56 protein-coding genes, 2 pseudogenes and 1 riboswitch (1 of these 59 cut by a window edge) are annotated in these 57,671 nt (G+C 41.2%); of the genes and pseudogenes, 47 read left to right on the top strand and 11 right to left on the bottom strand.

The window, feature by feature from the left end:
• Positions 1-84: 84 nt before the first annotated feature.
• From ACSYSN_RS00905 to ACSYSN_RS00950, 10 genes and pseudogenes are all read left to right on the top strand, one after another.
• Complete coding sequence (locus tag ACSYSN_RS00905; protein WP_491712407.1) at positions 85-306, top strand: hypothetical protein; 222 nt, start codon at positions 85-87, stop codon at positions 304-306.
• Positions 307-396: 90 nt separating this feature from the next.
• Positions 397-1,008, top strand: a complete 612-nt coding sequence (locus ACSYSN_RS00910) for a TetR/AcrR family transcriptional regulator (protein WP_491712408.1) — start codon at positions 397-399, stop codon at positions 1,006-1,008.
• 142 nt (positions 1,009-1,150) lie between these two features.
• Positions 1,151-1,690 carry an NADPH-dependent FMN reductase gene (locus tag ACSYSN_RS00915; RefSeq protein ID WP_317637666.1) on the top strand — a complete coding sequence of 180 codons (540 nt, stop codon included), beginning with the start codon at positions 1,151-1,153 and terminating at the stop codon, positions 1,688-1,690.
• A gap of 12 nt (positions 1,691-1,702) precedes the next feature.
• The gene (locus tag ACSYSN_RS00920) at positions 1,703-2,251 is read left to right on the top strand and encodes an NADPH-dependent FMN reductase (protein WP_491712409.1); all 549 of its coding nucleotides are present in this window, start codon (positions 1,703-1,705) and stop codon (positions 2,249-2,251) included.
• Positions 2,252-2,334: 83 nt separating this feature from the next.
• Complete coding sequence (locus ACSYSN_RS00925) at positions 2,335-3,126, top strand: tyrosine-protein phosphatase (protein ID WP_491712410.1); 792 nt, start codon at positions 2,335-2,337, stop codon at positions 3,124-3,126.
• A gap of 12 nt (positions 3,127-3,138) precedes the next feature.
• On the top strand, positions 3,139-4,062 hold the full coding sequence (locus ACSYSN_RS00930; RefSeq protein ID WP_491712411.1) for an FAD:protein FMN transferase: 924 nt from the start codon (positions 3,139-3,141) through the stop codon (positions 4,060-4,062).
• A gap of 379 nt (positions 4,063-4,441) precedes the next feature.
• Positions 4,442-5,365: a hypothetical protein gene (locus ACSYSN_RS00935; protein WP_491712412.1), complete on the top strand. Its 924-nt coding sequence runs from the start codon at positions 4,442-4,444 to the stop codon at positions 5,363-5,365.
• A gap of 94 nt (positions 5,366-5,459) precedes the next feature.
• On the top strand, positions 5,460-5,834 hold the full coding sequence (locus tag ACSYSN_RS00940; protein WP_491712413.1) for a hypothetical protein: 375 nt from the start codon (positions 5,460-5,462) through the stop codon (positions 5,832-5,834).
• The gene (locus ACSYSN_RS00945; RefSeq protein ID WP_491712414.1) at positions 5,831-6,262 is read left to right on the top strand and encodes a DUF1430 domain-containing protein; all 432 of its coding nucleotides are present in this window, start codon (positions 5,831-5,833) and stop codon (positions 6,260-6,262) included. Before ACSYSN_RS00940 ends, ACSYSN_RS00945 begins: the two co-directional genes overlap by 4 nt.
• A gap of 4 nt (positions 6,263-6,266) precedes the next feature.
• A pseudogene (locus ACSYSN_RS00950) lies at positions 6,267-6,896 on the top strand (ATP-binding cassette domain-containing protein).
• 51 nt (positions 6,897-6,947) lie between these two features.
• Here ACSYSN_RS00950 and ACSYSN_RS00955 read toward each other — a convergent pair.
• Positions 6,948-7,886: a C39 family peptidase gene (locus tag ACSYSN_RS00955; protein WP_491712415.1), complete on the bottom strand. Its 939-nt coding sequence runs from the start codon at positions 7,884-7,886 to the stop codon at positions 6,948-6,950.
• A 102-nt stretch (positions 7,887-7,988) separates the two neighbouring features.
• Positions 7,989-8,522, bottom strand: coding sequence for a CvpA family protein (locus tag ACSYSN_RS00960; protein ID WP_317637674.1), 534 nt, complete (start codon positions 8,520-8,522; stop codon positions 7,989-7,991).
• Positions 8,523-8,679: 157 nt separating this feature from the next.
• On the opposite strand from ACSYSN_RS00960, the gene rsmG reads away from it, so the two are divergent.
• The 23 genes and pseudogenes from rsmG (at position 8,680) to ACSYSN_RS01075 (ending at position 33,094) form a co-directional block, all read left to right on the top strand.
• Complete coding sequence (gene rsmG / locus ACSYSN_RS00965) at positions 8,680-9,402, top strand: 16S rRNA (guanine(527)-N(7))-methyltransferase RsmG (protein ID WP_491712416.1); 723 nt, start codon at positions 8,680-8,682, stop codon at positions 9,400-9,402.
• Positions 9,403-9,420: 18 nt separating this feature from the next.
• Positions 9,421-10,263: a nucleoid occlusion protein gene (gene noc, locus ACSYSN_RS00970; protein ID WP_491712417.1), complete on the top strand. Its 843-nt coding sequence runs from the start codon at positions 9,421-9,423 to the stop codon at positions 10,261-10,263.
• Positions 10,264-10,278: 15 nt separating this feature from the next.
• Positions 10,279-11,058: a ParA family protein gene (locus ACSYSN_RS00975; protein ID WP_491712418.1), complete on the top strand. Its 780-nt coding sequence runs from the start codon at positions 10,279-10,281 to the stop codon at positions 11,056-11,058.
• Positions 11,036-11,923 (top strand): ParB/RepB/Spo0J family partition protein, encoded by an 888-nt coding sequence (locus ACSYSN_RS00980; RefSeq protein ID WP_317637678.1) that lies wholly within the window; start codon positions 11,036-11,038, stop codon positions 11,921-11,923. The genes ACSYSN_RS00975 and ACSYSN_RS00980 overlap by 23 nt, the downstream gene beginning before the upstream one ends.
• Positions 11,916-12,191 carry a DUF951 domain-containing protein gene (locus ACSYSN_RS00985; protein ID WP_491712419.1) on the top strand — a complete coding sequence of 92 codons (276 nt, stop codon included), beginning with the start codon at positions 11,916-11,918 and terminating at the stop codon, positions 12,189-12,191. The genes ACSYSN_RS00980 and ACSYSN_RS00985 overlap by 8 nt, the downstream gene beginning before the upstream one ends.
• 26 nt (positions 12,192-12,217) lie before the next feature.
• Positions 12,218-13,318, top strand: coding sequence for a redox-regulated ATPase YchF (gene ychF / locus ACSYSN_RS00990; RefSeq protein WP_491712420.1), 1,101 nt, complete (start codon positions 12,218-12,220; stop codon positions 13,316-13,318).
• Between the two features lie 9 nt (positions 13,319-13,327).
• On the top strand, positions 13,328-14,110 hold the full coding sequence (locus ACSYSN_RS00995) for a DUF1129 family protein (protein ID WP_491712421.1): 783 nt from the start codon (positions 13,328-13,330) through the stop codon (positions 14,108-14,110).
• A 146-nt stretch (positions 14,111-14,256) separates the two neighbouring features.
• Entirely contained in the window at positions 14,257-15,981 is a 1,725-nt protein-coding gene (locus tag ACSYSN_RS01000; protein WP_491712422.1) for an ABC transporter ATP-binding protein, read from the top strand.
• Between the two features lie 3 nt (positions 15,982-15,984).
• On the top strand, positions 15,985-17,853 hold the full coding sequence (locus tag ACSYSN_RS01005) for an ABC transporter ATP-binding protein (RefSeq protein ID WP_491712423.1): 1,869 nt from the start codon (positions 15,985-15,987) through the stop codon (positions 17,851-17,853).
• A 222-nt stretch (positions 17,854-18,075) separates the two neighbouring features.
• A complete protein-coding gene (gene croR / locus ACSYSN_RS01010) occupies positions 18,076-18,762 on the top strand; it encodes a response regulator transcription factor CroR (RefSeq protein ID WP_317637684.1) in 687 nt (228 codons plus the stop codon).
• A 4-nt stretch (positions 18,763-18,766) separates the two neighbouring features.
• Entirely contained in the window at positions 18,767-19,921 is a 1,155-nt protein-coding gene (locus tag ACSYSN_RS01015) for a sensor histidine kinase (protein ID WP_491712424.1), read from the top strand.
• 44 nt (positions 19,922-19,965) lie between these two features.
• Positions 19,966-21,537, top strand: coding sequence for a UDP-N-acetylmuramoyl-L-alanyl-D-glutamate--2,6-diaminopimelate ligase (locus ACSYSN_RS01020; RefSeq protein ID WP_491712425.1), 1,572 nt, complete (start codon positions 19,966-19,968; stop codon positions 21,535-21,537).
• Positions 21,538-21,550: 13 nt separating this feature from the next.
• Positions 21,551-22,300, top strand: a complete 750-nt coding sequence (locus ACSYSN_RS01025) for an aspartate/glutamate racemase family protein (RefSeq protein ID WP_491712426.1) — start codon at positions 21,551-21,553, stop codon at positions 22,298-22,300.
• A gap of 117 nt (positions 22,301-22,417) precedes the next feature.
• Positions 22,418-22,612, top strand: a complete 195-nt coding sequence (locus ACSYSN_RS01030; RefSeq protein WP_491712427.1) for a hypothetical protein — start codon at positions 22,418-22,420, stop codon at positions 22,610-22,612.
• Positions 22,613-22,731: 119 nt separating this feature from the next.
• Positions 22,732-23,982, top strand: a complete 1,251-nt coding sequence (locus ACSYSN_RS01035; protein WP_491712428.1) for an SLAP domain-containing protein — start codon at positions 22,732-22,734, stop codon at positions 23,980-23,982.
• Positions 23,983-24,148: 166 nt separating this feature from the next.
• Positions 24,149-25,120 (top strand): annotated as a pseudogene (locus ACSYSN_RS01040) (helveticin J family class III bacteriocin).
• A gap of 343 nt (positions 25,121-25,463) precedes the next feature.
• Positions 25,464-25,598: riboswitch (FMN riboswitch) on the top strand.
• Between the two features lie 234 nt (positions 25,599-25,832).
• Positions 25,833-25,940 (top strand): hypothetical protein, encoded by a 108-nt coding sequence (locus ACSYSN_RS01045; RefSeq protein ID WP_491712874.1) that lies wholly within the window; start codon positions 25,833-25,835, stop codon positions 25,938-25,940.
• Entirely contained in the window at positions 25,909-26,343 is a 435-nt protein-coding gene (locus ACSYSN_RS01050; protein ID WP_491712429.1) for a 6,7-dimethyl-8-ribityllumazine synthase, read from the top strand. The genes ACSYSN_RS01045 and ACSYSN_RS01050 overlap by 32 nt, the downstream gene beginning before the upstream one ends.
• A gap of 191 nt (positions 26,344-26,534) precedes the next feature.
• On the top strand, positions 26,535-27,236 hold the full coding sequence (locus ACSYSN_RS01055) for a coenzyme F420-0:L-glutamate ligase (protein WP_491712430.1): 702 nt from the start codon (positions 26,535-26,537) through the stop codon (positions 27,234-27,236).
• Positions 27,237-27,524: 288 nt separating this feature from the next.
• A complete protein-coding gene (locus tag ACSYSN_RS01060; protein WP_491712431.1) occupies positions 27,525-29,327 on the top strand; it encodes a PTS mannitol transporter subunit IIBC in 1,803 nt (600 codons plus the stop codon).
• Positions 29,328-29,341: 14 nt separating this feature from the next.
• Positions 29,342-29,785, top strand: a complete 444-nt coding sequence (locus ACSYSN_RS01065; protein WP_491712432.1) for a PTS mannitol transporter subunit IIA — start codon at positions 29,342-29,344, stop codon at positions 29,783-29,785.
• Entirely contained in the window at positions 29,785-30,933 is a 1,149-nt protein-coding gene (locus ACSYSN_RS01070; protein WP_491712433.1) for a mannitol-1-phosphate 5-dehydrogenase, read from the top strand. Before ACSYSN_RS01065 ends, ACSYSN_RS01070 begins: the two co-directional genes overlap by 1 nt.
• A 109-nt stretch (positions 30,934-31,042) precedes the next feature.
• Positions 31,043-33,094, top strand: a complete 2,052-nt coding sequence (locus ACSYSN_RS01075; protein ID WP_491712434.1) for a BglG family transcription antiterminator — start codon at positions 31,043-31,045, stop codon at positions 33,092-33,094.
• Between the two features lie 102 nt (positions 33,095-33,196).
• Here the strand turns inward: ACSYSN_RS01075 and ACSYSN_RS01080 are convergent, their stop codons facing one another.
• On the bottom strand, positions 33,197-34,183 hold the full coding sequence (locus ACSYSN_RS01080) for a LacI family DNA-binding transcriptional regulator (RefSeq protein ID WP_491712435.1): 987 nt from the start codon (positions 34,181-34,183) through the stop codon (positions 33,197-33,199).
• 182 nt (positions 34,184-34,365) lie between these two features.
• Here ACSYSN_RS01080 and ACSYSN_RS01085 point away from each other — a divergent pair, with 182 nt between their 5' ends.
• Genes ACSYSN_RS01085 through ACSYSN_RS01095 form a run of 3 tightly spaced genes read left to right on the top strand, consistent with a single transcriptional unit; the run spans position 34,366 to position 37,436 of the window.
• A complete protein-coding gene (locus ACSYSN_RS01085) occupies positions 34,366-35,022 on the top strand; it encodes a ribulose-phosphate 3-epimerase (RefSeq protein ID WP_491712436.1) in 657 nt (218 codons plus the stop codon).
• 17 nt (positions 35,023-35,039) lie between these two features.
• The gene (rpiB, locus tag ACSYSN_RS01090; protein ID WP_491712875.1) at positions 35,040-35,555 is read left to right on the top strand and encodes a ribose 5-phosphate isomerase B; all 516 of its coding nucleotides are present in this window, start codon (positions 35,040-35,042) and stop codon (positions 35,553-35,555) included.
• Positions 35,556-35,573: 18 nt separating this feature from the next.
• Complete coding sequence (locus ACSYSN_RS01095) at positions 35,574-37,436, top strand: beta-glucoside-specific PTS transporter subunit IIABC (RefSeq protein ID WP_491712437.1); 1,863 nt, start codon at positions 35,574-35,576, stop codon at positions 37,434-37,436.
• A 63-nt stretch (positions 37,437-37,499) separates the two neighbouring features.
• Here ACSYSN_RS01095 and ACSYSN_RS01100 read toward each other — a convergent pair whose 3' ends face one another.
• The 4 genes from ACSYSN_RS01100 to ACSYSN_RS01115 form a co-directional block, all read right to left on the bottom strand.
• Positions 37,500-38,303, bottom strand: a complete 804-nt coding sequence (locus tag ACSYSN_RS01100) for an ABC transporter ATP-binding protein (protein WP_491712438.1) — start codon at positions 38,301-38,303, stop codon at positions 37,500-37,502.
• The gene (locus tag ACSYSN_RS01105) at positions 38,281-39,198 is read right to left on the bottom strand and encodes an ABC transporter permease (protein ID WP_491712439.1); all 918 of its coding nucleotides are present in this window, start codon (positions 39,196-39,198) and stop codon (positions 38,281-38,283) included. Before ACSYSN_RS01105 ends, ACSYSN_RS01100 begins: the two co-directional genes overlap by 23 nt.
• A gap of 28 nt (positions 39,199-39,226) precedes the next feature.
• On the bottom strand, positions 39,227-40,195 hold the full coding sequence (locus ACSYSN_RS01110; RefSeq protein ID WP_491712440.1) for an ABC transporter substrate-binding protein: 969 nt from the start codon (positions 40,193-40,195) through the stop codon (positions 39,227-39,229).
• 396 nt (positions 40,196-40,591) lie between these two features.
• Positions 40,592-41,563: an ABC transporter substrate binding protein gene (locus ACSYSN_RS01115; protein ID WP_491712441.1), complete on the bottom strand. Its 972-nt coding sequence runs from the start codon at positions 41,561-41,563 to the stop codon at positions 40,592-40,594.
• A 489-nt stretch (positions 41,564-42,052) separates the two neighbouring features.
• On the opposite strand from ACSYSN_RS01115, the gene rpoN reads away from it, so the two are divergent.
• The gene (gene rpoN / locus ACSYSN_RS01120) at positions 42,053-43,312 is read left to right on the top strand and encodes an RNA polymerase factor sigma-54 (protein WP_491712442.1); all 1,260 of its coding nucleotides are present in this window, start codon (positions 42,053-42,055) and stop codon (positions 43,310-43,312) included.
• Positions 43,313-43,382: 70 nt separating this feature from the next.
• Here the strand turns inward: rpoN and ACSYSN_RS01125 are convergent, their stop codons facing one another.
• On the bottom strand, positions 43,383-44,324 hold the full coding sequence (locus ACSYSN_RS01125; protein WP_491712443.1) for an aldo/keto reductase: 942 nt from the start codon (positions 44,322-44,324) through the stop codon (positions 43,383-43,385).
• A gap of 198 nt (positions 44,325-44,522) precedes the next feature.
• Here ACSYSN_RS01125 and ACSYSN_RS01130 point away from each other — a divergent pair, with 198 nt between their 5' ends.
• Both ACSYSN_RS01130 and ACSYSN_RS01135 read left to right on the top strand, forming a co-directional pair.
• Positions 44,523-45,440: an L-lactate dehydrogenase gene (locus tag ACSYSN_RS01130; RefSeq protein ID WP_491712444.1), complete on the top strand. Its 918-nt coding sequence runs from the start codon at positions 44,523-44,525 to the stop codon at positions 45,438-45,440.
• Positions 45,441-45,820: 380 nt separating this feature from the next.
• On the top strand, positions 45,821-46,624 hold the full coding sequence (locus ACSYSN_RS01135) for a hypothetical protein (protein ID WP_491712445.1): 804 nt from the start codon (positions 45,821-45,823) through the stop codon (positions 46,622-46,624).
• A gap of 63 nt (positions 46,625-46,687) precedes the next feature.
• Here the strand turns inward: ACSYSN_RS01135 and ACSYSN_RS01140 are convergent, their stop codons facing one another.
• The 3 genes from ACSYSN_RS01140 to ACSYSN_RS01150 all read right to left on the bottom strand — a co-directional run bounded on the left by ACSYSN_RS01140 (position 46,688) and on the right by ACSYSN_RS01150 (position 50,654).
• A complete protein-coding gene (locus ACSYSN_RS01140) occupies positions 46,688-48,100 on the bottom strand; it encodes a DHA2 family efflux MFS transporter permease subunit (RefSeq protein ID WP_491712446.1) in 1,413 nt (470 codons plus the stop codon).
• Positions 48,101-48,341: 241 nt separating this feature from the next.
• Positions 48,342-49,589: a glycosyltransferase family 2 protein gene (locus tag ACSYSN_RS01145; protein ID WP_491712447.1), complete on the bottom strand. Its 1,248-nt coding sequence runs from the start codon at positions 49,587-49,589 to the stop codon at positions 48,342-48,344.
• Positions 49,590-49,739: 150 nt separating this feature from the next.
• Complete coding sequence (locus ACSYSN_RS01150; protein ID WP_491712448.1) at positions 49,740-50,654, bottom strand: proline-specific peptidase family protein; 915 nt, start codon at positions 50,652-50,654, stop codon at positions 49,740-49,742.
• Positions 50,655-50,991: 337 nt separating this feature from the next.
• Here ACSYSN_RS01150 and ACSYSN_RS01155 point away from each other — a divergent pair, with 337 nt between their 5' ends.
• The 8 genes from ACSYSN_RS01155 to ACSYSN_RS01190 all read left to right on the top strand — a co-directional run.
• On the top strand, positions 50,992-51,441 hold the full coding sequence (locus ACSYSN_RS01155) for a DUF3290 domain-containing protein (protein WP_491712449.1): 450 nt from the start codon (positions 50,992-50,994) through the stop codon (positions 51,439-51,441).
• 12 nt (positions 51,442-51,453) lie between these two features.
• The gene (locus ACSYSN_RS01160) at positions 51,454-52,089 is read left to right on the top strand and encodes a DUF421 domain-containing protein (protein WP_491712450.1); all 636 of its coding nucleotides are present in this window, start codon (positions 51,454-51,456) and stop codon (positions 52,087-52,089) included.
• A 13-nt stretch (positions 52,090-52,102) separates the two neighbouring features.
• The gene (locus tag ACSYSN_RS01165; protein ID WP_491712451.1) at positions 52,103-52,924 is read left to right on the top strand and encodes a Sir2 family NAD-dependent protein deacetylase; all 822 of its coding nucleotides are present in this window, start codon (positions 52,103-52,105) and stop codon (positions 52,922-52,924) included.
• Positions 52,925-52,929: 5 nt separating this feature from the next.
• Positions 52,930-53,883 (top strand): exonuclease domain-containing protein, encoded by a 954-nt coding sequence (locus ACSYSN_RS01170; RefSeq protein ID WP_491712452.1) that lies wholly within the window; start codon positions 52,930-52,932, stop codon positions 53,881-53,883.
• A gap of 106 nt (positions 53,884-53,989) precedes the next feature.
• Positions 53,990-54,868, top strand: a complete 879-nt coding sequence (locus ACSYSN_RS01175; RefSeq protein ID WP_491712453.1) for a DNA/RNA non-specific endonuclease — start codon at positions 53,990-53,992, stop codon at positions 54,866-54,868.
• Between the two features lie 329 nt (positions 54,869-55,197).
• Positions 55,198-56,283 (top strand): ABC transporter ATP-binding protein, encoded by a 1,086-nt coding sequence (locus ACSYSN_RS01180; protein WP_491712454.1) that lies wholly within the window; start codon positions 55,198-55,200, stop codon positions 56,281-56,283.
• Complete coding sequence (locus ACSYSN_RS01185) at positions 56,283-57,149, top strand: carbohydrate ABC transporter permease (RefSeq protein WP_491712455.1); 867 nt, start codon at positions 56,283-56,285, stop codon at positions 57,147-57,149. Before ACSYSN_RS01180 ends, ACSYSN_RS01185 begins: the two co-directional genes overlap by 1 nt.
• Positions 57,150-57,671, top strand: the 5' portion of a protein-coding gene (locus ACSYSN_RS01190; protein WP_491712456.1) for a carbohydrate ABC transporter permease. 303 nt of this gene lie beyond the right edge of the window; 522 of the gene's 825 nt are visible here — the first part of the coding sequence; its start codon is at positions 57,150-57,152; its stop codon lies off the right edge, out of view.

The raw sequence follows: 57,671 nt of genomic DNA on the forward strand, positions 1-57,671 counted from the left end.
GCTAGTGCAGTCAGTAGCTCTATGAAGGTTAGCTCGGCTAGACGCAAAGGATATCCAACTAATTTTGAAGATGGAGTATAAGTAATGAATGAACTTCCTAAGGATAAAACTATTGAATTGTCAACGGATTATCAAAATCAACGGATCAATCTCAACTTTTCCGATGATTTAACTGATGATCGCGAACGCGGCTATATCTTGTCTGCGGCGTTCTTTTCCTACTGTGCGGCGCAAGGCTTGAGCAAGGATGAGGTAAGTGACATGGTTTCATCATATTATGATGAGTTTTTAGACAGTAATGCATAAGCAGTTACTGTAACTGTTGTCTAATGATGTTAGTTTTTGTGCTTGGTTAAAGCAAGAATTAATAAGTGAAATGACAGATAGGGATTTGACATGGCGAGAAGAAAAGAAATAGGAAGAAACAAGATTTTAAACATTGCCTACAAAATGGTCGTCAAGGATGGGGTTGAAAGTCTTACGGCCCGCAACATTGCTAAAGTGGGGCATTTTTCGACTCAGCCCTTATATCTTGAATTTAACAACATGCATGAATTGCGCAAGGAGGTTTTGCGCAAAATCGCAGATAATTTAAAGAATAATATCCTGCAAAAGAAATATACTGACAAACCGTTAATTGATATTGACTTATCCTATATTGAATTTGCCCAGGAGCACGAGAACTTGTTCCGAGCAATGTTTGTTGATGGGAAATTGGGTAGCGAAATTATTTCAGACACCTTAATTACGTTGGGAATTGAAAAGTTTAAGGAGCAATATCAGGACACCGGCTATAGTGATGAAAAAATCAAAAGTATTGTCACTGCTAATTGGATTACCGCCATCGGTATTGCCTCTTTGATTGTTAATCGCATTGCTACCTTTTCACAGACACAAATTGTCAATGTCTTGACTGCCCAAATTAACGATGCAATTTTGAATGATTGGCTGAGTAAAACTGGTAAAGTTTCTATTTTTGATAATGTTACTGGAAAGGGCAAAAACTAAAAAAACGCGTAGAAGCGGGCGGGATATGCCGCCTGCTTTTGTATATTTAATTATCAAGATGGATAAAAAGCAAGTTTATGTCAAATGCTCTGAATGATGCTATAATCAGGTTAGAAATTAGTTTTCCGAAAGGTGGTTTTTTATGAAAATCCTTGCATTATCTGGCTCAAATGCCAATAATTCATTTAACGAAGCGTTGCTTAAGTATATTACTAAGCATTTCGCTGCTAAGTATGACTTTAAACTGGCTACTGTTAAAGGTATTCCCATGTTTAAAGAAGGTGAAAGCATTCCTGCAGCTGTCCAAACTCTGGCACAAGAGATTGAGGACGCGGACTTGGTGTTGATTGGTTCACCAGAACAACAACACTCAGTAACCAGTGCAACGAGTAGCGCACTTGAGTGGCTATCATCCGACATTCACCCATTTAAGGGTAAACCAGTTGCACTTGTTTCAACTTCACCAATGCCTCAAGGTGCTGCGCGTTCCCAAAGTCGCTTGAAGAGTCTGTTGACTGCTCCTGGTTTTGGTGCTGTAGTCTTTAATGGTGATGAGTTTATGATGGGTACCGCACCGGCACAATTTGATGACAATGGTGACTTGAAGGACAAGTCAACGATTGAATTCTTGGGCCACTTCTTCGATGAAGTTGACGAGTGGTATGCACAAGTTACTAAGTAAGGAGGACCAAGAATGAAATTATTAGCAATTGTTGGTACAAATGCACCTTTCTCATATAATCGTTTCTTAGCGCAATTTATTGCTAAGCATTACAGTGACAAGGCTGACATTGAAGTAAAAGAAATTGATCAGTTAACACCTTTCTGCAGAACGGAAATGGCTGATGATTCAATTAAGGCTTGGATTGAAGACATTAAGAGTGCTGACGGCATCGTTATTACAATCCCAGAATATGATCACACTGTTCCAGCTGCCCTGAAGAGTAGTCTTGAATGGCTTGGTTCACACGCTGGTCCAAATGTGATGAAGATGAAGCCAGTTGCTGTTCTTGGTGCGTCATTTGGCGGCCAAGGTTCTAGCCGTGCGCAAGAAGATGTTCGTGAAATTTTACTTTCACCTGATATGAGCGCAAACGTTTTGCCAGGCAATGAAGTTTTGATTGGTCAAGCTCCAGCTAAGTTCAATAAGGAAACGGGTGAGTTAACCGATGATGCAACGATCAAGCAGATAGATGGTTTGATGGATGCTTTCATTAAATTTGTTGAGCAAGCAAACAAATAAATTTTTGCTAGTTTGACTAGCAGAGAGTAAAATAGCCGGATAGGAGAACTGTCCGGCTATTTTGTTTTAGAAAGGATCTTGGCATGAGTGACCCTCTTGTTTTACCAGTGAAGTCTGTTCGCAACCCACGTGATCTAGGTGGCTACCGCGGCCTTAATGGCCGCAAAATCAAGTTGCATCGCTTGTTGCGGACCGGGAATATCAGCAGAATAAGTCCTGAAGACGAGCGCTTTTTGCTTAAATACGGCTTGACCAAGATTATTGACCTGCGTTCTCCTGCAGAATGCCGCCAAAATCCAGATAAGGCGCTAGCGGGAGTTGACCACTATGCCTATCCTTTGTCAGTCGAAGATAATACGGGGGATAATGGACTGGACGTGAGTGCTGAATTTGCCGAGTATCGCCGTGACCAGTATGCCGGTTTGCAGATGATGTGTCAGCGTTATCGCCAACACATTATTGCTGAAGCGTCTCAGGAAAATATGCATCGCATTATTAACTTGCTAGCCCACACGAATAGCGGGGCAACGCTTTACCACTGTTCAGAAGGTAAGGATCGCACGGGTCTAGTGACCGTCATGCTTTTACATATTTTGGGCGTGAAGATGGAAGAGATTAGGCGAGACTACCTTTATTCCAACTGGCTGCTCAATGACTACCGGGCAGAACGTGATCAAAAGTTCAAGCAGGCTGGCGAAAACGACCGCTTCCGCGCCAATATACGGGTTTTGGGGTCAGTAGCGAACGTCTTCTTAGATACCAGTCTGATTACTATCAATGAGAACTTTGGTGGACTTGACGCGTATATTGTTAATCAGTTGCAGCTTAGTGAGCAAGTTCAGGAAGAACTAAGAGCCAATTATTTGGAGAAGTAGGAATAAACGGAAATGATTGAAAATTTAGCATTAGAGCAAAAAAGCGGCCAGCACCACGCTCTGGGTACGGATATCACCCTGCAGATTTTTGGTGCGCGCGATCAAAAAATCATCGACCAGTCTTTTGACTTAATTGATCATTACGAAGACCTCTTGACGGTCAATCGGGATAAGTCCGAGGTAATGAGCATCAACCATGCAGCCGGAAAAAAGGCGGTGCAAGTTTCGAGTGGCACCTACGACCTAGTTAAGTTAGCGGTGAATGAGAGCCGAGCCAACTTCGGCTTTAACGCGTTAATTGGTCCCGTCGTTAAGTTGTGGTCAATTGGCTTTAAAAATGCCCATGTACCTACAGCCGCACAAGTCAAGGAAAAGATGCAGCTCATTGACCCCTTCAAGGTTGAGTTAAACGATCAAAACCAGTCGGTCTGCTTGCAAGAACCGGGGATGGAACTTGATCTGGGCGGTATCGCCAAGGGTTGGATTGCCGATCGGATCCGTGACCTTTGGCAGGCTTATGGTGTGCACGCAGGCATTATCAACTTAGGCGGCAATATTTTGCTAGTAGGGGATTCACCTAAAAGATCAAGTGGCCAGTGGACAATTGGTGTGCAAGACCCTAAAGAACCGCGCGGCAAAAACATTGCGTCCGTGATGGTGCCGCAATGTTCTGCCGTTACCAGTGGAACGTATGAACGTTATCTGGTTGTTGATGGGAACAAGTACCACCACCTGATCGACCCGCGTACTGGTTACCCAGTAGAAACTGACTTAGCGGGTGTAACCACCTTTACCAAGGATTCAGTTGAGGCCGAGATTGAGTGCAAACGTCTCTTTTTTGCGGGACATCCGCTGCCCCAGTGGCATGATGATTCTGATCGCATTGGTGCCGTTTTTGTTTATAATGATGAACACGTTGAATACGATAACTTTTAAAAAATAGTACCTAAGACCAGCTTGGTGGAATGCACGGGGTTGGTTTTTTATTTGGGTGAATTTTTCTGGCAATTTTAAGATAGCTAGCTAAGAAATCGCTTGCTCAAATACTATATGTATGATAATTTGGATATATAAAATCAGCTTAAAACTGATTCATGCAGGTTATTTTTATTATTTAATGGTTATTAATCACATATGTGGCAAGGAAGTGATCTTATCAAAAAAACAGTTAGTCTTTTTCTAATGTTAATGATTTTACTAGCAGGATTATTGGTAATTAACATCTACCAAACTAAAGACCAAGAACGAATTGAAAAAATTGAAGAGACCGCTAATTCTTACAAAATTTATTTAGCTAATTGCCCACGTACTGTAAATGAAGGACTGCCTTCCCTATAGTAAGTTTTTTGTCAAAAACAACAAGTTTAACCTATTCCCCAGTAAATCGACCACTTATGTTCAAGGTAAAGATATTCCTGTGTTTTGGGGGAGTGAGCGGATAAAGTTACAAAGCTTAGATAACTTTTTTGGTAATGATGACAAAGCACTGGATGGAATTTACACGGTCATTGGCAAGGCTAGTTGTCGAAGTAGAGTTATTAGCAAGTTAGCAAATTTCTTTAATACCAGTAAAGCTGACTTACTAACCCCTAAAGTATACTCGCAAAAGGAATACTTCAACCGGACGCTTTTTATCTATCTCGTTTTATTTTTGGCACTGGCACTGCTGGTACTCCTGTCTATCTGCTCAATTCCACTGACCAGTGTCAAGCAGATTGGTGTTTATAAACTGCTGGGATTTTCCAATCAAGGCGTGATTTGGCAATTGTTTAGGTTACCACTAATGGCAGTACTTAGTGCTAGTTTGATTGTTGATATTGGGATTAGCTGGTTTTTTCTTTATCGACCTGCTGGCTTTGTCATGTGGCTGTTAATTGGCCAACTAGTTGTTGTTGGGATTTTTGTTTTGGCTGTTTTAGTTGCGCTCACCTTAATTAGGAGTATTAGGATTATTACCTTATTAAAGCAGGGTATCAACTTTAACTTAGGAACGGTAATCATACTATTCTTAAAGACTGCTACAGTTGTTTTGACCACGGTACTCTTAATTGACGGGATTGCCAATATTAAAGAAATTAATGAAAAAAACAGTCAGTATGACAAGGTGGTCCGCATGAGCAGTTTCCTGACGGTAGAGCGAACTGATTTGGTTTCTGCTGAAGCAGTTAGGAATGATGATGTCCGTAATGGCAAGAACGAGGCCGAGATAGGAACGTTTTTTAATGAGTTAGAACAGTGATCCTTACTTTGTTGCTGGAGACATTATTAATCCGCAAAAAAATTGGGCTCGCTTTCAGGTTAATGATTGGTTCTCGAGTAAAGACCGTTATCAGGTGGTTCGGGTCAACCAAAATTATGTTAAGAGCCTAAAAATAGATGCAGGCACAGGGAAGAAAAACACCTTCTACGTACCCAATGAGCTAAAAAAGGACCACAGTAAAGTAAGTAAGCTGGCTAAGTTGTTGGTTCTTAACCGCTCAGATAAGCTAACTAAGAAGTATTTGGCAAAGAAGCCAGTGCATCTTTCTTATTACCAAACTACACCTGTAACTCCAGTTTTCCTCAACGACCGGCTAAAACTTTTTAAGCGTCCCATCTATGAACTGATTGATTCACACCACCTGGATAGCTGGAGCAAGTCACAATTATTGACTTCGGGTTTAAGTAATCCGATCGAATTAAGAATAATCAGTACAATCGGGCCATGATTAAACACTTAGCTCAAGTTAATCTGAAGGGTATTAGGGTAAAGTTCTCATTGGCGAGTTCACTGGCTAGTGTTGCAACTAAGTGGTCAAGATTGGGATTACTTCTTGTAGTGATTTTGTTGGTGATTGCCTTTTCTATCTCACTAATCGTTTCGGCCTTTACGGCGATTCTGTGTTTCAGAACCAATAGTCTGAAGTTGGCTATTTTGCGACTATTGAGCTTTAGGACAGTCGATCGTTACAAAAAAATCGTGAGTTTTGTTATTAGTTTGTATGCAGTCCAAATCGCTATTGCTTGTTTTTGGGGTAGGTTTGCTTGGGCGCTATTGCTTGGCGTGGCTCTAGCTGGTATCGACCTGTTGCTGACGCTAGCCATTTTCACGGGTCAAGAAAACAAAAATATTGTGCAGAGTTTAAAGGGAGAGTGAGCCGATGATTGAAATCAAACACTTGTCTAAGACTTTTGGTCGTAAGGTCGTCTTTCAGGACTTAAATTTGAAAATTGTTCCAAAAGAGATGGTGGCCGTTATGGGACCTAGCGGGAGTGGAAAATCAATACTACTAAATATTATGGGGTTAATTGAAACTTTTGATTCAGGTAGCTATAGCTTTGATGGCATGCGCAATATCAAGCCCAATAGTAGACTGGCTGGCCAGTAAATCCGCGAAAAAATTAACTATATTTTTCAGAACTTTGCTCTGATTGATGATCAAACTGTGGCTCAAAATCTGTCCTTGGCGCAAAGATATATCCGCCAAGATAAGAAAACTAAAGTAAAACAAGTTGACCATGCTTTGAAGCGGGTAGGTCTTGAAAAATACAAGAAGAGTAAGATTTTTGAACTTTCAGGTGGCCAGCAGCAAAGAGTTGCGGGTGCCCGGTCCATGATCAAGCCAAGTCGGTTAATTCTGGCGGATGAACCGACGGGATCTTTAGATGAGCATAATCGTGATATTATTTTAACAGAGTTGAAGCAGTTGAATACTATAGGCAAAACATTAGTTATTGTTACCCATAATCCGGTGGTAGCCAGTTATTGTTCTAAAGTTATTGAGTTATAAAAAATACCATCCAGATAAAGTTGATCCGGATGGCATTTTTATTTTAAAACTTTATTTAATAGTTAGTGCTTTGTGGCAGAATTCCTTTTGAATAGCGGCTTTTGCTACCCAGGCAATGGCGCCGTGGTCGTATTTCATGTTTTTGCCACCAGTTCCAGCCCCGTCATTACGGGAATAGTAGAGTGGGTCATAGACCAGGAACTTACCCTGCTTGTAACCAGTGATTACCTTGCAGTGGTTACGCTGGTTGTCACCGGCTTTTTGATAAGAAGAAAAGCCATAGTACAAAACGGGTTTACTGCCTTGAACATACATCTTCAAGTCATTGACAGTCAGCTTTTTGCTAGAGACGTTGATAATATTCTTCCCCTGCGGATAAGTCCGAGCATATTTAGCGAGAGCGCCGGGGCTAATCACGTAGCCAAAACCGATTCCGGTGTAAACATTACCCTTCTGACCTCCCTTAGTTGGCTGCATTGGCAAGTGGTTTTGAATATTTTGAAGCAAACCAGTCGTGATTTTTTGGCCTTGCGATCCTAGTAGCATTGCCATTGCTGCCCCGGCACAGCCCCATGGCGCCTTAACTGGTGCATACTGGCTAACGTAAGGGGTATCAACTAACTTTGCCTGGTTAGGGGTAGCTACCGCATTTTTGTTGAGATAGCCAATGGACGGGCTGCCTTTTTTGTTAATCCAGTAATATTTTTTACCATTGTAAGTGAAGGTGCGGTTAACGTTGAAGGTTTGGTGGAAGTAGTCTTGGCTGGTTTTTTTACTGGCAAAGAAGCCCTGATAAATGCCGTAATTCTTTTTGACAATAGCTACTTGAAAAGTTTTGACTTTTTGGGCTTGTGGCAGGACTTGCTGCGTTCCAGCGGCGCCGGAATTATTAGTATCAGCCTTGACCACACTTGCAGTGCTAGCTGATAACCCTAGTACTAAAGCGGTCCCTAGTATAATAATTTTTTTAAAAACGTTTTTTTTCTCCACTTTTTCCTCCTCAGTTGTTTAGACTGTATTCATTACGAGGCTAGTTTACTACAAAAAAGAAAAAATAACGAATTTAAATAATTGTCCAGTTAAGGTTAATTCTTAAGCAGCTGTCCGGCTGATACTAAAGATGCTGTTAAAAACGCCGTTAGACAAGCCCGGAGTGCTGTAAATGATGAAACGCAAGAAGGAAGAATCTAGTGTCTGTTGGATGAACCAGGCGTTTTCTAAAGCATTGAGCATCGACAGGATGATGTAGACGAAGAAGTAGCTGGCAAAAAAGGCGACAATAGCACCTAAAGTTCCATCCAAAATAGTCCCAAAGCTGGAGCGCGGCTTGCGGGCGGGCAGCCAACTCTTAAAGATTTTGCTGATCATTTTACCTAAAAATAAAATAACAAAGAAAGCTAAAAAACGGAAAATCATTAAATTGGTGCCCGATGGCAGTGTTGTCTGGACGTCTTGGCCAGTTACTTGGCTATAAAGAAAGTTACCGACCGGATTTTGGAAGAGGATGGCAGCAATGAAAATAATTGCTGCAAAAATCAAATTGGTAATTAGTCTGGTAAAACCTGTTTGGTAACCCCGATAAGTTTTTAAGGTCAGGTAGGCGATGACAATTAACGTAACAATCATGTTTTTCTCCTTTGACGATATTATAGCGTATTTTGGATATTTAGACTTTGACGGCAGTCAAAAAATATTTCATAATTAAAGAGATGTAATGGCTTTACAATAAGCCATTTTTAGCGTTAAATTGAAAGAGTGTGAAACAAGGTTTCACGGGTGAAAAATGAATCCTGAAGATTTTGTCCAAGAATTGTCAAAGCGTAATTTTAAGTTATCTGAACCACAAATCAAGCAATTTAACCAATACTTTACCAGTCTCTTGCTGGCCAACAAGCAGGTTAACCTCACGCGGATAACGGCTAAGGACGATGTTTACCTCAAGCATTTTTTTGATAGCCTCACACCGCTATTCACCTTTGGGTCAGTCTTTGAACCTGACAGCACGCTATGTGATGTTGGTGCTGGTGCTGGCTTTCCATCAATTCCGCTTAAATTATTGCGGCCAGATCTCAAGGTAACTATTGTTGATTCATTGGGCAAGCGACTGCACTTTTTACAGGACCTGGTTGACCAACTAGGGTTAACCGATGTCAAGCTAGTTCATGGCCGTGCTGAAGATGTTGGTCAAAATCCGACCTACCGCGAACAGTTTGATCTGGTGACGGCGCGCGCAGTAGCTAACATGGCGGTTTTAAGTGAATATTGTTTACCGTTAGTTAAGCTAAAGGGCTATCTGTTGGCCCTTAAGGGACCGAAGGCGGCCAGTGAATTAACTGAAGCGCAAAAGGCAATTACCGTGTTAGGTGGACAAATGCGACAGCAGGAGGAATTACGTTTACCTGGCAGTGAGGAGGAGCGAACTTTGATTTTAATCCAAAAAGTTAAGCCGACACCGAAGAAGTACCCCCGGCAAGCAGGAACGCCACACCGTAAACCGATTCATTAATACAGAAGGAGAAGCAATATGTCATTATTTTCTTCTTTACGGCACCATGAAGAAATTCCTCAAGATAAACAAATTAAAGAACTTGAACTGAGCAAGATTAAGCCCAATACTTATCAGCCGCGGCGGGTATTCTCAGATGAATCAATCCGTGAGTTAGCGTCGACGATTGACAAGGAAGGGCTCTTGCAACCGATTGTGGTTCGCGAAAAGGGCGAGAATTACGAAATTATTGCTGGTGAACGCCGCTTCCGTGCCGTCCAACACTTAGCCTGGCCACGAATTCCGGCAATCATTAACAACATGAGTGATAGTCAGGCGGCCTCACTAGCGCTAATTGAAAACCTGCAACGGGAAAACCTTAACCCAATTGATGAAGCGCAGGCTTATAACAATTTGATGAAGTTGAATAATTTGACACAGACTGCGTTGGCGCAAAACATCGGCAAGTCGCAGTCATATGTGGCCAATAAGTTACGTCTGCTTAAGTTAACGCCTAAGGTACAAAGTTATCTAGCAAGCGGAGAGATTTCAGCGCGTCACGGACGCTGTCTGGTTGGCTTAAGTGAGAAAGACCAGGGGCGCGTTTTGGATGAAATTCTAGCTAATAATCTGAATGTCAATGATACCGAAAAGATCGTTAAGGACATTGATGGCTATTTTGCAGAACAAGAAGAAGCAGCAACAAAACCTAAAGATCGCACTAAACGGGCGGTCAATCGCATTCCCAAGGACTTAAAAGTTCAAATCAACACCATTAAGCGGGCTGTTGAACTAGCCAAAGAATCAGGAATTAAGGTCAAAGTGAAAGAGAATAATAGTTCAGATGACTATACCATCACAATTGAACTAAAGAGAAAGTAGGAAGGCATGGAGAATATGGTAAATGTAATTTCGGTTGCTAACCAAAAAGGCGGTGTCGGAAAGACAACGACCACTATTAACTTGGCCGCGTCGATTGCTAATCGCGGCTACCGCGTACTAATTGTTGATATTGACCCACAAGGTAATGCAACTTCGGGACTAGGAATTGAAAAGGCAGAGATTAATCAGGACGTCTATAGTGTTTTAATTGATAGTGTGCCACTGAAAGATACGATTTTTCACACCACAACTAACCGATTGGACCTAGTTCCGGCAACGATTAACTTGTCGGGGGCGGAAACGGAATTAATTAGCATGATGGCCCGTGAAACGCGACTTAAGTCGGCCATTGATACGGTCAGCACGGATTATGACTTTATCTTTATTGACTGTCCACCTTCCCTAGGCCAGTTATCAATCAATGCCTTTACTGCTTCAGATGCGATTTTGATTCCAGTTCAAAGTGAGTATTATGCTATGGAGGGTTTGAGCCAGCTGCTCAATACCATTCGTTTGGTCCAAAAGCACTTTAACAAGGATCTGGGCGTTGAAGGGGTCTTAATGACCATGCTAGATGCACGCACAAATCTGGGTGCTGAAGTAGTTAAGGAAGTGCGGTCATACTTCCCTAACAAGGTTTACAAGACCATCATTCCGCGCATCACTAAACTCGCCGAAGCGCCAAGTTATGGCGAGACGATTACCGAATATGCACCCAATTCACGTGGTGCTGAAGTATACGATGATTTGGCTAAGGAGGTATTGAAGAACCATGGCAAGAGACTCAAGAAGTAATGACACAAAGAAAAAGGGTGGCTTAGGACGAGGCATTGAAGCTCTCTTTGAAGATGAACCACAGGTTGAAGAAGCCGAAGAAGAAATTCAGGACCTTGCCCTCGATGATATCCGCCCCAATCCCTATCAGCCCCGAAAAACTTTTGATGATAAGGCACTCAAAGAATTATCCGACTCAATTAAGGAAAATGGGGTCTTTCAGCCGATAATTGTACGTAAGTCGGTTAATGGCTACGAAATTATTGCGGGTGAGCGGCGTTATCGAGCCTCCAGAATGGCTCAAAAAACTACGGTGCCTGCAATTGTGCGCGATTTTAGCGAAAGCCAAATGATGGAGATTGCGGTGCTAGAAAACTTGCAACGTGAAGACTTGACTCCGCTTGAAGAGGCGCAGGCTTATGAGATGCTGCAAAAGAATTTAGGCTTGACCCAGGAGGAAGTTTCTAAGCGGATGGGTAAGTCGCGGCCATACATTGCTAACTACTTGCGCCTGCTTACTTTGCCAAGTAAAACCAAGCACCTTTTGCAACATGGTGAATTGTCGATGGGACAGGCTAGAACTTTGTTAGGTCTGAAGAACAAGGACAAAATTGATGATGTGGCTAAGCAGGTGGTTAAGGAAGGAATGCCGGTGCGTAAAGTCGAAGCACTGGTAGCTAGTCTTAATTCCAAGAAGCCACAGAAAAAGAGCACACACAAGTCTGCTTTTATTCGTGCTAGCGAACACCAATTAGCTGATAAACTAGGTTCAAGCGTTAATATCTCAGAAAATAAAACCGGTAGCGGCCGCCTTTCGGTCAGCTTCTCTTCGGTTGACGAATTGAACCGCATACTTGATATCATGGGTGTTGATCTCGATGAATAGGGACATAGTATATGGTCTTGCGGATACCGTCTTGATGAAAAAACCACACGCCTGCAAGACTAACAACTGGGAAGTCTTACGTCTTGGTGCTGATATTCGGTTGAAGTGTATGGGCTGTGGCCGAATTGTAATGATGCCGCGGGCTAAGTTCACCCACAATTTTAAAAAAATACTGACTAAGGCCAATGATCCAGTTAACGTTAAAAATGAGTTTTACGTTGGCAAGGAAGATATTGTGCAGGCCAGTTTAAAACGAGCTAATGAGTAGTTTTTAGGGAAAAGAAGAGGATAAAGATGTCATTAACAGCTGGGATTGTCGGCTTACCTAACGTTGGTAAGTCAACTTTATTTAATGCAATAACCAAGGCCGGGGCCGAAATGGCCAACTATCCATTTGCAACCATTGAACCTAATGTTGGCATGGTTGAGGTACCGGACCAGCGCTTGAGCCGGATTCAAGCGCTCGTTCCGGCCAAAAAAATTGTGCATACGACCTTTGAATTTACCGATATTGCAGGTTTGGTCAAGGGTGCCTCCAAGGGTGAGGGGCTAGGGAATAAGTTTCTCGAAAATATCCGCCAAACTGATGCGATTATTCATGTGGTGCGTGCCTTTGATGATGACAATATTACCTCGGTTACTGGTAAGGTCGATCCGGAAGAAGATATTAATACGATCAACTTGGAACTGACGATTGCTGATCTTGACGCCGTTAACCGCCGTATTAATAAGGTTAAAAAGATTGCCCAGCAAAACGACAAGGAGGCCAAGGCGGAATACAGTGTCTTGGAAAAGATTAGGCCGGTTTTAGAGGAAGGCAAAGCGGTCAGGTCAGTTACCTTTACTGAGGATGAACAAAAAATTGTCGACGGGCTCTTTCTACTGACGGCTAAGCCAGTAATTTATGTAGCCAATATTGCAGAAACGGCAATGGCAGATCCTGAAGGTGACCAATACTACCAAACTGTCAAACAGCATGCAGCTAGTGAGCATGCTAGCTGTCTCGGTATTTCGGCAGCTACTGAAGAAGAGATTGCTGGTCTTGATGACGACGAGAGAGCAGAGTTTTTAGAAGCAGAGGGCGTGTCCGAATCCGGGCTTGACCGGTTGATTAGGGCAGCATATCACCTCTTGGGTCTGCGCACCTTCTTCACGGCTGGTGGACCGGAGACCCGGGCTTGGACCTTCCACGAAGGGATGAAGGCCCCACAAGTTGCAGGGGTCATTCACTCCGATTTTGAGCGTGGCTTTATTCGGGCAGAAGTTGTTTCCTTTGCAGATTTGGATCAGTATGAAACTATGCAAAAGGTCAAGGAAGCCGGCAGATTACGCCTTGAAGGTAAGGATTACGAGGTTCAAGACGGCGACATTATTGAATTTAGGTTTAACGTTTAGGGAGAGATAATGGCTGAACAGAAAAACGAACAAGAAGCAAGGGTCGATAATAACAAACAGGAAAAACTGAAAGAAAAAGTCGCCAGTCATAACCAAGAGGCGGAAATCCGACAAATGACGCCTGCTGATTTACGTAAGCAGTTGTCCAATAAGAATACCGATTATATTTTTCGTTTACAAAAGGAGTTAGAAGAGCAGGGGCAGCTAAGCGTCGAAGAGGCCACTGGACGAGTAGACGCACTGCTACCAGACCTGCTAATCGCCCAACGCCGCGGTCAACCAGCGAGCACCTACTACAATATGCCGCCTAAGCTAAAGGCGGCTGATCTATTAATGCCAAAGAAAAAGACGGCAGCCGATATCCCTTTCTGGCAGTATGCGGTTGATAGTGCCCTGCTATATGTGGCAATCTTTGTCGGAATTTTTGGGGTAATTGGTCTTTTTCAACCTAATGCCAAGGAAAATCCGCAAATGGGAATTACGACTCTGGTGATTGTTGGGGCCGTGATGGGTGTCTTTATGACCAAGTACAATGAATGGGTTCTACCAGCTGATAGTAAAAATAAAAAAATCCCTTGGTCTAAGTTACTGCTGGGCATGGGCGGAATGATCCTGATTTTATTGGCTTGCTTCAGCATTCTCTCACTGCCAGCCTTGCGGGTAATTAATCCCATCTTACCAGGTACAGTTAACGTGGTCATTTCGGCTGTAGCCTACGGAATTCGGTGGTATTTTCGCCGGCACTACGAGATTGTGGGCTCGGTTTTCACGCCATCGTCGAGAAGCAAATAAAGTGTTTTTTGTCAAGAGGAGCGTTATACTTAAATAACTATATTTTAAAAAGGATAAATAAATTTAACAAAATTTATTTATCCTTTTTATGAGCATTGCAAACAGTAAAATGAACTTGATTTGACTTACATAGAAAGAGGTATTTAATGATTAGCACACTGCGTAAATCGATTAGGCAGTATAAGAAATTATCATTGTTGTCGCCATTACTAGTTATAGGTGAAGTTATCATTGAAATGTTAATTCCTTATTTGGTTGGTGTTTTGATTGATAACGGAATTATGAAGGGCGACATGCCCTACATTATGAAATCGGGCCTAATTCTGCTGGTGATTACTATCGTTTCACTTGTTTTGGGTGCTGCTGCCAGTTATGTTTCGGCTCACGCTGCTGCAGGTTTTGCAGCCAATCTGCGCAAGGACATGTTTTACCGGGTCCAGGATTATTCCTTTGAGAATATCGATCGGTTTTCTAGCGCCAGTCTAGTAACGAGAATGACGACTGATGTTTCCAACGTTCAGATGGCCTACCAAATTCTCATTAGAATTGCGGTGCGTGCACCAATGATGTTGATTGTCTCGGTAATTATGTCGCTTATTATCAGTCCACGTCTTTCTTTGATTTTTGTGGTTTTGGCTCCTATTTTTGTCTTGCTGATGGCGGTAATTATTAAGGCTGCCAGTCCTTACTTCCCGAAGATCTTTAAGGGTTATGACCGCATGAATCAGGTTGTCCGTGAGAACATTCGCGGCATTCGTGAGGTTAAGACTTACGTTCAGGAAGATGCTCAAACGACCAAGTTTAAGAAGTCATCGGGTTTTATCTACAAGTTGTTTTCAACTGCCCAAAAAATCATGTCACTTAACGCGATGGTTGTTATGGCCATCTTGAATATTTCCAACTTGACCATTTGTTGGTTTGGCGCTAAGGAAATCGTCGGTGGCAGTCTGCAGACCGGTCAGTTGATTTCCATGTTTTCATATTCAAATTCGGTTTTAAACAGTTTGAACATTTTAGCGATGATCTTCACGCAACTGGTTATTTCGACCGCTAGTGGTCACAGAATTGCTGATGTAATTACTGAAAAGCCATCAATTGTGAATCCGCGCAAACCGCTTGAACATGTTACTAATGGTGAAGTGATTTTTGATCATGTTAACTTTAAGTATGATCCCGCTGACAAGAATCTGGCCTTAAGCGACATTAATTTGAATATTAAGCCAGGAGAGACGCTGGGAATAATAGGACGAACTGGTTCTTCAAAGTCGACACTGGTAGCAATGATTCCGCGCCTTTATGACACTGATTCTGGGGCAGTGAGAGTTTCAGGTCATAATGTTAAGTCCTATGACTTGAAGACGCTGCGTGATAATGTGGCGATGGTTTTGCAGAACAATGTGTTGTTTTCCGGTACAATTAAGGAAAACTTGAAGTGGGGTAATGAAAATGCGACTGATGAACAGGTCATTGCCGCTGCTAAGATTGCCCATGCTGACGACTTTATTCGTGAGATGCCCGACCAGTATGAAACAATGGTTGAACAGGGCGGAACGAACGTTTCCGGCGGACAAAAGCAACGCATTACCATTGCTCGCGCTTTGCTCAAGAACCCGAAAATTTTGATTTTGGATGATTCGACTTCTGCCGTTGATACTCACACTGAACGAGAAATCCGTGAGTCGCTTGCCCAGGACATGCCGGATACGACCAAGATTATTATTTCGCAACGAATTGTTTCGATTAAGGATGCTGATCGCATCGTTGTTATGGATGAGGGTAAGATTCAGGATGTTGGTACGCATGATGAATTGATGAAGCGTAATGATTTGTACAGTTCAATTGCCAAGTTCCAAGAAGAGCAGAAGAAGTAGGTGATGGATTTGGATAAAGCAGCAGAAAACAAGAATACAAATATGAAGGGCCACCGCACCACTACTTTAATGCGATTGCTCAAGCTGATAGCAAGCACTAGTCCATGGATGCTAGTGGTTTCGCTGGTAGCAATTGTGCTAACCGCGGCAGCAACCGTGGCTGGCTCGCTATTTATTGAGCGGCTGATTAATGACTACATTATTCCTTTGACTAAGCAGGCTCAACCAAACTTTGGTCCATTATGGCATGCCATCACGATTATGTTTGGCTTTTATGCCATTGGCTTTATTGCCAATTACCTCTTTGCGATGCTAATGGCGGTTTTGGCCCAGAAGGTGCAATATCGGGTGCGTAATGAGATGTTCAAACACATGGAGAAATTGTCGATTGCCTATTTTGACGGCAATGACTACGGTGATATCATGAGCCGCTATACTAACGACATCGATACCCTAATGCAGATGATTTCGCAGTCAATTCCCCAGTTTTTGAACTCAACCTTGAATGTAGTCTTTGCCCTGGGAGCAATGTTAAGTCTTAGCTGGCAGCTAACCATTTTCACCTTAATTATTTTTGCACTTTCAATTGGCGTGGTTCGTTTCCTGACTACTCGGTCGTCACACTACTTTCAGTTGCAACAAAAGGAATTGGGTCAAGTTAACGGTTATAACGAAGAGATGCTTAATGGGTTAAAGGTCATTAAGGTCTTCAGCCATGAACCAGAAGTTGAAAAAAACTTTGATGTGTACAACCAGGCCTTAGAAGATGCAGCTGGTAAGGCCAACACTTATGCGACAATCCTATTTCCGATTATGGGCAACATGGGTAACCTGCTCTACGTTTTGATTGCAGTCTTAGGCGGAGCAGTTGCAATTAACCACATTGCACCACTGTCACTGGGGGTAATTGGGGCTTTCTTGCAGTTGTCTAAGCAATTTACCATGCCAATTGCCCAGATTTCCCAACAGTTGAACTCAATTGTCATGGCTCTGGCTGGTGCTAAGCGTATTTTTGATTTGGAAGACCAGGCGGTTGAAGTCGATGACGGAGATGTGACTATCGCCAAGGATGAGAATGTCAAGGGCACGTGGCATTGGAATGTCCCGCAAGCAGACGGAACTATGCAGAAAATTACGGTTAAGGGACATATTGTCTTTGACCAGGTAAATTTTGGTTATTCGCCTAAAAAGCAGATTCTTTATGATATTTCGCTCGATGCTAAGCCAGGCATGAAGGTTGCTCTAGTCGGTGAGACTGGAGCCGGGAAGACAACCATTTCTAATATGATTAACCGCTTCTATGAGATTAATTCGGGAACCATCACTTACGATGGTATTCCGATTAAGCGGATTAAAAAAGATGATTTACGTCGTTCTCTATCAATTGTTCTGCAGGACACGCATATGTTTACGGGCACAGTGATGGACAATATTCGTTTTGGTAACACAGAAGCTAGTGACGATGAAGTATATCAGGCAGCTCACCTATCACATGCAGATGAATTCATCCATCACCTGGACGAAGGCTACAAAACCATTATTGATGGTAATGGTGGCGATCTCTCCCAGGGCCAGATGCAGCTGCTAAGTATTGCCCGAGCAATGATTGCGGATGAACCGGTGATGATTTTGGATGAAGCTACTTCAAGTATCGACACGCAAACTGAAAAGTTGGTTCAGGCCGGCATGGACAACCTTTTGGCAGGGCGCACGAGCTTTGTGATTGCCCACCGCTTGTCGACGATTGTTAACTCTGACTTAATTCTAGTGCTTGACCATGGTCATATTATCGAGGCTGGTAACCACGATCAACTGCTTAAGGAGCAGGGCTACTACTACGAATTATATACTGGCAAAAAAGAAATTGAATAAAAAATCAGTCCCTGATTCCACTTAGCTGATATCAGGGATTTTTTTGTAACTTCTTGAATAAGTCAAAATGTGCTTGATACTTTTTTAGGAAAAGATAAAGTTATGACTGATTATTAGGTGTTTAGGTTAAAATCGGCTAAAATATTAGACAATGATTCTGTTACACTATATATTAGTAGAAATTAAGTTGAAAATAAGTTTAAAAAGAAGGGAATTTGCCCTATGAAAATTTTGGTTGTTGATGATGATAAGGAAATCGTTGAATTATTAAGTATATACCTCAAAAACGAGGGTTATACGCCAGTAGTTGCCTATAGTGGTAAGGAGGCTATTACTAAGCTGACGACCACGCCTGACATCTCGCTGATGATTCTGGATGTGATGATGCCAAGTATGAATGGGATTGACGTAATTAAGGAGGTCCGTAAGGATTCTGATATTCCGATTATTATTGTCTCAGCCAAAACTGGCGATATGGACAAGATTAAGGGTCTAATTACGGGCGCCGATGACTATGTCTCAAAACCCTTTAATCCACTTGAAGTGATGGCTCGGGTTCGGTCCTTGCTCAGACGCAGTCAGAAACAGGTCAAGGACGATGAACCTGATGTCTTAGAAGTGGGGCCACTGGTCGTTAACCGCGATTCACACGAGGTTAAGACGATTGCCGGTCAGGACATTCAGTTGACGGCGTTAGAATTTGGAATACTTTATCTACTGGCTAGTCACCCTAACCGCGTCTTCTCAGCGGATGAAATTTTTGAACGGGTTTGGCAACAAGAATCGATTGTGTCGGCTAAGACGGTCATGGTCCACGTGTCACACTTACGGGATAAGATCCAAAAGGCGACAGATGGTGAGGATGTTATCCAGACTGTTTGGGGCGTTGGCTATAAAATTGAGGCTTAGCTAAATGAAAAAAGAACGGGTCAAGTTAACCGCAGCGGAAAAAAGCGAGTTATTTGCCGAGGGGGTCATTACGGTGGTCCTCTTGTTACTACTCAATTTATCGGTTGTCATTCTGATTAATTTGACTATTCTCCAAAACAAGAACTTGGTTAATGGTATCTATTTTTTAAAGAAGACCATTACCTTTGCTGGTGGCCGCCATTTGTGGTCCTGGCAAAACACCTTTTTGATTATTATGGGTATTGGGGATTTGATTGTACTGTACTGGCGCCTGATTCGACGCTACCACCAGATGCAGCTGCGCCATGTTATTTCTGAACTTCACTATATCGCTCAAGGGCACTTTGACCACAAGATTTCGTTTAGAGTAAAAACCGACTTGCAAAAAGTGATTGATTCAATTAATTCACTGGTCAGCAGTACGGTCAATGCTATTGAAGAGGAACGGACAATTGAAAAGTCCAAGGACGAATTAATTAGCAATGTATCGCACGATATCAGAACACCGCTAACTTCGATTATTGGCTATTTAGGCTTGCTAAAGTCGGGTGTGGCTGATCCTGAAGATCAACAGCGTTACCTCAATATCGCCTTTACCAAAGCAGAACAGATGAAGGCACTGGCTCATGACCTACTTGAATATACGACAATTAAGTCGACTACGACTAAGTTGAACTTGTCCACTTTGCATATTTTTTCCATGCTGGAACAGGTGGCCGCCGGGTTTGAAATCGAGGCTGAAGAAAAGAACATTGAGTTCAATATTGAAACCAGACCCAAGGAGTTGACAATTCAAGCTGATCCAGAAAAACTTGTTCGCATCTATAATAATCTGATTAGCAATGCCTTGAAGTATGGCACTGGTGCAAGTCAGATCAACCTAATTGCCAACTTGGTCAACAATAATGAAGTGGAACTGCGGGTAGAAAATAACGGGGCCCAAATTCCGGCCGCATCCTTGAAAAAAATCTTTGAACGCTTTTATCGGGTGGAAACTTCGCGTAATACAGAAACAGGTGGGACTGGGCTGGGCCTATCGATTACTAAGAGTATTGTCGACTTACATCATGGCAAAATCCGTTGTGAATCAGATCCGGATTGGACCAAGTTCATTATTAGTTTGCCGCTAGACCCAAAGAATACTAACACGGTAGCCTAGCTGTGTTATAATTTTGACTGAGATAAAAAACAGAGGGGTATAGCATGAGTATTTCTTTAAATACCTGTATTTTAATTTTGAAAGAACACCACTTGTTGAAATCGAGCGCGGTTCAAGACACGGTTATGACCAGGATGGAGTATGTATCATATGATTCACGCGACATCCAAACGAATACCTTGTTCTTTTGTAAGGGAGCAGGGTTCCGACCGACTTACTTGTCGATGGCGAAAGACAACGGTGCTAATTGTTATGTGGCAGAGCAGCCTTATCCAGAGGGTAAGGGTATGCACGCCTTAATCGTGCGTGACGTGTCTAAGGCAATGGCCTTATTGTCTGCAGCGTTCTTCCGTTTTCCTCAGGATGACTTGTATGTAGTTGGGATCACGGGCACTAAGGGTAAGACAACGACAGCCTACTTTTTAAAGGGGATGCTGGACCAGATCAATGGAGGTAAGACAGCGCTTCTTTCATCGGTTAATAATGTTGTCGGACAGCAGCCTGAAGATACCTTCAAGTCTAGTTTGACCACGCCGGAGTCACTTGACTTATTCCGTGACATGCGCAATGCTGCTGATAATGGAATGACCCATTTGGTGATGGAAGTTTCAAGCCAAGCTTATAAGAAAAACCGGGTATTTGGCCTAACTTATGACCTGGGCTTTTTCCTTAATATTACGCCTGATCACATTGGTCATAATGAACATCCTAACTTTGCTGATTATTTGCACTGCAAGCTCCAATTACTGGTTAATGCCCGCAAGTGTATCATTAATGCCCAAACTGACCGCTTTAGTGAAGTATATGCGGCGGCGACGACAACCACCGAACCAAATAGTATCTACCTATTTGCCGATGAGCAGTTTGACAATCCTGAATTGAAAGAAACAATTGATTTTCGTTACTCAGCTCAGGAAAGTGACATGGTCCAAACCTGCTTTCAGGTCTTATGTGTAAGTGACAAGGCTAAGGCACTGGAGATTGCCGGTAACTATCGGCTGAAAATGCTGGGTGACTTTAACCAGTCAAACGGTACGGCGGCGATTATTGGAGCTGGTCTTGCTGGTATGAATCATGATGATGCGGCTCGCGGAATTGCTGCAGTGACAGTTCCAGGTAGAATGCAGACAGAGGTTACCCAAGAACATGGAGTTGTAGTTGTTGATTATGCTCACAATGAAGCTTCAATGATAGCTCTAATGGGTTTTATGCAACGTGAATTCGACAATCCCAAAATCATTGTGGTTGTAGGTGCACCCGGCGATAAAGGTGAGTCCCGGCGCGCCGGTTTTAGTCATAGTTTAAATGTCTATGCTGACAAGGTGTTCTTGACGACTGATGATCCGGGCTTTGAGGATCCAAAACAAATCGCTGAAGAAATTAATGCTGGGATCGACCATTCTAGAGTTGAGGTAACTTTTGAACTAGATCGGGCTAAGGCCATTCATGATGCAATTGCTCTGGCAGGCAAAAATGATGTGGTACTTATTTGTGGTAAAGGTGAGGATAACTTCCAGAAAATTCGTGGAATTGACACGCCGTATTTGTCAGACATTACGGTTGCCCAGCAAGCAATTAACGAGTTGGAAGGTCAAGACGAGCACTTTAAGCACTAGAAAAGCGGACAAAATGAAAGATTTCTTTAGTATTATTGGTGGCATGGGAACGATTGCTACGGAGAGCTATGTGCGAATGCTTAACCATCGGGTTAAGATTAGTAGGGACCAGGATTATTTGAACTATCTTTTAGTAAATGATGCTCAAATCCCTGATCGCACAACTTATATCAAGGACCACACCAAGCCTAATTTTTTCTTTGCTTTGCGTGAAGATATTCTGCAACAGGCCCAGCTGAAGCCGGACTTTATGGTAATGCCTTGTAATACGGCACACTATTTTTATGATGATTTGGTTAAACTGACTGATATTCCCTTTTTGAACATGATGCGGATTGCTGTCCACCACTTTGTTGATGAATACCCCCAAGAACAAAGGATTGGGGTCATTGCTACAGAAGGATCAATTTATGACCACCTGTATGTGGATGAGATTGAGAAGGTAAAACGTACTGTGGAACTGGGCGGACCAGAAATTCAACCGCTGGTTACAAGGTTAATTTACACTAATATTAAGGAAAAAGGCATTGTGGATGCAGAATTATACCATCACATTTTGCGCACAATGCACGATCAATATGGTTGTAAGGTCATTTTATTAGGGTGTACTGAACTGTCTTTAGCTCAGGAAAAAGCACCAGACCACCCGTATCATGTCATTGATCCACAGTCGATCCTGGCTGATGTTGCAATTGAACTTGAACAGCAAATTCGCGCAGGCCAGAACCCAAAAGAAGTAGTACAAAAGTATTTATATCAGTAAGATCAGCGATTTTTAAGAGTCGCTGGTCTTTTTTTGACTAAAAGTTGACAAGATGGTCAAATAGTTATACCGTATTAGATAATTAGTACACACCAAATTATGAATGAAGGAACAACTATGATGTATCTTTTATACACACTTATCGGTCTAGTAATTATTCTGTTAACCAATCTAGCAGTAACGATCCTTTTAACTTTGAATGACCTTCGTTCTCATCAATGGGAAGATAACGGGCATTTTATCAATGTCTTTAAGAAGTATTTTGGTAAGAATAACAATATTCCGCTGCACTTTGCCGATTGGATGTTATAAATCTGCTAAAAAATTTTGAAATCACTAACAATATCATTATCGCTGTCATTTTTCTATCTTAATTATTTCAATGTACTATAATTAGCGTGAGAGATTAATTTTATGTTTGAGGTATTATTATGAAAATTAGTAAAAAACTCATCCTGGGAGCAGTTGCTGGCACCTTGGCTCTCGGTGCTGCGATTCCATTAGCAACCACTACTAGCAAGACAGTCACTGCTGCTACTTCAACTAATAACTTGAAGTTAGCCCATGGTGCCTACGTCTTCAACAAAAAGGGTAAACGCCTGCGTACTTATCGCGGCAGCACGTGGAAGACCCACCTTAAAAAAGGCGCCACCCTTAAATTTACTGGTGCAATCGAACCCACCGAGCGCGACAGCAAACGCTTTTTCTTGCTCGACGATGATAACTATAACCAGTCTTGGCTTCCTTATAAACAAATAAAGGGGCAATATTACTATGGCATTGGTGCTGGTGGCTACATTAAAGCCAGCAACGTCAGCCAAATTGCTGGCAAGCCGCTGTATACCTCTGAAGCAACGGTGACCTTCATGTTGCCAAAAAACGCTGGTGTGACTTCACTAACATTTGGTTATGGTACCGATAAATTTACCCTTAAAAATGGACAAAAAATCAAGATAGACCGAATTACTAATATGGCAGATGGCAATAAACGCGACAATTATTATCGCTTTAGCGGTAAAACTGCCACTTTTGTAGGTTCTTTTGACCTTAAAGCAAAACCCCGACAAAGACTATTAACGCTCACAAAATATACCTTTGTTACTACAATCAAAAATATCAATGCTTATAATATTAATGGACAAATTCGTACTAATTCAACTGATGAAGCCAACGGCTTTATTAAAGACGAAAATATTCCTGTAAGTAAATTACTCTACATTTGGGTACCAAAAGATAATAAAGCTGAACTATTCTATTACTTACAAGATTTTCCAAATAACTTTCCCAAAAGCAAAAATAATTGTAGCTACATTAAAGCTAGCGACGTCAAGTACATTTCTGGTTCATACTTGACCGCTACGAATAGTCCTGAAGAAGCCCGGATTAACGCTAAAATTGCCACAGCTGACGACAAACAAAATTTACAAAAATTAATTGACCAAGAACCTAGTATTAAAGCAACAGATAACTATCAAAACTTTTACAGAGGATATTACGCTGGAATTTATGATGTAGCCTTAAAAGTTGCCAAGGAAGTAAATAGTTCCCCAACAGCCACAATTGCAGAAGTTAACCAAGCGATTTGGCTTTTAAACAAAAACCAAAGTACACTTATGAATGCCACAGATGATAGCACATTGGCAGATGATGTTCTATTAGATGCTAGACCTGTTAGTTACTAATTTTTCTATATAATGTATACAAATATCCTAGTTTATAGCTGGGATATTTGTATTTTGTTTTTCAAACAAATATTTGTAAATAGCGAACATATATTATATATTAATTATGATTTCGAAATCAAAATAACTTGTTCAAAAATTAGATTGTAATGAAAGGAATAATTTTATGCTTACAAAAACTAACCCAAATATTTCACTAGATTATCAATTAGATAATGGTGCTAGTAGCTATCTACTTCAAAATGTTGTCCAAAAAGGTAATGTGACAAACTCTAACGTTTACGCTCTACAATTGAGTAAAAATGTTAACTATCTTTTTAAGGCTGCTAAAAAGCCTTACATGTACTTCGGTAAACATATCATGTCACTGTCAAATACTGGTAATAATACCGCTGGTGGCCACACTCAAACCTTTGAATTTTCGGACCAAGACGGTTGTTGGTTCATCGGTACCAAGGGTATCCTAAAACCTGGTGCAAAATATAAATGGGCCACTCAAATAGCCCGAGTAAAGCTTCCACATGACAATGGTCCTCACACGCTAAATACTGATTTCCCGAGACTATCACATCTTAATAAGGCGGGTGGTTTTGACCTCGGTACTACATTTTATCGTTCAGAAGCAGCCGTTTCTCCGAATTACAAGACTCTACTGATTGCCACTACTGACACACCTGCTGGTAACGGCTACTTTTCTCTATATGATCTTGAAACCGTTAATGATGCTTTAAATAGAGCTGGCACTAGTGATGTTAATATCGCAACCCTAGCCCAATATTGTAAAGGTTCTTTTAGAATTAAAAATTTCACTGGTACAGTTGCATCAATTCAGGGTTTCGACATTGACAATGACTTTAATATCTACGTTTCCAGTCAAGAATCTCCTGATGAGTTTACAACAGCTGCAAAACAAAAAGACCGTCACATTTATAAAATTCCCTGGGGTGCCACAAGTACAGATAATTGGACAGATATTGACTTAACAAACAACTCTGCCATCAAAAATTGAAACTATCCTTCAGAATTTGAAAGTGTCCAGGTTCTTGGCAACAACGATGTCTACTTGACAGTCGCCTTTCATGGAAAAGTAGGTACAAGCTGGAAAACAATTGCTAATCGAATCTATGAAATTACTTGATAAGCTCTCTAGACCAAAGTAACTTAACATAATGTAGTTTAAGCGAAGTAGGTTTAATACCTAGAGCCACAAGGCTCAATTTGGCAATAAATAATTGTTTGTGAATTTTAACCCGTATAGCAAAAGGGAAGACTGAATTAATAGTCTTCCTTTTTTTGCTTACTAGCCAATTTCACAATTAGTACAAATTTTTCTGACATTTAATGGTTGTAGTATAGGATATCTTGATGAAACTTTGATAAATTGAGTTTCCTACCCATACGACTATTATTGAATAATTTCCTCCTTTAAGTATTGACGATTAAGTAAATCAGGACTATTCTTAATTTAATTGAATTGAATACGGTTTCTTCGGGGCAGGGTGTAATTCCCTACCGACGGTGACAACGAGTGTGTTGAAGTCCGTGACCCGCGTTAAGCGGTGGAACTAGTGCAAGTCTAGTACCGACAGTTAAAGTCTGGATGGGAGAAGAACAAATAACAACTAATATTTGACTCGCGCTAGAGCAGACTGAGCTGAAATCCTGAAATCATATTTAGTTAATAAAAAAGCGCCCCGTTGACTAACTTCAACGGGGTTTTCTATGCTTAGGAAGTGAAAAAATTGCAAGATAAAGATTATATGCGGATGGCTGTCAAAGAAGCAGTGAAGGCGCAAGGCATGACCTAGACCAACCCCTTGGTGGGAGCCGTGATTGTCAAAAACGGGCAGGTGCTGGGCACCGGCTACCACCACCAGTACGGGCGTGAACACGCGGAAGTTAATGCGCTGTTGCATTTGACGAAGCTTGAAGAAGCGCGTCATTATAGGTCAGGTTGATCCCCACGAAGTTGTAGGCGGCAAGGGAATTAAATATCTCAATGAACATAACGTGGAAACGGAAGTAATCGGTGGCACGGAGTACTTGAATGAGGCGTATAACTTCTTTTACCGTCAGCACCGGCCACTGGTCACCCTGAAATATGCAATGTCGCTTGACGGCAAGCTCAATGAGGCTGGAAACAAGCGCACAATGTTGACGGGTGAGGCGACACAAGATGACGTGCAGCAGTTGCGCCTGCGTAATCAAGCTATCTTGGTAGGTGCAAACACGGTGCTTATGACTGACACGGTGGCCCAGGCAACGGACCGGGCCGGTGGCAAGTCAGGCAACAAGGGTGCAGAGTGCGCCACCGATGTCTTAGAGGTTCTGAGTATCGAAGAGCAAATTGACCAATTATAAGAATAAATGAGTGTATCGTGTTGGTGCTACGCCATTGGTAGCGGCAAACAAAACAGGACATTTCTCAAAGGAAAAATGTCCTGTTTTTGGTTATTTTGTTAGGGTGAAAATGAGCTAATAAAATGATTAGTTAACTTTTATAATTTGCTTGATAGAGTAATTTTTTTGGTAAAGCAGATGGGAGTAAAGAAATGATTGAAATTAATGGTTTGCATGGCGTTCCCCAGATTTCTGAACCAGGTGATTTACCCAAGATACTAGTAGAAACGATAAAAAAAGAGAACTTTACAATTGCAGAAGGGGATGTCCTTTGTGTTGCTTCTAAGCTATGTTCGATTGCCGAAGGCAATGTAATTGAGCTGGATCAGGTAAGACCGTCTGTGCTAGCACAGAAAATTCACGCTCAAATTCCGCGTAAAGATGCCCGATTAATCCAAGTGGTTATTGATCCAACTGGCAACAACCTTGAAATAGCTGATAATTATCTTGGTGCATGGCTGCCCAGTGGACTGTTTCTAACCAGTGGTGGGGTCGACAAGGGTCAAGGTGATACCGTAATTACTTTGCCGCAAGATTGTGATCGATCGGCACGGGAAATTCGTGCTGCGATTTTTGCTGAATTGGGCATCAGGACGAGTGTCATTATTACGGATAGTGACGGCCGTGTTGATAAAAAGGGTGCAACTCAGGTCGCAATTGGCCTTAGCGGACTTAGTGGTTTGCGGGTCAACGAGCATACACATACGTCTGAGACCCTGTGCGATCTGCTGGCAGCCGCTGCGGGTCTGGTAATGGGGCAGCGTGGTGTCAACATTCCATTAGTCTGCATTCATGGTTTGGACTATGAGAAGTCACTTGAGTGCGGAATCGGGGATGTGGTGAATGGAAGGTAGTTATTTTTAGAGGTAGGATAAATAAAATAATTAGCGAAAAAATAATATATCCTATATTCATTTCAATTTTTTAAAAAATCTCTTAATTACAACACTTGCAAAAAATGACACTAGACAATATATCGTCTAGTGTCATTTTTATTTATTATTGATTTTTTGCTGTCAAAAGTTTTGCAAATTCATTTTGGCAGTTATGGTTTGCCAAAAAGGCAACTAGATTATGTTGTAAGCGCATACTAATACCCTTAAAATAAAAACATGAACGAAGTTTGATAGGAGAAGATAGAAATGACACAAGGTAGTCAGGCTGTTGGGCAAACAACAGTCAAACAAAAAAGTTCAATTAAAACTAAGATTCAACGTTTTGGTACTGCTCTCTCCGGGATGATTATGCCTAATATTGCGGCGATCATTGCCTGGGGATTGGTAACAGCACTGTTTTTGGTGCCGGGAGGTTGGTTACCTAATGCGCAAATTGCTAAATTAATTAATCCCATGCTCCATTATTTGCTACCTCTACTGATAGGTTATGTCGGTGGCCGCATGGTATATGAGGAGCGTGGTGCCGTTGTCGGTGCTATTGCAACAACAGGTGTAATTGTCGGAGCCGATGTACCTATGTTTCTCGGAGCCATGATTATGGGACCTCTTGGGGGCTGGTGCATGAAGCAATTTGACCGGCTATTTTCAGACAAGATAAGAACTGGCTTTGAAATGATTTACCAAAATTTCTCTGCAGGGATTATCGGAATGGTCCTGGCTATTATTGGGCAGTTTATTGTTAACCCCTTGGTGGTTGGTGGTAGCAACATTGCCGCTCAAGGTGTTTCTTGGATTATCTCGGCCCACTTACTGCCACTAGCTAATATTTTTATTGAGCCAGCCAAAGTTTTATTCCTTAACAATGCGGTTGGTAATGGTATTTTGGTCCCATTAGGTATTCAGCAAGTAGGACAGGCAGGTAAGTCAATCCTCTTCTTGCTGGAATCCAATCCTGGTCCGGGGTTAGGAATTTTACTTGCTTTTTGTCTGTACGGCAAGGGCAGTTCTAAATCGTCGGCACCAGGTGCAGTTATTATTCAGTTCTTAGGTGGTATCCATGAAATATACTTCCCGTATATTTTAATGAAACCACTCTTGATTGTTCCTGCTATTTTGGCAGGTATATCGGGAACATTTACTTTTCAGTTACTAGGTGCTGGGTTAAAAGCAGCTGCCTCACCTGGGTCAATTATTTCAATTCTATTGATGACTCCTAAGGGCAGTTATATTGCCAACTTGGCAGGTATTCTAGTAGCTACAATTGTTTCCTTTATTCTCTCAGCAATTATTCTTAAGCGAGACAAGTCGCTTGGCGGTGATCTTGAAACTAAACAGGCAGAAATGCAGCAAATGAAGGCTGAGTCCAAGGGCCTTACAAATAATAACAACGGGTTATCGGCTTCAACCGATATTAAAAAGATTATCTTTGCTTGTGATGCTGGTATGGGATCATCGGCAATGGGTGCATCATTATTACGTGATAAGTTAAAGAAAGCTGGCATAACAACTGTTCCAGTAACCAATGTTGCTGTACGCGACTTAAAACCAGAACCCAATTTATTAGTAGTTACGCAAAAGGAACTAACAGATCGGGCAACCGAAAAAACTCCCGCTGCAATTCATGTTTCGGTTGGTAATTTCATGAACAGTTCACGCTATGATGAAATTGTACAGATGCTAAAACAGAATGTTAATAAAGCTAACTCTGATAGTGCTTCTGAAGAACCAGCTGAAAATATTTCAGGTTTATTCAGCCAGATTGATTTCGCAAGAGTTAAAAAAATCAGCTTTGTAAGTGGAGACAAAAACATTGGCTCAACCACAATGGCAGTAAGTTCATTCAACGATGAACTTAAACTGGCGCAAAAGAACCTGACTGCTAACCAGACATCTTTAGCAAATGTTCAGGATAGTCCAGATCAGTTGCTAATCACAACAACTGCAATGGTAGAGCAACTAAAAAGGCATGTTTCACAAGCACAAATAGTTGCTGTTGATGACCTGCTAAAGGACAAAAATTTAAAAAATCTGATTTTCCATTTAGAGTAGTTAGGATTTAGAAAATGAAACTTGATAAAAAGATGATTAAGCTGAATCAGCACTTCGACACAAAAGAAGACGCAATTCGAGCTGCCGGTCAATTATTGGTTGATAACGGATGTGTTGAACCTGGTTATGTTAATTCAATGCTCGAACGCAATAAGGAACTTTCAACATATATTGGTAACTTTATTGCCATTCCACACGGTATCGATGAGGGTAAAAAGTATATTAAAAAAACCGGCATTTCCGTTATTCAAGTTCCTGAAGGAATCGAGTTTGGGGAAAACCATGATGATCATAAAGTGGTAACGGTGGTTTTCGGTATTGCTGGTGTAAATAACGAACATTTGAATGTTTTGTCACAAATTGCACTGTTTTGTAGAAAAGTTGAAAACGTTGCTAAATTAGCAGATGCACAGTCAGAACAAGAAGTAATTGATCTTTTAAAAGAGGTAGAAGAATAGTGAAAGCAGTACATTTTGGAGCAGGTAATATTGGCCGCGGTTTTATTGGTGAAACATTAGCTGATAATGACTTTGCGATTGCCTTTGTCGACGTGAACGAAACAATTATTGATGAGCTGAACAGACGTCATGAGTACACAATTGAGTTAGCGGCCGATGGACAACAGAAAATTAACGTTAAAAACGTCCGAGGAATTAATAATAGTAAAAACCCGGACCAAGTTATCGCTGCAATTGCCGAAACAGACATAGTGACAACAGCCATTGGGCCAAAGATTTTACAGTTTATTGCGCAATTAATTGCCCAGGGAATTAATGCCCGAAAAGATAAAGGTAATGAGCAAAAAATTGATATCATTGCTTGTGAAAATATGATTGGTGGTTCTCAGTTATTAAAGCAAGAAGTATACAAGCACTTGGAAGATAGTGATAAAACGTTTGCTGATAAATATATCGGTTTTCCCAATGCAGCCGTTGATCGAATAGTCCCCTTGCAAGAGCATGACGATCCACTAATGGTTTCGGTTGAACCCTTTAAAGAATGGATTGTTGATAAGTCGCAAATGGCAAATCCTTCTTTAAAATTGACGGGAGTTGACTATGCCACAGACTTGGAGCCATATATTGAGCGTAAATTATTTTCTGTTAACACAGGTCATGCTACTGTTGCTTATACAGGTAAAACCCTTGGTTACAATAGTATCGGGGAGGCTATTAAAGATGATCGAGTACTGAGCCAGTTAAAGGGTGTCTTAAAAGAAACAGGTGACCTACTGATTGCAAAGTGGAATTTTGATCGGACGAAGCATAAAAAGTACCAAGAAAAAATTATTAAGCGCTTTGAAAATCCATATATTTCTGATACGATTGACCGAGTTGGCCGCACGCCGATTCGTAAGTTGGGCTATGATGAGCGTTTCATTAGACCGATTCGTGAAGCAAAGGACAGAGGACTAGATTATAGTAATTTGCTGGCAACGGCAGCTAAAATTTACCAGTTCGATGTCTCTAACGACGATGAAAGTGTAAAATTGCAACAAATGATTCAAGACAAGTTTGCAGAAGTAGTAGTTGCAACAACTGGCTTGAAGGACCAAGACTTGGTCAATGCACTTGCTGGTGCCATATCAGAAGAGTTTAAAAAATAAAATTTGTTTAACAGAAAGAACAGTCATTTGAGATAGTTAAGTTGAAGAATGACTGTTTTTGCTGATGCCAACTGATTACTTGATGATAATACCAGCAGGGATGGTGAAAATGGTTGTATTTACTGAACGACAAAGAAAAATTTTACTAAAGTTGATTGAAAATAAGAAAGGACTTTCTCTAGTTGATTTAGAACAACAGTTGGCTGTCAGTCAGCGTACTTTGTATCGTGAATTTGCTGATTTAAGGTTATATCTAGAGCAACAGGGCGTAATTTTAATTAATCGAAAAGGTCTTTACCAAATTGAGGGTAGTCAAGGCGCATTAACACAAGTTAAAAAAAGTTTGATTAATCAAAAGAAAATGTATTATTTTTCTACTGCATCAAGGCAAGATGCGATTGTTGCGATGCTGTTATTAAGCTGTACGGAAATGAAAATCAATGATTTGGCTTTGAATTTAGAGGTTAGCCAAGTCACAGTTCAACGAGATCTAGACGATGTTGCCGAGTCTCTAGAGGCCTATGGCTTGCATTTGCTGCGAAAAAAAGGGATTGGGATTATTGTTAGTGGACCTGAAAATATTCGGCGGTATCTTTTCTGCCGCGTAGTGTTAAATGAAATAAATGAATATCAATTTTTATTGAGTCTACAAAATAAAAAGAAAGCCATGAGCAATTTCTTCGCCCTGCTGATTCCCACTGATTTGCTAGTCAAGAGCTACGAAGCCCTGACGGTCAATGTATTACCTGAAATAAAAGGAATATACGACCAAAGAACCATATCACTCGTTTTAATGTTTGCTCTAACAATCTACCGGTTTTCCCAAGGCTGCAATTTGAGAAAGATAACTAATGAAAGTGTTGATATTAAGTATTTGGGGCTGACGTACAAATACTTGGCAAATTTGAACTATCAGAATATTGGGGAAAAATTGCCCAAAGAGGAAGTGAATTTTTTAGCGGTTCAGTTACAGAACAGCGACCATCAGGTTATCCCTAAGAACTTCGATGACATTGATTTATCAACTTCTATTCAGATAAAAGAATTTATCTCTTTAGTATCTACGGCATATGGCTGGGACTTTACCCGTAATCCGACTTTTTTTGAAAAATTAGCTTATCATATAGAGAGCTTGTTAAAAAAGAACCAATTACTATTACCTGAAGCAAATTTAGCTTCAATCAAAATTTTAGAGCAAAAGTATCAAAAACTAGCAAATATTATTGCTGAAAAGTGGCAAGAAGTATTCACACAAAAATATCTTAGCGAATATGAGAACCAGTTGTTGTTGCTGTACTTTGCCAATGAGTGTGAAAACCATAAATATTATCATGGGTTGAGTGCATTGGTAATTTGTGAAAACGGATTTTCAACCTCGCAAATTTTAAAAAGTCGTTTGCAACAAGAAGTGCCGGAAATTAGTCAGATTGATACAACTAAAATTGCCAAATTAAAGCAGCTTGATTTGGCTAATTACGATTTAGTTTTGACAACGGTCGATTTACCGGGCTTCCCGCGTGACTATCAAGTTGTGAGTCCGCTGCTTTTAAACAATGAAGTCAAAAAAATAAAAAAATATCTGAAGACTTACCAATTTAAATACGCTAATTTGAAAAAAAAGAAATCCAAACAACCAGCATTGCCGCGCTTGCTAGCACACAAAAAAGAAGTTGACCTATATGCTCGGATAGCTGCGCAAATAGTCGTTTTTAAATTTGAAAACACAAGTGGACAGTTACTAAAGCACATAATTAATGGTGTTGTTAAGCAACTTCCGGAAGAAGTGATTGCTGATGCTGAATCAGTTGCTCAAAAACTGCTCTATCGAATTAACTTATCACCAGTAGGTCTGCCTCATACCCATTTAGCGTTAGTGCATACTAGCAGTGCAGGTGTAAATCAAGCAGATGTTACAGTTTGTCAGCTGCAAATTCCAGTTAAGATGCTTGCAATGGATCGTAAAGAAATAGAAGTGAGGCGATTTTTGATTATGCTCGCTCCTGAAAAAGATGCATCTAGTGAAACTCAGGCATTAGGAATGATTAGTAGCATGCTAGTAATGAATAATGAAAGTATGGCTATGTTTGAAAATGGAACTACGAAGCAATTACAGGAGTTCTTAGCAGACAAATTCTTGGCGGTTTTGAAACATCAGAAATAAAAAATACTATATCATGATAAGATAAATCATCAATCATAATATTAGTACACTTTAATATCAATAAAGGCTAAAAACAATATAGTTTTTAGCCTTTTAGGTTCTTCATCTTGTTGTTTCCCGTGCAATCAGTGCGGTGGGAATTAAGAATTGACTTCCCTTTTCATTTTGTTTGTTTAGGGCATTCATCGTACTAGTAACGGCTGTTTGAGCAATTTTTTGAGTGTTTTGATGGATAGTCGATAGCTTGGGTGTGATTACACTGGCCGCAGGAACGTCGTCAAAGCCAATTACTTGAATTTGTTGAGGAACTTGATAATTTAGCATAGATAACTCTTGTAGAAGTTCGATGGCAATTGTATCATCTGCTGCAAAAAAACCATCAATTTGTGTATTGGTTTGGAGAAAATGTTTGAGCGAATTTTTACCATTTAATTCTAGCTCATGGGTTGCTTTTAAAAATTTACAAGAATGGGTTTTAAGTCCTTCTTTAAAGCCATCAATTCTAGACTTAGTTGAAGTACCAACCTTTTTAACAGCAATTGCTGGACATTTGCATCCTCGTTCAAATAAATAATTGGTCGCATCTAAGCCTCCCTGATAATGATTGGAAGAGATAAACACAGTGTTATGAAAATTTTCTGGTTCACGGTCAATGCAAATATAAGGAATTTCTTTCAATGAGCTCTGAAATTTAAAACCATGTTTGTAAGAACCAGAAATGACGATAATGCCATCAACCTTTTTGTTTTCAAGCATATGTAAATATGCTTTTTCTTTTTGCTCATTTTTGTCTGTATTACAAATAATTGTTGAATAATTTTTTGAAAATAGCAGTTCTTCAATTTTTTGTACAAGGTCAGCAAAAAAAGGATTTTTAATATCAGGCACAATAATTCCAATGGTATATGTAACATTTGTACGCAAACTACGAGCACTATCATCGATTTTGTAGCCAGTTTTCTGGATAACCTCTAGTACCCTTTTTCTAGTTTCTTCAGAAAATCTCCCGTTATTGTTAATCACCCGTGAAACGGTTGCAGTTGAAACATTGCTAAGTTTAGCAATGTCTTTAATTGAATATTGCTTCATTGCTGTCTCCTTACCGTGTAGTAAATATTATAGCATTAAAAAAGTTGATGTAATGCATAATTTGGTTAATCGATTACATTATTTTTACTAAATTCAAAATAAAAAGTTTACAAAATTATTTTAAAGTGCAATAATATCGGTAATCGATTATGAGTAAACGTTTACTCAAAAAGGAGGAAGGAATGTCTTTAATATTAAGCCCATCAATGATGTGTGCCGATTTTGGTCATTTGGCGAGTCAGGTTGAAAGTCTCAATGAAGCTGGAGTAGATATGTACCACATGGATGTGATGGACGGTAAGTATGTGCCGAACTTTGCACTGGGTCCAGAAGATTATCAAACAATTCGCCAGTTAACTCAAAAACCAATGGATGCCCATTTGATGATTGAAAATCCCCGTAACTATATTGAATTTTTTAGTAATCTCGGTGCTGATTTAATCTATTTTTGTCCGGATGCTGAGGCCCAGCCCGCACGGACAATTGATGATATCCATGCACTTGGTAAAAAGGCGGGAATTGCAGTCAATACTGGAACTTCTTTTGCTATGGTAGAAGAACTTTTACCCCTTGTTGACTATGTTTTGATAATGACTGTTCACCCGGGCTTTGCGGGTCAGCCTTTTCAGGATTTTGTCCTTCCTAAGCTTAACAGGTTTGCAACAGCCAAAGAAGATTATGACTATGTTTTGGGAATAGATGGTGCTGTTTCGCGAGCAAAGATTAAGCAACTACATAAAAAAGGCGTTGATAATTTTATTTTAGGAACATCGGCTTTGTTCGGTAAAAAGCAAAGTTATCAAAAAATTATCTCTGATATTAGAAAGGAAAATGCATGATGACAGCAGAAAAAAAGTTGAAAATTGCTTTTGGTTCAGATCACGTTGGTTTAGAACTTAAACCAATCATTATTGATTACGTTAGAAGTTTAGGTTACGAAGTACATGATTTTGGCACTAAAAGTTCAGATCGGACGGATTATCCAATCTATGGCAAAAAAGTAGGTGAGGCGGTAGCAAATGGTGAATATGATCTAGGAATTGTTATTTGTGGTACTGGAGTTGGTATTTCACTAGCTGCAAACAAGGTTAATGGAATACGTGCATGCGTATGCAGTGATTGCTACACGGCTAAGATGTCTAGAATGCACAATAATACCAATGTTTTAGCATTTGGCTCAAGAGTAGTTGGTTCTGAATTAGCTAAAATGATTGTGAAAAGCTGGTTGGATGCAAGATATATTGGCGGTAGACATGAACGAAGAGTTGAAGAATTAGCAGCGATTGAAACCGAAAATGAAACGGAATTTATTAAACTTGAAAGTTCTACTCAGTTTGATGGTCAAGAAAAATTTGAAGACCAGGCTATCTAGAAGAAAGGAGACGAAACGATGTCAGAAAATTTTGGTAAAAAAATCTTATCTTTGGTAGGTGGAGAAAATAATATTAATAACATCACTCACTGTGCTACTCGTTTACGAATGCGCTTAGCTAATAATGACTTAGCACATCGTAACAAGGCAAAGATTGAAGCACTTAATGGCGTAATTAGCGTAGTGGAAAAGGCAGGACAATTTCAAGTGGTAATTGGTCCCGCAGTTCCGCAAGTTTATAATCAATTAATTGATGGAACTAGCTTGGCCAATGGCGGTACTAGTGAAAGTAAAGAAAAAGAAGATACCAATTGGTTCTTAAAATTAATGGATATCATTGGCGGAATTTTTACACCATTGTTACCGTTATTTGCTGGTTCGGGTGTTTTTCGAGGATTGGTATTACTGGCCACTCAGCTCAACTGGTTATCAACAACGTCATCTACCTATCATATTTTGACGGTTGCATCAACGGCAGTATTTTATTTTTTGCCGATCATGTTAGCAATCACTGCTGCCGAGAAGTTTAAGTGTGATAAGTTTGTTGCTGCAGCTATTATGGGTGCACTGATTATGCCAGAATTTATTGATTTAATGGGTAAAACTGGTAATGGTACGGTCGTTCACTTTTTTAACATTCCGTTAGTTCTAATGACTTATACTTCTACAGTAGTGCCAGCTATTTTAGCAACGTGGTGTTTGTCATACTTGGAGAAATGGCTAAAGAATTGGATACCAACTAATTTACAATTGCTGTTTGTACCCTTGATCTCACTATTTGTCATGGTTCCACTGACCGCCGGCCTCTTTGGTCCATTCGGTGTTTATGTCGGTGAAGGAATTTCGCAAATAATCAACTGGTTAATGAACCTCAATGGTTGGGTAGCAGGTGCCTTGATTGGTGGAATCTGGAATATCTTTGTTATCTTTGGTCTGCAGTGGGCAGTTAATCCAGTAATGATTAATAATATTAGTAGCTTAGGCTTTGATCATATTGTTCCCTTAACGTGTGCAGCTAATTTTGGGATGGCTGGCGCAACGCTTGGAACTTTTGTCAGAACAAAAGATAAGAAGATGAAAGCTTATTCAATTTCAGCCTTGCTGTCAATTTTCTTTGCGGGAATTACTGAACCAGCAATTTATGGTATTGGTATCCGTTATAAGAAACCTTTAATTGGTGCTGTTGCCGGGGGTGCTGTAGGTGGTGCGATCATTGGTGGTATGCGAGTTAAAGCCTTTGCTTTCGTCTTTGGGGGCTTAACTACTCTGCCAGCCTTTGTTGGTGAGACTTTCATTCCATATTGTCTTGGGCTTTTGGCCTGTTTTGTGGTTGGATGTGTTGTTACTATGGTTCTAGGTCTTGATGAAGATAATGTGACCCAAAAAGTGGCTGGTGTTAATGGCTCTGGTTCTGTCCAATTGGTTGCTGATGATATCATTACAGCACCAATTTCTGGAACGGTGCAAGATCTAGCGCAAGCTCATGATCAAGCATTTGCGAATGGGTCAATGGGAGAAGGCTTTGTAATTCAACCAACAAGTGGGGACGTATATGCACCATTTGATGGTGAAATGACTATGTTATTTGATACTAAGCATGCCCTTGGTCTTACCTCTAACAATGGTACCCAACTAATGATTCATGTCGGAATTGATACCGTTAAGCTAAATGGTAAATACTTTGAAAGCTTTGTTAAACAAGGAGACCATGTCAAAAAAGGACAAAAATTATTGCATTTTGATATAGCTGCAATCGAAAAAGCTAGTTATGATCTTTCTACCATTGTAATTGTTACTAACTCTAAAGATTATCGAGAAGTTGACTTGTTACATGCGGGAATAATTGAGCATGGTAGTGATGCATTACATGTGATAGTTTAGTATAAGCGGACACAAAAAAATAATCTGAAGCAATCGCTTCAGATTATTTTTTTAGCTATTGTTCTAGCCTAAAAGCAGGGCATCATCCTTTAGACCATTACCAACTTGCTTTTGGAAGAGTTCCATTAGTTTTGAGACGGTCAGGTTTTGTTTTTCCGCTCCTGCGAGGTCGATTGCTACAAGGCCTTGGTGTAACATAATCAACCGGTTGCCATAGCGAATGGCATCTTCCATGTTGTGGGTAACCATGAAGGTGGTCAATTTTTGCTCACTAATTAGCTTTTCGGTCAGCTGCATAACGGTAATGGAAGTTTGGGGGTCAAGTGCTGCGGTATGCTCATCGAGTAAAATCAGGTCGGGCCGCTGGAGTGTGGCCATGAGCAGAGTAATGGCCTGTCGTTGCCCGCCCGAGAGTAAACCGATTTCGGTCTCTAAGCGGTTTTCCAAATTTAGGTCAAGCTGAGCCAGCTGCTCTTTGAAGTACTTGCGGTCTTGACGTTTGACACCGGCGCGAAAGCCGCGGTGCTGTCCGCGCTTCATGGCTAGAGCCAGGTTTTCTTCGACGGTCAACCTGACGGCTGTTCCCATCTTGGGATCTTGAAAGACTCGGCTGATGTTCTTGGCCCGTTTGGTCACTGGTAGTTTGCTGATATCTTGGTCCTTCAAGATAATCTGTCCTGCCTGAATTGGCAGAGTGCCCGCAATACTGTTTAAGAGGGTTGATTTACCAGCTCCGTTACTACCAATAATGGTAACGAAGTCACCAGCTGCGAGCTCAAGGTCAACGCCGCGTAGTACCCGATTTTCGTTAACGGTGCCACGCTCAAAGGTTTGATGCAAATTTTTAATCTTTAGTACTTGAGACATTTTTGCTTCCTCCTTTAAGGTTACGTGGTAAATGAAAATTCGGCAATGCCAGGCAAACAACTAATACTAAAGCAGAAGCCAGTTTGGCATCTGAAGGTTCAACGTTCATCTGGAAAACTAGCGCCAGGATTAAGCGGTAGATGATAGCACCTAGTGCTAGGGAAAGCATCCGTGCTCCAATTGACAGGTTACGCAGCAGTACTTCGGCGATAATAATTGATGCCAGGCCAATAACGATCGTACCAACACCCGAATTTAAGTCGGCAAAGCCATTGTTTTGGGCCAATAATGCGCCAGACAGGGCAATACAGCCGTTAGAAATCATATAGCCGAGAATCTTCATTCCTTGGGTCTTAATTCCGTTGGCGGCACTCATTTCCGGATTGTCGCCCGTTGCTCGCATGGCTAGACCAATTTCGGTCCGAAAAAAGATAACGAGTAAGCCAACTACAAGCAGGGCAATCAACGCCCCCATGACAATTACCGCGTTGTTGCGGGATAAGCCCCAGTTTTGAGCAATTGTAAAAATAGTATTCTTGCCCAGCAGTGAAACGTTGGCAGCATTTTGCATTACCCGCGAGGTAATGGAGTAGAGACCGGTCATTGTGATGATTCCGGCAAGTAACGAGGGAATTCGCAGTTTGGTATTGAGCAAGCCAGTAACTAATCCAGCAACAAGTCCGCCCCCAAAAGCGGCAATGGTTGCCAAAATGGGGTTGATGCCCTTAATTAGACACATCGTGGCTATAGCTCCGCCTAAGGGAAAACTACCTTCAGCGGTCATATCAGCTAAATCGAGGATTCGAAAAGTCAGATAAACGCCTATGGCCATCAATGACCAGAGCAATCCTTGTGAGGATGCTGAAAGAAATAAGTCCCAAAAAGTATTTAACATAATTTTTTGTTTACGACCTTTCTAAAAGTTATTTAGGTGCCTTAATTGATTTAGGATCAATCCCTAAAGCTTTAGCCATCTCTTTATTAACGACCAACTTTAAATTTTCGGCCTTTTCAACGGGCATGTCTTGTGGCTTGGCCTTTCCATCTAAAATTTTGGCAGCCATCTTACCTGTTTGTTTACCAAGCAGTTCGTAATCGATTCCGATAGTAGCTAAGCCCCCGGTCTTGACTTGGTCAACAGCGCCTGCAACAAGGGGAACTTTCTTTTCTTTAACTACTTTACCGATGATCGCGGCGGCTGAGGCAAAAGTGTTGTCAGTTGGCACGTAAATTCCTTGCACTTTACCGGCCAACGTTTCGGTTACTTGCTGTACGTCGTTAGTTGTGTTAGCAGTCTTAATAACTACCTTGACACCAGCCTTCTTGAGGGCAGCAATGGCCATGTCAGCCTGAATCTTTGAATTGGCCTCACCGGCATTATACATTACCCCGATGGTCTTGGCCTTAGGTACAATTGACAAGAGTAAGTTGATTTGCTTGTCAATTGACACCATGTCGGTCGTACCCGTAACATTTCTGCCTGGTTTGGCGTCCGACTTGACTAACTTAGCCGCCTTGAGATCAGTCACCGCTGTGACTACAAGTGGAATGTCTTGGGTGGTGTTAGCCAGACTTTGGGCGGCCGGAGTGGCAATTCCCAGAATTAAATCTGACTTCTCGTTGACTAGTTTTTCACTCATACTCTTCAGATTATCTTGGCTATTTTGCGCATTTTGGTAGTCTAGCTTAAGGTTTTTGCCTTCAGTGTAGCCCCCCTCTTTCAGCCCCTCTTTAAAGCCCTTATATGCCTTGTCTAGGGATGGGTGTTGTACGACTTGCAAGATGCCGACGTGCTTAACGGTTGATTTAGAGCCACCTTGCTTGCTGCTACAACCGCCAAGTAATAGTAATCCTGTCAGTGTGATTCCAGTGACCAATTTTCTAATATGCATTTTTCTTCCTCCATTATCCAGAAACAGCTAAAAATAAAAAATACCCACTTACTTCATAAGTGGGTACTACAAAATTATCTCAAAATAAGAAATCGTTTGCGGTTAACCACTTAGAAAGCTATGTGGCTAACCGCATTTAAAGGGCTTTAGCCATCATAGATAAATTCAAACTTGCGTTTCGTTTGAATTCACCTAGATGAACCCAAACGCTATCTAAAATAGCTAAAGTAAAAACGGTTATTCAGTTGTAAGTTTTGTTTTAAATTCATCAGAATTTACCTCCAACCTCAATGAAAAAATTATAAAATAATAAAAATTGAAAGTCAAGGAAAAATTCACTAACTTACTCAATTGGATAAAGGAGATGCAAGTAAATTTACGAGCGAGTAAATTAGCTTATTGGGGCGCCTTGATTGATTTGGGGTTGATACCCAGAGCTTGGGCCATCTCCTTGTTGACCACTAACTTCATGTCACGGGCCTTTTCAACGGGTAGATCTTGCGGCTTGGCTTTACCAGCTAAAATCTTGGCCGCCATTTTACCGGTTTGCTTACCGAGGAGTTCGTAATCAATCCCAATTGAAGCTAGACCACCGGTTTTAACTTGGTCAATTGAGGCGGCAACGAGTGGGACCTTCTTTTCTTTGACTACTTTACCGACAACTGAAGCGGCGGAGTCAAAGGTGTTGTCAGTCGGAACAAAGATTCCTTGAACCTTGCTGGCTAAAGTTTCAGTCACTTGTTGTACGTCATTAGTTGTGTTGGCAGTCTTGACAACCACCTTGACACCAGCTTTTTTTAACACGGCAATAGCCATATCTGCTTGAATCTTAGAATTGGATTCACCAGCATTGTACATGATACCAATGGTCTTAGCCTTGGGCACAATCGACAAAAGCAGGTCAATTTGCTTTTTAATTGAAACCATATCGGTTGTGCCAGTGACATTGGTTCCAGGTTTAGTATTCGACTTAACTAACTTGGCTGCTTTAAGGTCAGTTACGGCGGTAACCACGACGGGAATGTCTTGGGTTGCGTTGGCTACGCTCTGAGCCGCCGGTGTGGCAATGCCCAAGATCAAGTCGGACTTTGCATTAACCAACTTTTCACTCATGCTCTTTAGATTGTCCTGATTATTTTGCGCATTTTGGTAGTCAATTTTAAGGTTTTTGCCTTCGGTGTAGCCACCTTCTTTTAAGCCTTCCTTAAAGCCCTTGTAGGCCTTATCTAGGGACGGGTGCTGGACCACTTGCAAAACCCCGACGTGTTTGACTGCGGTGCTGCTTGTACCCGCCTTTTTGCTGGAACAGCCACCAAGAAGCAGGAGCCCCGCCAAGGTAATTCCTGTAACTAATTTTTTGATCTGCATTTTCATGCCTCCATAAAAAATACCCACTTACTCCTAAGTGGGTACAACAAGAATTATCCTGAGGTAATTAATCATGAAGCGATTAGCCACTTAGAAAGCTATGTGGCCAATCGCACTAAAAAGGGTCTAGCCATCATAGATAAATTCAAACTTGGATAGTTTGAATCCACCTAGATGAATCCAAACCTTATCTATAGTAGCTAAGATAATAACAATTATTAAGTTGTAGATTATGTTTCAAATTCTTCATGAGAATTACCTCCAACCTTAATGAAGAAAGTATAAAAGATAAAATAGAAAACGTCAAGGTTAAATTTAATTTTGTGATTAATTAGAGTGAGTGGGGCCGCGCAAAATCCGCCTGCCGGGACGCTTAAATATACCTTGGACGTGTAGAAAAAAAGTAGCAAGGGTTAGAAAGCGCTCTATTAATCGGCTATAATTAAAGAATAACATAAATTGTTTTGGGAAAAGAAAGGAGAAAAGTCGATGGCACAATTGCAAAGATTGGTACTGAAACCACAGGAGCAGTTAGTGACACGGCTTTTTCTGTCGCCTAAGCTGAAGCAGAATCTAACGGTCTTGTCTTACAGTACTTATGATTTGGTCAATGCGCTGAAAGACTTGAGCGAGCGTAATCCCTTTGTTTCGCTACGTGAGCCGAAGGCAGAAATGCAAAACTTGGAGTGGTTGCGGACGCCAGCAGGTGAAAACTTAGTTGACCATTTGTTGGGACAAGTGCGGTTAAGCGACTGGACCAGCAGGGAGCAGAAAGCAGTTAAATTGCTTATTTTCAGCTTAGACTCAGACGGCTACCTCCGCGCTGATTTAGCTAACATAGCCACTCAAACGGAATTTTCATTGGTAGACTTAAACCATGCTCGCACGCTGCTGCAAGAACTCGATCCCTGCGGGATTGGTACTACAAATCTAAACGAGTGTCTGTTACTTCAAGCTAGGCAAAAAACGAATTTTGATCAGGTTGCCAGGCAGATTTTAGAGGCAGGCCAGTTGGAATTATTGGCTAACCCACAGCAGTGGCCCAAGTCAAAATTCACAGAGACAGAATTGACCCAGGCGCTAGCTAGCATTCAGACCCTTGATCCACACCCCGCAAGTGAGTATGTTGTCGACAATAACACGCAGTATTTTTTACCAGATTTAAGCTACAAGGTTGAAGATGGGCGTCTGACGGTTGAAAGCTGCCAGTCGCAGATTCGAGAGCTGATTTTTGATGAACCAGCGTATGCAGAATTAAAGGATCAAGCACCGCAAAAGAAGTACTTTACTGAGCAGAAACAAGACTATCTGGAAATGAAGAATGCGCTTGACCAGCGTCAAAAGACGATTATGCGATTAGGTCATTTTGTTGGTGAAGTCCAACAGCCATTCTTAGTGTCTCTAAAAAAGCAAGAGCTGAAGCCACTAGGCCTAAAGGAGGCGTCCCAGGCGTTGAACTTGGCACCTAGCACGATTAGTCGGGCGATTAAGGACAAGTACATCCAGTGTCAAAACAAGCTTTTTAGTCTAAAAATACTCTTTCCCCGTCAGGTGACGACGGATTTGTCCCCAGCGCGGATTGAGTACGACCTGCAAAAAATAATTGCAGCAGAAGACCAGCCGTTAAGTGACCAGCAATTAGTCAGAATTTTTGCTGAAGCTGGGGTCAAATTGAGCAGACGGGTAATTACCAAGTACCGGCAAAAGTTAAACATTCCCAACAGTTATGGGTGTAAGCACAAGTATTGATAATGTTAATGGTCACACAAAAAGTCCTAGTGAATTTGGGTTCACCAGGACTTTTTTTGCTTAAAAAATATTATGGTAAGTCATTACCAGCAGCTAGGTAGAGGTCATACCACTCCTGAGCCGTCAGGTTGATGTCAGCGCCCCGAGCACTGTCAACAATGTGGTCAGGGGTCATCGTGCCAATGATGACCTGGATCTTAGCTGGATGGCGCAGGATCCAGGCTGCGGCAATTGCGTTCTTGGAGACGCCCTTAGAGTCAGCAAGCTTTTGCAGGGTGGCGTTGACTTCAGGAAATTGCGGGTTACCAATAAAGTTGCCCTCAATCTGGCCGTACTGGAAAGGCGACCAGGCCTGTACCGTCATGTGATGGAGCTGAGAGTAGTCCAGAATGCCGCGGTCATGATCAATACTGCGCTCATCGGTCATGTTGGTATGGATGTTGAAGTCGATTGGACCGGTGTGCATAATACTGAACTGCAACTGGTTAATTAACAGCTGCTGGCTGATGCCGCTTTGCAGCAAATCAACCTGCCTAGGGTTGAAGTTGGATACGCCGAAGTGGCGTACCTTGCCAGCTGTTTGCAATTCGTCAAAGGCGGCTCCGATCTCATCGGGATCCATCAATGCATCTGGCCGATGCAAAAGCAGGCTGTCTAGATAATCAATCTTCATCCGGGAGAGAATACCGTCAACTGCACTGAGAATATGTTTTTTGGAAAAATCATAGCGGGTAGTCTTGTAGTTGAGTGCAGGTTCTTCGAAGATACCAGTCTTGGACTGGATATAAAAGTCATCACGGTTTAAAGCAGATTTTGCGAATGCCTGACCGAAAATTTCTTCAGATTTGCCATGACCGTAGATGTCAGCTGAATCTATACAATTAATGCCCGTCTCGTGTGCGGTTTCTAGCGTCTTGACCGCCTGGTCGACTGTTAACTGGCTCATGCGCATGATGCCTAATGCAACGGCAGAACCAGTAAAGTTTGTGTTGCCAATTTTAATTTGTCTCATAGTGTAAGACCTCCTACCTGTAGTATAAGGCTTTTGAAACAAAATAAGTACATCAAAAGATTAGGTTAAATATAAATTAAACTTAATAATTATTTGAGTAAAAATTTAAATAATTTATTATTTTTAATGAATATTGTTAATAAATAGAGTATATTATTTAGAAAATGTTCCTTAAATTAACTACAGGAGGGAAATATTATGAGTCATAAAGTCGGGATTATTGGCGACGGACATGTTGGTAGCACGGTAGCACATCAACTAATTATTGCGGGATTAGTTGATGACTTGGTCTTAATTGATGTGAATGAGGCTAAACTAGCATCGGATGTGCTTGATTTTGAAGATGCAATGGCTAATCTCAATCACCATACCAATATTATTAGCAATGATTACGCCGCCTTGAAAGACGCCGAAGTTATCATCTCGGCCTTTGGCAACATTGCCTTGGAAGCGGGCGGCGACCGCTTTGCCGAATTACGCTATAACAAGGAGCGGATTGGGGCAATTGCAACGGCTATCAAGCAGAGCGGGTTTGATGGCATTATCATTGCCATTACCAACCCGGTAGACGTCATTACCAGTATGTATCAAGAGCTGACGGGCTTGCCGAAAAAGCATGTTATCGGTACGGGTACCTTGCTTGATACGGCCAGAATGAAGCGAGCTGTAGGTAAGCGCATGGGTGTTGATCCACGTTCAGTTCAAGGCTTTAACTTGGGTGAGCATGGCAATTCGCAGTTTACCGCCTGGTCGACTGTTAAGGTATTAGAACGGCCGATAATTGAACTGGCTCAAAATCAGCCTTGGAAGTTAGAAGATTTGAATGAGGAAATCAAGTTCGGAGGCCAGACTGTATACAAGGGCAAGCAGTATACTAATTATGCTATTGCGGCAGCTGCAACGCGCTTGCTTGAAGTTGTTCAAAGTGATGCATGCGCTGAAATGCCAGTCTCCAACTACCGCCAAGAGTACGGCACTTACTTGTCATATCCAGCAATTGTGGGCCGTGATGGGATTATTCAAACTCTTGACTTGGCATTGACTGAGGAAGAAGAGCAGCAATTACGGCATTCAGCTGAAACAATTAAGGCCAAGGCGGCTAAAGAATTTAACTAATAATAACGAGAAGGCTAACTGGTGGCATTGTAAGTACTACCAGTTTTTGCTATTCTTAAAGAATAAAAAATGGTCATTTATTAAGGAGAAAAATATGGTAAAAGTAGCAGACGATTATATTTTAGGTCTCGATAAAAAGCCTTAATTTGAGGTGGGGGGATGTTTTATTCATCCTAAACTTTTTTCGGATGAATTTATTTACTCTTACTTGGAATTCGAATTCTTCCTGGTACTGACATGGGGTGCAAATATTTATAAACAAGCTAAGTCTAAAGATATTTTTCAGCCAGTTTTCACCAGCTCTAAAAAATTGAGAATATAGCGATTAAAGAAATATTCTAATTGCTATATTGTTATAATAAAAATAAATAGGAATGATTATGGCGAAGAAAAGAAAAAATGAATTTGAAGAATTGTTATCCTTGAATAACGATCCATCTAACACAGAAATAGAGAAACTTGTAATTGGCAAATCTAACCTCCCAGGACATAGAGCTAATTTAACTTTTGCTTCTGAATTTGCTAATTATTTTCAAAAGAAGGTGGTGCCGAATACCCTTTGGCAGTTGGTTATTCAATGGACACATATTTCAGCAGACGAGACTGGGGATAATAATCCTAGAGAATATCTTCCATTTTGTGCAATTCAAGCTATCGGTGCCCATTTTGAATTTTCCGACGGACAAGATCAATTAATCAGTATTTTGAAAGATGCAATGAGCGATCCTCGATGGAGGATTAGAGAAAGTGCTGCAATAGCTTTTCAGATCATTGGCGAACACGATTTTAGCGTATTAGAAAAATATTTTAGCAAATGGATAAAAACAGCTAATCTGCTCGAACAAAGAGCTATTTTAGCGGCGCTTGCACATCCTCCCATGCTAAAAAATAGTGATAATGCGAAATTTGCACTTAAGATGGCGGACGTTATCATGTCCAACGTAATAAAAGTTCCTTCTCAAGAACGAAGGTCAGAAGAATTTAAAGCCTTAAAAAAAGGTTTAGATTATTGTTTAAGCGTATTTGTTAGCGCCTTTCCAAAAGAAGGGTTTCTGTTTCTTGATAAATACGCCCAACTGGACGACTCAGTTGTTATCAGTATCATAAAATCGAATTTGGGCAAGGCCAGATTAAAGAATAAATACCCGTCAGAAGTTTCAGAGATTGGCAAAAATATTTCATGATCCAAAAAGAGGTTCTGCTAATATGCAGAACCTCTTTTGCGGTTTAAGGCTAAATCAAGCTAGTTAATTTACCTTATTTGAAGAATGTTCGGACTTTAAGGTGAAGGCAATGATTAAACCAACCACAGCCAAGGCCAAAGTAAAGTACAAGCCATAGTGAACGCCATTGGTAAATTGGGCGGCCTTATTAAGGCCTTGGTAAGCACCCTGGCCCAGACTTAAGAAGTTGGTTGCCAAAGCTGTTGCTACAGCACCGATAATTTGTTCCATAGTGTTGAGAATGGTACTCCCGTCAGCAGATTCAGGACCGCGCAGAGCATTTAGAGCGTGCGTTTGTGCAGGCGACATAGCTAGTGGGCACCCAATCATCAGAATAATGTGAGCCGCAATTACGTATGCAATCGGTGATGTATTGTTTGAGAATAGCAACATTACAATACCAATAATGGCAATTGTAAAGCCGGCCACTGTTGGCCTTTTAGCACCTAAAGAATCGAATAGACGTCCAGCAAAAGCGGAGACGGCCGCGTTAATAATGCCCCCTGGGAGCATGATAATCCCGGTTACCGCAACTGGTAATAGCAACCCGCGTTGCAGATATTGTGGTAACAAGTACATTGCTGACAAAATAATCGCAAAGTCCAGCATGACACAAAGTGCCCCCTGGGCAAAATCTATCTTTTTAAATACGCGTAGGTTGATAATCGGCTGTTGCAAATGTAGTTGCCGGTGGCCATAAAAAAGCAAAACAACAATACCAATAGCCAACATAATTAAGACAGTTGGTGAAGCCCAACCAAAGTCAGCGGCAAAGCTAACACCCATTACAAGACAAGAAAATCCGATAATAGATTCAAGTAACGAAAGAATATCAACTTTTGGTCGAGTAATCGTGCCAACGTTGGGCAAACCAACTAGCGCGCAAATTAAAGCAATAACCAAAAATGGAATAAAAAACCAAAAGATCCAGTTCCAGGACAGCTTACCCAGAATAATACCCGTCATGGTTGGTCCAATTGCTGGTGCCAGCATAATAACTAGGGCGCAGATTCCCATTGCTGCACCCATTTTACGTGGGGGGAAGATTAACATTGCGACCGTAAACATCAAAGGGAGAATGATACCTGTTCCCAATCCTTGGATCATACGGCCAATTAGTAAAAGGGTAAAGTTAGGGGCAAGAGCCGCGATTACTGCACCAATAATGAAGTCTACGAGGCCAGTGATAACCAGTTGCCTGGTGGTGAACCACTTAGTTAATAGACTTGAAAAAGGCAAGATAATGCCGATGACCAGCATGTAGCCAGTGACCAGCCATTGAACTGCACCTGAATTAATTTGAAATGCCTTCATCAACTGGGGCAAGGCGATGTTTAATGATGTTTCCGACAACATACCAACAAAAGTCCCAATCATCATACTCATCATTGCTAGCCAAGGGTGGTTCACTTGTACCCTTGCTTGATTATTTTCCATAGAAAAACTCCTCTCAATTCTGTGCTCTTTAGAGCAACTCGATCATGATAGCAAAATAAAAAAAGCTTCGTAAGTTTTTTATTTTTAAAAAATAAAACTGTGTTTAGAGTTTAAATGTCATTGTTCACTAAAAAATTGGGGGCTTAAATACCAAAAACTTCTCACAATACAAAAAGATTGATAAATCAATTTTTCGATTTATCAATCTTTTTGTTTAACTTAAGTTTTGGATGCTAAGGAACTAGCTATGACTTGTTTTTTCCCATGAATTATTGCCAGTTAACATTCGAGCGATGGCCATATAAGGAACAACTGCTAAAACCCAACGATAAAGATCGATTACAAAAGCGACTTTTAATAATTTTAAAAAAGTAATTTTGGACTCTTGCTCCGTGGTTCTCCATTGTTTAACTATCATCAGAGAATTTGAAAAATATTCAATTAATACTATAACTAAAATAGCACCAATACTAAGCCAAAAGTTAAAAGCAGCATCGTAAAACAAGGTTATGAGAGAAAAAATAGCTGCTGGAACAAGAAATACAGAAAAACAGGGAATTAATAAAAAGGCTAATACATAAAATTTGATAGCAAAAGAAATAGTACTTGATTTAATGATTTTACTGCCATATGTAGCTAAGCACTGCAACCCACCTTGACACCATCTTATCCGTTGCCTAATTAGTTTTTTAAGAGAAATAACGCCCTCTTGTCCGATACTCTCAGTATTAAGAAATGTGCCATAATATCCTTTTAGCAAACCTTTTAATGAAAATTCACAATCTTCAAGTAGAGAAGAAGACCAGCCAACATCTTCAACCATTTTTAAGGTTACAAATTGACCATTACCGGAGGCTAGAGAGGAGCCCCATTTTGTTCTGGCCATTTGTACTAAGCCATTGTAGATAGAAAATTCAAAATTTTGCATAGTAGCCAAATTATTATCTGTATTATAGATGTTTACACGGGTTTGAACCAAGTCATATGATGAATTTTCAAAAGAGTGCCAAACTTTGTATAAGTAATTTTCATCGAATCGAGCATCGGCATCAACTACCCCGATTAATGTATTATCACTTGAAAAATTCATTTGAGCAATTTGATCAGCAGCATTTTGTAGAGCCGGCCCCTTCCCTAATTGGGCGTTAGGCTTAACCCTATGAATGACAATCACATTTTCTTCGTGAGAAAATTTATTTAATAATTCCGTTGTTCCATCATTGGAAGCATCATCGATAAAAACAAATTTAAGATCTATAAAGTGTTTGCATTGCTCATGTAAATTAAGTAGTTTAGACATATTTTTATTAAGTGACTTGTATTCATCCATTGCTGGTATAAATAATAACATTGTTTTAAATGAACGTTGATGGCAGTCATAACTTTCTTGTTGAACATTTTTGCTGAAGGACAAATATAGGCACCAGAGCAAATTAAAAACAAAGGCAACGCCGCCCATAATAAGTATGATAGTAATAAAAATATACATTAAAAATTCTCTTTTCTATAAATATTTTTTTATTCTATCATCAATTAATATGAATCAAAAGAGCATATTTAATATAAACTAAAACTAATTAACAAATAAAAAAGCAAGCAGTCCTTGCTTGCTCAATTTAAAATTTAAAATGACGGTAGGTTATTCGCCCTGAAAGCTTCCGTCTTCAACTTGCCGAATAAAATCAGCCAAGTGCTGGTAGTAAACGTCAGGATTATCGACCATGTGATGGTGTCCGCCGTCCGGTGTAGTTACCAGGCGCGAATTTGGAATCTCTTGTTGCATCGTTTTAGCGGTGGCGATGGGCATTGTTTCTTTTTCACCAAAGGTAATCAAAGTTGGTACTTTGATTTTTTTTAGCTGCTTTCTGAAGTGCCATTCCTTCAACTTTCCAGTAATAACGAATTCATTATCACCTTGAAAGGTATGGTAGACCTCGCTGCCACCGAGATCTTTCAAGTGGTATAGTTTGGATGGCTGTTTACGGTCAACGAAGTTGATATTTAAGCTGTTGACGTCGTCTTGGTAGCGCTGGTTGTTGTAATCATTGTGTTCTTCACATTCATGCATGAAGTCGATTTCACTTTGCGGCAAAATCTCCTGGCGACGGCGGTTAACAGAATCTACATATTCATCAATCTCGTCTACCATTGATGAAATAATCGCTCCCTTTAAATGGTGGCCGTACTTAACGGCGTATTCCTGAACTAGCAGTCCGCCCCAGCTTTGGCCAATTAAGTAGAACTGATCAAGGCCAAGTTTGGCGCGAACTTCATCGACCTCAGCTAAAAAATATTCATAGGTCAGGTATTTTTCGGCAATTTCAGGGTCAGAATAATCCGGTTGGTCAGAATAAAGCGAACCCAATTGATCGTACATTGTGACTTGGACGTTTAGTCCTTGTTTTTTGAGCTGGTCTGCAGTATCTTCCCAGTATTCGTGGGTTCCACCAGGTCCACCATGCAGTGCTAAAAGGTGAATATTGCCGTCTCCCTGGGTGTTGGTCCACAGGTGGTAGCCGTTGTCTAAAGTGATAATTTTGGTGCCAGTTTTCATAATTGTTCTCCCTTGTTTAACATCATCCTTTATTTTAGCGCAGAACCTTTAAAAGCAAAATAGTGGGTTAAAAACTGCCTGATTTTCTCCTAAGCAACATATTACCAATGATAAGTAGTGATGGCACCGGGTTCAACTAATTTTTGTTATACTTGATGATGAATAGGCTTATAAACATAGCTAACCAAGATACTGAGTTTAGACAAGTTAAGGTCGCTAGCTTGAGTTCAGCATTTGTAGCTGCACGGGTCCTGCTTACCTGCCTATTTTAACATCTGGTTCCAACTGCACCGGCGATACTTCCGGTGCTAGCAGTTTTATTAGAGGTGACAATACTATGAAGTTTTATACACTCAAGTATATTGAGCAAAATCAGAATACTAATAAAAATATTCTCTATGCATTAATTGCCGCAACGGCGGTTGTGCTGATTGCACTCATTGTGCTTTACCTGCGGCATCGCTTTGACACACGTTACCGTGATCTGGGCATTATTGCCCTGTTGTTTTTACTCTTGTTTGTCGGTACGCAATATGAAAGATATGTGCAGACCAACTTGAATAAGTCCCAGTCTGAGCAAATTGTCCCCTTCATAAAGGCAATCGCTAGAGATCAGGGGGTTCCTGAAAAGGACGTCTTGGTTAATTCAACGACCCTGAAAGATGGTCTGATTGTGCGGTTAGAGTCCAAAAATACCGATTATCAGTTGAATTTGAATGATGATAACAACAGCTATTCTTTAGAACAAGCTCATGTCATTAACCCTGAAGTCAACGTGCAGAATTAGGAGGAGGCAAGCATGGATTATACACAACTGTTTATTAAGTTCGGGCTAGGCGTATTGACACTAATTTTTCAAATAAATGTTTTTGGTAAAAGTAATATTGCGCCAACGACTGCCTTGGACCAGCTGCAAAACTATGTCTTAGGTGGTATCATTGGTGGCGTAATTTATAATTCCAACATCACTGTTTTGCAGTTTATGCTGGTTTTAATTGTGTGGACACTGCTAGTGTTCATTTTAAAATTTGCCCGGGAACACAGTAACTTTATCCGGGCCCTGATTGACGGCAAGCCAATGCAAATTATCAAAAACGGGCAGGTTTTGGTGAAGAACTGTTTGGCGGTTGGTTTATCTGCTAATGAGTTAATGTTCAAGTTACGTAGCCAGGGTATTTATTCGGTTGAAACGGTCAAAAACTGTATTTTTGAAAAGAATGGCCAACTAACGGTAATCAAAAAAGATGAAAAAAATGTTCGCTTTCCGTTAATTAGTGATGGCCAGGTCAACTATGATGTGCTTGAGCAACTCGACCGGGACGAAAATTGGTTAAAGCAGGAAGTTAAAGCAGCGGGTTACCAGGATTTTAATGACGTCTTTTTGGCTGATGTTGAAGATAGCAAGATTTTCTTTACTGGTTATGAGCGAAAATAGAAATGAGAAGTAGATGGAAAATTTAGCCCAAGCCCAGCGCTTAATTAATGAAGCAAATATTGTAATTGTGGTTGCAGGAAATGGTCTGGCTCAACTGGAAGGTTTAGATCTGCTGGGGCAAACTGCCTTTGACCAGACTTTTCCGCAGCTTGCCCAGGAATATGGCGTGCATTCAGTGGCTAGTGCTTTGGAACTCAAATTGGCTTCATGGCCTGAGCAGTGGCTCTTATGGAGTAAGTTAATCAAAGCGTATTCGCTTGACTACCAAGCAAGTCAGACTATGTGTGAGCTGAAAGAACTATTGGCCAACAAGCAGTACTTCGTTGCCACCTCGACTTTTGGTCATTTTTTTGAACAAGCCGGCTTTAATCAGAAGCGGATTTTTAACGCCTTTGGTGACTGGACCATGATGCAATGCTCAAGCGGAATAGGTCACGGAATAGTAAGTGACCGTGAGGCCGTACAAGCACTGCTTGCTGCTGGGTCAACTTTAAACGCAGCGCTGGTCCCTAAGTGTGTTATTTGCGGGCAACCGATGGAAATTCACCTGCCGCGGAATGAGCACTTTTATCCGGATACCGATGCCAATACTCGATTTCGCTGGTTTCTGACGGGAAACGAAGAGGAGCAGGTGGTCTTTCTGGAGTTGGGTGTTGATGAAACGAGCCCCCAGTTGCTAGAGCCAATTATCCACTTGGTAGAAGAGTTTCCGCAGTGGTCATACGTAGCTGCTGACTTGAACCAGGATGAGTTGCCAATGCGGATTCGCGCGCGCAGTGCAGCGGTCAATGCCAATACTGGTGACTTGCTACACGCATTAAGGATGGAGCGGTAATTCAGATGAGTATTTTGATTAAAAATGGTGTTTTACACGTTTCTGGCGCTCAAGCCAAAATTCGGGGCAAGGGTCAGGAGCGGCCCGGCTTTATCACTGACTATACCCTACTAGACATTGAAACAACTGGTCTCAGTCCTTACCGTGACCACGTCACTGAACTTGGCGCGATTAAGGTCCGTCAGAATGAGGTGGTGGCTGAATACAGTAAACTGGTCTTTTATCCGCGGTCTAACCGGGTGCCAGCCTTCATTACCAACTTAAATGGGATTACCGAAGAGCAACTCCTTAGCGAAGGAATTCCGGTCAAAGACGCCATAATTGATTTTCGTCAATTTATCGCTGATGATATAATTATTGGTTATAATGTTAACTTTGACTTGAATTTTTTGTATGATTTGACCAAGAAGTTCAAGTTACCTGAGCTCAAAAATAATCACGTTGATGTCTTACGCTTGGCCCGTGCCTATTATCCTCACCAGCACAATCGCCTGCTTGACTGTTTGCAGCGAGCGGGTATTGCTGAAGTTGAAGAACATCATGGCTTAGCTGACGCGATCGCTACCAAAAAGGTTTACGACGACTTTCGCGGACACTTTGATGAAGAACTGCTTAAGCAAGCTCGCGCCAAAGTTAAGAACTTGGACTTGCTGGATAAAGAGCTTGAGGCGTGGGAGCTTGGCTTGCACAATCCGGTCGCTAATAAGAAATTTGTTTTAGCCGCAGGGCTCGCGATGGACAAGGCCGAGGCAGCATTAATGGTTACCAATATGGGTGGTTTGGTGCAAGCTGTGGTGCAGTCTGATACGGATTATCTGATTATGGCAGACCAGAAATTTTTCAGCAAAAACCACCCTGACTGGTTGCAGGCCCAGAAGTATAACCAAACTGGTAGTAAGATTAAACGACTATCTGAAAGCTGTTTTTTGAACATGATTGCTGAATGGGCAAGGAATTAAAACTATTAAGACTAAGTTGAAAGACTTGGTCTTTTTTTGTAAAGAGTTGCAAACAAAAGTTCGATTAGTTATACTTTAATGATGACTAAGTTAAGGAGCGATTTTAATGGCACGCAGACAGCAAAGACGGCGCAGAAGAACTGACCGCAGTGACTTTTGGGCGTTGGTCATTATTATCATATTTTTGCTGTGGTTTGTTTCGACCAAAGGCGGGTCAGACCCCAGTGGTGAACAAACGATTAGCCAGTTTACGCAGAAGTCAGATACTAAGGGGACAATTGACCAAGCTAAGCCCGCGGCCAAGGTTTACGGCGGGCTTTCCCAACAAGACTACCAAAAGTTAGCCAAACAAAACTTTAAAAGCGGGCAGGCAGCCTATCTGCCAGTCAATCATAATAATTCAACGCTGGTCAAAAATGCTTGGCGGGTCAACCGGGTCATCTATGCTAACCTCGATGAACTGAATCGGACTTCACATTCCAATACGGCCTTTTTACAAAAACGTAATGTTGCTGGTGATGACTTGCGGGTGCGGCAGGTTGTTGAACCTACGGGCTGGCATTACAACCGCCGCAATGGTACGCAAATTTATAATCGCGGGCACCTAATTGCCTACTCGGTTTCAGCTGGCATTGACTTAGATGGTAATTACAATCCGGCTAACCTGTCGGGCGACCAGAATAATCCCAAGAACCTGTTTACCCAATCAGCTTTTTCCAATCAGAGAGTTCAAACCATTTTTGAAGCTCGGGTGCGGATGGCACTGAGGCAGAACAAGCGGATAATTTACCAGGCAACGCCGATTTTTCGTGGTAGTGAGCTGATGGCTCGTGGAATTAACCTGCAGGCCGTGTCCACCGATGGTGTCCTCGACTTTAATGTTTACTTATTTAACGTGCAACCGGGTTTTTCCTTTGACTATCAAACTGGCAGGGTCCAAGTTGACCGGCAAATGCAGGTCAAGGAAGTAGATAATAGACCATGAGGAGCTACGGCATTAAGTCGTAGCTCTTTTAGCAAGGCGATCATTCTCCTGCTTTATTGCTGAATGGTAAGAATTAAAAAGACTGTTCCAGTACAAAAGCTCATTTCAAGTCAGGAAAACCAGCAAAAACAGAACAATTATAATTATTATTGCTAAATAATTAGTGAATTTTACATAAAAGGCCAATTTAAATCTGGAAAGTATGACTGCTTCGAGCAAAGTACGAATTTTCCTGATAAAGATGGTTGTATTAAAACTGATTTTGTCATAAAATTAGAGTGATTAATTAGTGTCAGAAAATTAAATACAAATACAATGGTGCGGGGTTTATGGATAACAACAAATTTGTTGAAGTAAAGAAGCTCAGAAAAGTCTATGATAATGGCCACGAAGCCATTAAAAATGTTAGCTTCTCTGTCAAAAAAGGTGATCTTGTCTGTTTGCTTGGTCCCTCGGGTTGTGGAAAAACAACTATCTTGAACATGATTGCGGGACTACTTAATCCCTCGTCGGGTGAAATTCTATTTGGCGGCAAGTCTGTAGTTGAGGTTGCGCCAAAGGACCGGCAGATTGGCTATGTTTTTCAAAACTATGCCCTGTACCCGCATATGACAGTTCTGCAGAACGTCATGTTCCCCCTAATTGTCGGTAAAAATAAAAAAGCTAAGGCTGATGCGCAGAAGATTGCCGAGAAGTACATGGCGTTGACGCAAATTACTGAACTGGCTGAGCAAAAGCCGGGCAACTTGTCAGGTGGTCAGCAGCAACGGGTGGCAATTGCCCGGGCTCTGGTTCAAGAACCACAGATTTTGCTGATGGATGAACCGCTGAGTAACCTGGATGCTCGGCTGCGTCTAAAGATTCGGGAAGAGATTCGGGCTCTGGTTAAGACAGTAGGGATTACAACGCTATTTGTGACCCATGACCAGGAAGAAGCACTCTCAATCGGGGATAAGATTATCCTCTTTAATGACGGAGTTATCCAACAGGATGATTTAGGTGAAAACTTTTACCTTGATCCCAATAATTACTTTGTGGCCAACTTTGTTGGTAATCCAGTAATTGACAATTTTAAAGTAAAAAAGACCGACCAGGAGTTGCAGGCGAGTCAGTTTACGATTAAGCTGGCTGATTTGGACCAAGCGCGCTTTAAGCGAGCAATTCCTAATGGTGATTACATTCTATCAGTTCGTCCGGAAAACATTGTTCCTGATCCTGAGGGTGATATTCGTGCCACGATTGATGACATTGAATTAATTGGACGTGAACGGATTTTGAAGTTTACCTCCGACCAAAATCAGGCTCGTTCGCTGGTTAGCCTGGAGTCGCCGATTAAACATGGCGATGAAATTAACTTCCAAATGCGGCTTAATCGCATATTTCTCTTTACACCTGAGGGGGAGCGCGTTTACTAATGAAGACTAACCAGAAAAAAGCGTGGCTTTTTTTAGCGCCAACCATCATTTTCGTCACTCTATTTAGTATTTATCCGATTTTACGGGCTTTTGGGATGAGTTTTCAAGGAGGCCCACTAATTGACTTAAATTGGACCGGACTTAACAATTATAAGTATATTTTCAACGATCCAGAATTTTGGCTCGCGATTAAGAACACCATTTTATACGCAGTGATCTCAGTTCCAGTAGGCTTGGCCATTTCGATTATGTTAGCCTGGATAATTTTTGATAAGGTCAAACACAAGAGTCTTTTTGAAACGACTTTCTTTATGCCTTACGTAACGTCGACTATCGCAATCGGAATTGTCTTTCGTTATATTTTTAATGGCGACTACGGGATGCTCAACTTTTTGCTCAGGAGTGTCCACCTGCCGGCTCCTGACTGGATTGATAATCCCGCGATGTCGCTCGCAACAATCATTATTTTTGGCATCTGGACTTCTTTAGCCTTCAATATTGTTATTTTAATGGGTGCCTTGCGTAATATTGATCCTAACTTTTATACAATTGCAGATATGTACGGTGCTAGTGGCAAGGACAAGTTCTGGCGGATAACGATGCCGGAGTTGGTGCCAACAATTGCCTTTTTGCTGACCATGAACATTATCGGGGCCTTCAAGATTTATACTTCAGTCTATGCCTTGTTTAATGGGCAGGCAGGGGTCGGAAATTCAGGTACGACGGCGGTCTTCTACATTTACAATAAGTTTCAAATTGTTGGTACTCCAGGTGTTGCAATGGCAGCAACAGTCATCTTGTTCCTGATTATCCTGTTTGCAACCTTCCTGCAGCGGAAGATGATGAAGAAGATAGGAGAAAATTAAATGAAACGAATTCGCTTGAGTGTTTTATTCAGTTATGTCATCTTGTTCATTTTCGCTGTTATTACGGTTTTTCCCTTCATTTACATGATTTTGGGGGGACTGATGAACTTTCAGGAGACGACTTCAATTCCGCCAACCCTAATTCCCCAACACTTTGAATGGTCGAATTATGCCAAAGTTTTTGCGCGGGCGCCGTTTGCACGTTACTTCTTCAATACGGTATTGACGGCTAGCGTTACCACGATTGTTAGTTTGTTTAACTCACTACTGGGTGCTTTTGCAATGGTTAACTTGCGCTTCAAGGGCAAGGAACTGGTCCAGATGGTTTTGCTGTCGCTGCTGATGGTGCCAGGAGAAGCGATTATTTTCACCAATTACAATACAATTGCGCACATGGGTTTACTCAATACTTATGTGGGTTTAGTTTTGCCGTTTTTGACGTCAATCTTCTACATGTACTACTTGCAAAGCTACTTTGGCTCAATTTCAAGTACGATTTATAAGGCTGCCATGATTGATGGT

This window comes from Lactobacillus sp. ESL1191 (assembly GCF_058504435.1).

Bases quoted from the DNA above. Each gene is read 5' to 3' on its own strand.
- ACSYSN_RS00905 (WP_491712407.1), top strand. From the start codon at position 85: ATGAATGAACTTCCTAAGGATAAAACTATTGAATTGTCAACGGATTAT.
- ACSYSN_RS00910 (WP_491712408.1), top strand. From the start codon at position 397: ATGGCGAGAAGAAAAGAAATAGGAAGAAACAAGATTTTAAACATTGCC.
- ACSYSN_RS00915 (WP_317637666.1), top strand. From the start codon at position 1,151: ATGAAAATCCTTGCATTATCTGGCTCAAATGCCAATAATTCATTTAAC.
- ACSYSN_RS00920 (WP_491712409.1), top strand. From the start codon at position 1,703: ATGAAATTATTAGCAATTGTTGGTACAAATGCACCTTTCTCATATAAT.
- ACSYSN_RS00925 (WP_491712410.1), top strand. From the start codon at position 2,335: ATGAGTGACCCTCTTGTTTTACCAGTGAAGTCTGTTCGCAACCCACGT.
- ACSYSN_RS00930 (WP_491712411.1), top strand. From the start codon at position 3,139: ATGATTGAAAATTTAGCATTAGAGCAAAAAAGCGGCCAGCACCACGCT.
- ACSYSN_RS00935 (WP_491712412.1), top strand. From the start codon at position 4,442: ATGAAGGACTGCCTTCCCTATAGTAAGTTTTTTGTCAAAAACAACAAG.
- ACSYSN_RS00945 (WP_491712414.1), top strand. From the start codon at position 5,831: ATGATTAAACACTTAGCTCAAGTTAATCTGAAGGGTATTAGGGTAAAG.
- ACSYSN_RS00960 (WP_317637674.1), bottom strand. From the start codon at position 8,522: ATGATTGTTACGTTAATTGTCATCGCCTACCTGACCTTAAAAACTTAT.
- rsmG (WP_491712416.1), top strand. From the start codon at position 8,680: ATGAATCCTGAAGATTTTGTCCAAGAATTGTCAAAGCGTAATTTTAAG.
- noc (WP_491712417.1), top strand. From the start codon at position 9,421: ATGTCATTATTTTCTTCTTTACGGCACCATGAAGAAATTCCTCAAGAT.
- ACSYSN_RS00975 (WP_491712418.1), top strand. From the start codon at position 10,279: ATGGTAAATGTAATTTCGGTTGCTAACCAAAAAGGCGGTGTCGGAAAG.
- ACSYSN_RS00980 (WP_317637678.1), top strand. From the start codon at position 11,036: ATGGCAAGAGACTCAAGAAGTAATGACACAAAGAAAAAGGGTGGCTTA.
- ACSYSN_RS00985 (WP_491712419.1), top strand. From the start codon at position 11,916: ATGAATAGGGACATAGTATATGGTCTTGCGGATACCGTCTTGATGAAA.
- ychF (WP_491712420.1), top strand. From the start codon at position 12,218: ATGTCATTAACAGCTGGGATTGTCGGCTTACCTAACGTTGGTAAGTCA.
- ACSYSN_RS00995 (WP_491712421.1), top strand. From the start codon at position 13,328: ATGGCTGAACAGAAAAACGAACAAGAAGCAAGGGTCGATAATAACAAA.
- ACSYSN_RS01000 (WP_491712422.1), top strand. From the start codon at position 14,257: ATGATTAGCACACTGCGTAAATCGATTAGGCAGTATAAGAAATTATCA.
- ACSYSN_RS01005 (WP_491712423.1), top strand. From the start codon at position 15,985: ATGGATTTGGATAAAGCAGCAGAAAACAAGAATACAAATATGAAGGGC.
- croR (WP_317637684.1), top strand. From the start codon at position 18,076: ATGAAAATTTTGGTTGTTGATGATGATAAGGAAATCGTTGAATTATTA.
- ACSYSN_RS01015 (WP_491712424.1), top strand. From the start codon at position 18,767: ATGAAAAAAGAACGGGTCAAGTTAACCGCAGCGGAAAAAAGCGAGTTA.
- ACSYSN_RS01020 (WP_491712425.1), top strand. From the start codon at position 19,966: ATGAGTATTTCTTTAAATACCTGTATTTTAATTTTGAAAGAACACCAC.
- ACSYSN_RS01025 (WP_491712426.1), top strand. From the start codon at position 21,551: ATGAAAGATTTCTTTAGTATTATTGGTGGCATGGGAACGATTGCTACG.
- ACSYSN_RS01030 (WP_491712427.1), top strand. From the start codon at position 22,418: ATGATGTATCTTTTATACACACTTATCGGTCTAGTAATTATTCTGTTA.
- ACSYSN_RS01035 (WP_491712428.1), top strand. From the start codon at position 22,732: ATGAAAATTAGTAAAAAACTCATCCTGGGAGCAGTTGCTGGCACCTTG.
- ACSYSN_RS01055 (WP_491712430.1), top strand. From the start codon at position 26,535: ATGATTGAAATTAATGGTTTGCATGGCGTTCCCCAGATTTCTGAACCA.
- ACSYSN_RS01060 (WP_491712431.1), top strand. From the start codon at position 27,525: ATGACACAAGGTAGTCAGGCTGTTGGGCAAACAACAGTCAAACAAAAA.
- ACSYSN_RS01065 (WP_491712432.1), top strand. From the start codon at position 29,342: ATGAAACTTGATAAAAAGATGATTAAGCTGAATCAGCACTTCGACACA.
- ACSYSN_RS01075 (WP_491712434.1), top strand. From the start codon at position 31,043: ATGGTTGTATTTACTGAACGACAAAGAAAAATTTTACTAAAGTTGATT.
- ACSYSN_RS01080 (WP_491712435.1), bottom strand. From the start codon at position 34,183: ATGAAGCAATATTCAATTAAAGACATTGCTAAACTTAGCAATGTTTCA.
- ACSYSN_RS01085 (WP_491712436.1), top strand. From the start codon at position 34,366: ATGTCTTTAATATTAAGCCCATCAATGATGTGTGCCGATTTTGGTCAT.
- ACSYSN_RS01095 (WP_491712437.1), top strand. From the start codon at position 35,574: ATGTCAGAAAATTTTGGTAAAAAAATCTTATCTTTGGTAGGTGGAGAA.
- ACSYSN_RS01100 (WP_491712438.1), bottom strand. From the start codon at position 38,303: ATGTCTCAAGTACTAAAGATTAAAAATTTGCATCAAACCTTTGAGCGT.
- ACSYSN_RS01105 (WP_491712439.1), bottom strand. From the start codon at position 39,198: ATGTTAAATACTTTTTGGGACTTATTTCTTTCAGCATCCTCACAAGGA.
- ACSYSN_RS01110 (WP_491712440.1), bottom strand. From the start codon at position 40,195: ATGCATATTAGAAAATTGGTCACTGGAATCACACTGACAGGATTACTA.
- ACSYSN_RS01115 (WP_491712441.1), bottom strand. From the start codon at position 41,563: ATGCAGATCAAAAAATTAGTTACAGGAATTACCTTGGCGGGGCTCCTG.
- rpoN (WP_491712442.1), top strand. From the start codon at position 42,053: ATGGCACAATTGCAAAGATTGGTACTGAAACCACAGGAGCAGTTAGTG.
- ACSYSN_RS01125 (WP_491712443.1), bottom strand. From the start codon at position 44,324: ATGAGACAAATTAAAATTGGCAACACAAACTTTACTGGTTCTGCCGTT.
- ACSYSN_RS01130 (WP_491712444.1), top strand. From the start codon at position 44,523: ATGAGTCATAAAGTCGGGATTATTGGCGACGGACATGTTGGTAGCACG.
- ACSYSN_RS01135 (WP_491712445.1), top strand. From the start codon at position 45,821: ATGGCGAAGAAAAGAAAAAATGAATTTGAAGAATTGTTATCCTTGAAT.
- ACSYSN_RS01140 (WP_491712446.1), bottom strand. From the start codon at position 48,100: ATGGAAAATAATCAAGCAAGGGTACAAGTGAACCACCCTTGGCTAGCA.
- ACSYSN_RS01145 (WP_491712447.1), bottom strand. From the start codon at position 49,589: ATGTATATTTTTATTACTATCATACTTATTATGGGCGGCGTTGCCTTT.
- ACSYSN_RS01150 (WP_491712448.1), bottom strand. From the start codon at position 50,654: ATGAAAACTGGCACCAAAATTATCACTTTAGACAACGGCTACCACCTG.
- ACSYSN_RS01155 (WP_491712449.1), top strand. From the start codon at position 50,992: ATGAAGTTTTATACACTCAAGTATATTGAGCAAAATCAGAATACTAAT.
- ACSYSN_RS01160 (WP_491712450.1), top strand. From the start codon at position 51,454: ATGGATTATACACAACTGTTTATTAAGTTCGGGCTAGGCGTATTGACA.
- ACSYSN_RS01165 (WP_491712451.1), top strand. From the start codon at position 52,103: ATGGAAAATTTAGCCCAAGCCCAGCGCTTAATTAATGAAGCAAATATT.
- ACSYSN_RS01170 (WP_491712452.1), top strand. From the start codon at position 52,930: ATGAGTATTTTGATTAAAAATGGTGTTTTACACGTTTCTGGCGCTCAA.
- ACSYSN_RS01175 (WP_491712453.1), top strand. From the start codon at position 53,990: ATGGCACGCAGACAGCAAAGACGGCGCAGAAGAACTGACCGCAGTGAC.
- ACSYSN_RS01180 (WP_491712454.1), top strand. From the start codon at position 55,198: ATGGATAACAACAAATTTGTTGAAGTAAAGAAGCTCAGAAAAGTCTAT.
- ACSYSN_RS01185 (WP_491712455.1), top strand. From the start codon at position 56,283: ATGAAGACTAACCAGAAAAAAGCGTGGCTTTTTTTAGCGCCAACCATC.